Origin of the sequence: Shewanella sp. SW24, assembly GCF_025653395.1 — a bacterium.
GTDB lineage: Bacteria > Pseudomonadota > Gammaproteobacteria > Enterobacterales > Shewanellaceae > Shewanella > Shewanella oncorhynchi.
The window spans coordinates 57,672-111,640 of record NZ_JAKKSH010000016.1 but is presented as its reverse complement, the minus strand read 5'-3'; the positions used below and the strand labels follow the sequence as shown (position 1 = coordinate 111,640).

The 53,969-nt window shown below is 45.1% G+C and carries 59 protein-coding genes and 1 pseudogene (1 of these 60 only partly in view); 37 read left to right on the top strand and 23 right to left on the bottom strand.

Features of this window, described 5'->3' with window-relative positions; all coding sequences use genetic code 11:
* The 5 genes and pseudogenes from L5M17_RS14500 to hemC form a co-directional block, all read right to left on the bottom strand.
* A pseudogene (locus tag L5M17_RS14500) lies at positions 1-141 on the bottom strand (IS4 family transposase); the annotation flags it as partial.
* 288 nt (positions 142-429) lie between these two features.
* The gene (locus L5M17_RS14495) at positions 430-1,596 is read right to left on the bottom strand and encodes a heme biosynthesis HemY N-terminal domain-containing protein (RefSeq protein WP_263148234.1); all 1,167 of its coding nucleotides are present in this window, start codon (positions 1,594-1,596) and stop codon (positions 430-432) included.
* Positions 1,593-2,774, bottom strand: coding sequence for a uroporphyrinogen-III C-methyltransferase (locus tag L5M17_RS14490; protein WP_263148232.1), 1,182 nt, complete (start codon positions 2,772-2,774; stop codon positions 1,593-1,595). Before L5M17_RS14490 ends, L5M17_RS14495 begins: the two co-directional genes overlap by 4 nt.
* A 60-nt stretch (positions 2,775-2,834) precedes the next feature.
* Positions 2,835-3,575, bottom strand: coding sequence for a uroporphyrinogen-III synthase (locus tag L5M17_RS14485; protein WP_263142975.1), 741 nt, complete (start codon positions 3,573-3,575; stop codon positions 2,835-2,837).
* Between the two features lie 4 nt (positions 3,576-3,579).
* Positions 3,580-4,512: a hydroxymethylbilane synthase gene (hemC, locus tag L5M17_RS14480; protein ID WP_263148230.1), complete on the bottom strand. Its 933-nt coding sequence runs from the start codon at positions 4,510-4,512 to the stop codon at positions 3,580-3,582.
* A 202-nt stretch (positions 4,513-4,714) separates the two neighbouring features.
* Between hemC and L5M17_RS14475 the strand changes: the two genes are divergently transcribed.
* Complete coding sequence (locus tag L5M17_RS14475) at positions 4,715-7,126, top strand: class I adenylate cyclase (protein WP_173496189.1); 2,412 nt, start codon at positions 4,715-4,717, stop codon at positions 7,124-7,126.
* Positions 7,127-7,209: 83 nt separating this feature from the next.
* On the opposite strand, the gene cyaY is transcribed toward L5M17_RS14475, so the two are convergent.
* A complete protein-coding gene (gene cyaY / locus L5M17_RS14470; protein WP_105250439.1) occupies positions 7,210-7,539 on the bottom strand; it encodes an iron donor protein CyaY in 330 nt (109 codons plus the stop codon).
* Between the two features lie 79 nt (positions 7,540-7,618).
* Here cyaY and lptM point away from each other — a divergent pair, with 79 nt between their 5' ends.
* From lptM to L5M17_RS14435, 7 genes are all read left to right on the top strand, one after another.
* Positions 7,619-7,810, top strand: coding sequence for an LPS translocon maturation chaperone LptM (lptM, locus tag L5M17_RS14465; protein ID WP_168825920.1), 192 nt, complete (start codon positions 7,619-7,621; stop codon positions 7,808-7,810).
* A 57-nt stretch (positions 7,811-7,867) separates the two neighbouring features.
* A complete protein-coding gene (gene lysA, locus L5M17_RS14460; protein ID WP_263148227.1) occupies positions 7,868-9,112 on the top strand; it encodes a diaminopimelate decarboxylase in 1,245 nt (414 codons plus the stop codon).
* Between the two features lie 76 nt (positions 9,113-9,188).
* The gene (dapF, locus tag L5M17_RS14455; protein ID WP_105250436.1) at positions 9,189-10,016 is read left to right on the top strand and encodes a diaminopimelate epimerase; all 828 of its coding nucleotides are present in this window, start codon (positions 9,189-9,191) and stop codon (positions 10,014-10,016) included.
* The gene (locus L5M17_RS14450; protein ID WP_131523371.1) at positions 10,013-10,642 is read left to right on the top strand and encodes a DUF484 family protein; all 630 of its coding nucleotides are present in this window, start codon (positions 10,013-10,015) and stop codon (positions 10,640-10,642) included. The genes dapF and L5M17_RS14450 overlap by 4 nt, the downstream gene beginning before the upstream one ends.
* Positions 10,643-10,699: 57 nt before the next feature.
* Positions 10,700-11,620 (top strand): tyrosine recombinase XerC, encoded by a 921-nt coding sequence (xerC, locus tag L5M17_RS14445; RefSeq protein WP_263148225.1) that lies wholly within the window; start codon positions 10,700-10,702, stop codon positions 11,618-11,620.
* Positions 11,620-12,351 carry an HAD-IA family hydrolase gene (locus L5M17_RS14440; protein WP_168825913.1) on the top strand — a complete coding sequence of 244 codons (732 nt, stop codon included), beginning with the start codon at positions 11,620-11,622 and terminating at the stop codon, positions 12,349-12,351. Before xerC ends, L5M17_RS14440 begins: the two co-directional genes overlap by 1 nt.
* A 113-nt stretch (positions 12,352-12,464) precedes the next feature.
* A complete protein-coding gene (locus L5M17_RS14435) occupies positions 12,465-13,043 on the top strand; it encodes a HupE/UreJ family protein (RefSeq protein ID WP_168825911.1) in 579 nt (192 codons plus the stop codon).
* Between the two features lie 29 nt (positions 13,044-13,072).
* Here the strand turns inward: L5M17_RS14435 and L5M17_RS14430 are convergent, their stop codons facing one another.
* The 14 genes from L5M17_RS14430 to L5M17_RS14365 all read right to left on the bottom strand — a co-directional run bounded on the left by L5M17_RS14430 (position 13,073) and on the right by L5M17_RS14365 (position 26,141).
* On the bottom strand, positions 13,073-13,576 hold the full coding sequence (locus L5M17_RS14430; RefSeq protein WP_105250431.1) for a helix-turn-helix domain-containing protein: 504 nt from the start codon (positions 13,574-13,576) through the stop codon (positions 13,073-13,075).
* A 132-nt stretch (positions 13,577-13,708) separates the two neighbouring features.
* Complete coding sequence (gene ric / locus L5M17_RS14425) at positions 13,709-14,464, bottom strand: iron-sulfur cluster repair di-iron protein (RefSeq protein ID WP_168825909.1); 756 nt, start codon at positions 14,462-14,464, stop codon at positions 13,709-13,711.
* A gap of 405 nt (positions 14,465-14,869) precedes the next feature.
* Positions 14,870-15,640: an HNH endonuclease gene (locus L5M17_RS14420; RefSeq protein WP_263148224.1), complete on the bottom strand. Its 771-nt coding sequence runs from the start codon at positions 15,638-15,640 to the stop codon at positions 14,870-14,872.
* Positions 15,641-15,980: 340 nt separating this feature from the next.
* A complete protein-coding gene (locus L5M17_RS14415; RefSeq protein WP_247651554.1) occupies positions 15,981-16,697 on the bottom strand; it encodes a Crp/Fnr family transcriptional regulator in 717 nt (238 codons plus the stop codon).
* Positions 16,698-16,957: 260 nt separating this feature from the next.
* Positions 16,958-17,683, bottom strand: coding sequence for a nucleoside phosphorylase (locus tag L5M17_RS14410; RefSeq protein ID WP_131523378.1), 726 nt, complete (start codon positions 17,681-17,683; stop codon positions 16,958-16,960).
* Between the two features lie 70 nt (positions 17,684-17,753).
* Positions 17,754-18,959, bottom strand: coding sequence for a NupC/NupG family nucleoside CNT transporter (locus tag L5M17_RS14405; protein WP_263148222.1), 1,206 nt, complete (start codon positions 18,957-18,959; stop codon positions 17,754-17,756).
* Positions 18,956-19,507, bottom strand: coding sequence for an NAD(P)H-dependent oxidoreductase (locus tag L5M17_RS14400; protein ID WP_263148220.1), 552 nt, complete (start codon positions 19,505-19,507; stop codon positions 18,956-18,958). Before L5M17_RS14400 ends, L5M17_RS14405 begins: the two co-directional genes overlap by 4 nt.
* Before the next feature lie 390 nt (positions 19,508-19,897).
* Positions 19,898-21,979, bottom strand: coding sequence for a flagellar biosynthesis protein FlhA (flhA, locus tag L5M17_RS14395; protein ID WP_113940840.1), 2,082 nt, complete (start codon positions 21,977-21,979; stop codon positions 19,898-19,900).
* A gap of 15 nt (positions 21,980-21,994) precedes the next feature.
* Complete coding sequence (flhB, locus tag L5M17_RS14390) at positions 21,995-23,125, bottom strand: flagellar biosynthesis protein FlhB (RefSeq protein WP_263148216.1); 1,131 nt, start codon at positions 23,123-23,125, stop codon at positions 21,995-21,997.
* Positions 23,122-23,901: a flagellar biosynthetic protein FliR gene (gene fliR / locus L5M17_RS14385; protein ID WP_113940838.1), complete on the bottom strand. Its 780-nt coding sequence runs from the start codon at positions 23,899-23,901 to the stop codon at positions 23,122-23,124. The genes flhB and fliR overlap by 4 nt, the downstream gene beginning before the upstream one ends.
* Before the next feature lies 1 nt (position 23,902).
* Entirely contained in the window at positions 23,903-24,172 is a 270-nt protein-coding gene (locus L5M17_RS14380; RefSeq protein ID WP_006083412.1) for a flagellar biosynthetic protein FliQ, read from the bottom strand.
* Positions 24,173-24,176: 4 nt separating this feature from the next.
* Complete coding sequence (gene fliP, locus L5M17_RS14375; protein WP_131523383.1) at positions 24,177-24,911, bottom strand: flagellar type III secretion system pore protein FliP; 735 nt, start codon at positions 24,909-24,911, stop codon at positions 24,177-24,179.
* On the bottom strand, positions 24,908-25,267 hold the full coding sequence (locus tag L5M17_RS14370) for a FliM/FliN family flagellar motor switch protein (protein WP_131523384.1): 360 nt from the start codon (positions 25,265-25,267) through the stop codon (positions 24,908-24,910). The genes fliP and L5M17_RS14370 overlap by 4 nt, the downstream gene beginning before the upstream one ends.
* Complete coding sequence (locus L5M17_RS14365; RefSeq protein ID WP_131523385.1) at positions 25,260-26,141, bottom strand: FliM/FliN family flagellar motor switch protein; 882 nt, start codon at positions 26,139-26,141, stop codon at positions 25,260-25,262. Before L5M17_RS14365 ends, L5M17_RS14370 begins: the two co-directional genes overlap by 8 nt.
* Positions 26,142-27,179: 1,038 nt before the next feature.
* Here L5M17_RS14365 and L5M17_RS14360 point away from each other — a divergent pair.
* Genes L5M17_RS14360 through L5M17_RS14330 form a run of 7 tightly spaced genes read left to right on the top strand, consistent with a single transcriptional unit; the run spans position 27,180 to position 33,989 of the window.
* Positions 27,180-28,490: a sigma-54 dependent transcriptional regulator gene (locus tag L5M17_RS14360; protein ID WP_113940835.1), complete on the top strand. Its 1,311-nt coding sequence runs from the start codon at positions 27,180-27,182 to the stop codon at positions 28,488-28,490.
* Between the two features lie 28 nt (positions 28,491-28,518).
* Complete coding sequence (fliE, locus tag L5M17_RS14355; protein WP_131523386.1) at positions 28,519-28,857, top strand: flagellar hook-basal body complex protein FliE; 339 nt, start codon at positions 28,519-28,521, stop codon at positions 28,855-28,857.
* Between the two features lie 12 nt (positions 28,858-28,869).
* Entirely contained in the window at positions 28,870-30,546 is a 1,677-nt protein-coding gene (fliF, locus tag L5M17_RS14350; protein WP_263148211.1) for a flagellar basal-body MS-ring/collar protein FliF, read from the top strand.
* Between the two features lie 16 nt (positions 30,547-30,562).
* The gene (locus tag L5M17_RS14345; RefSeq protein WP_251073491.1) at positions 30,563-31,549 is read left to right on the top strand and encodes a flagellar motor switch protein FliG; all 987 of its coding nucleotides are present in this window, start codon (positions 30,563-30,565) and stop codon (positions 31,547-31,549) included.
* The gene (gene fliH / locus L5M17_RS14340; protein WP_131523389.1) at positions 31,549-32,259 is read left to right on the top strand and encodes a flagellar assembly protein FliH; all 711 of its coding nucleotides are present in this window, start codon (positions 31,549-31,551) and stop codon (positions 32,257-32,259) included. The genes L5M17_RS14345 and fliH overlap by 1 nt, the downstream gene beginning before the upstream one ends.
* Positions 32,237-33,586, top strand: a complete 1,350-nt coding sequence (locus L5M17_RS14335; RefSeq protein WP_113940831.1) for a FliI/YscN family ATPase — start codon at positions 32,237-32,239, stop codon at positions 33,584-33,586. The genes fliH and L5M17_RS14335 overlap by 23 nt, the downstream gene beginning before the upstream one ends.
* Positions 33,564-33,989 (top strand): hypothetical protein, encoded by a 426-nt coding sequence (locus L5M17_RS14330; protein WP_168825887.1) that lies wholly within the window; start codon positions 33,564-33,566, stop codon positions 33,987-33,989. Before L5M17_RS14335 ends, L5M17_RS14330 begins: the two co-directional genes overlap by 23 nt.
* Before the next feature lie 88 nt (positions 33,990-34,077).
* On the opposite strand, the gene L5M17_RS14325 is transcribed toward L5M17_RS14330, so the two are convergent.
* From L5M17_RS14325 to flgA, 3 genes are all read right to left on the bottom strand, one after another.
* Positions 34,078-34,533: a flagellar protein FlgN gene (locus tag L5M17_RS14325; RefSeq protein WP_028761850.1), complete on the bottom strand. Its 456-nt coding sequence runs from the start codon at positions 34,531-34,533 to the stop codon at positions 34,078-34,080.
* A complete protein-coding gene (flgM, locus tag L5M17_RS14320; protein ID WP_263148208.1) occupies positions 34,526-34,807 on the bottom strand; it encodes a flagellar biosynthesis anti-sigma factor FlgM in 282 nt (93 codons plus the stop codon). Before flgM ends, L5M17_RS14325 begins: the two co-directional genes overlap by 8 nt.
* 100 nt (positions 34,808-34,907) lie before the next feature.
* Complete coding sequence (flgA, locus tag L5M17_RS14315) at positions 34,908-35,645, bottom strand: flagellar basal body P-ring formation chaperone FlgA (protein ID WP_131523391.1); 738 nt, start codon at positions 35,643-35,645, stop codon at positions 34,908-34,910.
* A 96-nt stretch (positions 35,646-35,741) separates the two neighbouring features.
* On the opposite strand from flgA, the gene flgB reads away from it, so the two are divergent.
* The 22 genes from flgB to motA all read left to right on the top strand — a co-directional run.
* Positions 35,742-36,092, top strand: a complete 351-nt coding sequence (flgB, locus tag L5M17_RS14310) for a flagellar basal body rod protein FlgB (protein WP_113940826.1) — start codon at positions 35,742-35,744, stop codon at positions 36,090-36,092.
* 8 nt (positions 36,093-36,100) lie between these two features.
* Positions 36,101-36,517: a flagellar basal body rod protein FlgC gene (gene flgC, locus L5M17_RS14305; RefSeq protein WP_113940825.1), complete on the top strand. Its 417-nt coding sequence runs from the start codon at positions 36,101-36,103 to the stop codon at positions 36,515-36,517.
* Positions 36,518-36,519: 2 nt separating this feature from the next.
* Positions 36,520-37,182 carry a flagellar hook assembly protein FlgD gene (locus tag L5M17_RS14300; protein ID WP_263148206.1) on the top strand — a complete coding sequence of 221 codons (663 nt, stop codon included), beginning with the start codon at positions 36,520-36,522 and terminating at the stop codon, positions 37,180-37,182.
* 22 nt (positions 37,183-37,204) lie between these two features.
* Positions 37,205-38,407, top strand: coding sequence for a flagellar hook protein FlgE (gene flgE / locus L5M17_RS14295; RefSeq protein WP_198573117.1), 1,203 nt, complete (start codon positions 37,205-37,207; stop codon positions 38,405-38,407).
* Positions 38,408-38,421: 14 nt separating this feature from the next.
* Entirely contained in the window at positions 38,422-39,156 is a 735-nt protein-coding gene (locus L5M17_RS14290; RefSeq protein ID WP_131523393.1) for a flagellar basal body rod protein FlgF, read from the top strand.
* A gap of 11 nt (positions 39,157-39,167) precedes the next feature.
* Positions 39,168-39,953, top strand: a complete 786-nt coding sequence (gene flgG, locus L5M17_RS14285; RefSeq protein ID WP_006083393.1) for a flagellar basal-body rod protein FlgG — start codon at positions 39,168-39,170, stop codon at positions 39,951-39,953.
* 10 nt (positions 39,954-39,963) lie between these two features.
* Complete coding sequence (flgH, locus tag L5M17_RS14280) at positions 39,964-40,626, top strand: flagellar basal body L-ring protein FlgH (protein ID WP_113940821.1); 663 nt, start codon at positions 39,964-39,966, stop codon at positions 40,624-40,626.
* A 14-nt stretch (positions 40,627-40,640) separates the two neighbouring features.
* Positions 40,641-41,753 carry a flagellar basal body P-ring protein FlgI gene (locus L5M17_RS14275; protein WP_113940820.1) on the top strand — a complete coding sequence of 371 codons (1,113 nt, stop codon included), beginning with the start codon at positions 40,641-40,643 and terminating at the stop codon, positions 41,751-41,753.
* Positions 41,753-42,160, top strand: coding sequence for a rod-binding protein (locus L5M17_RS14270; RefSeq protein WP_113940819.1), 408 nt, complete (start codon positions 41,753-41,755; stop codon positions 42,158-42,160). Before L5M17_RS14275 ends, L5M17_RS14270 begins: the two co-directional genes overlap by 1 nt.
* A complete protein-coding gene (gene flgK, locus L5M17_RS14265; protein WP_113940818.1) occupies positions 42,157-43,530 on the top strand; it encodes a flagellar hook-associated protein FlgK in 1,374 nt (457 codons plus the stop codon). The genes L5M17_RS14270 and flgK overlap by 4 nt, the downstream gene beginning before the upstream one ends.
* Positions 43,531-43,541: 11 nt before the next feature.
* Positions 43,542-44,459, top strand: a complete 918-nt coding sequence (gene flgL, locus L5M17_RS14260; protein WP_219251932.1) for a flagellar hook-associated protein FlgL — start codon at positions 43,542-43,544, stop codon at positions 44,457-44,459.
* Positions 44,460-44,471: 12 nt separating this feature from the next.
* Positions 44,472-45,485 carry a hypothetical protein gene (locus L5M17_RS14255; protein ID WP_113940816.1) on the top strand — a complete coding sequence of 338 codons (1,014 nt, stop codon included), beginning with the start codon at positions 44,472-44,474 and terminating at the stop codon, positions 45,483-45,485.
* A gap of 144 nt (positions 45,486-45,629) precedes the next feature.
* A complete protein-coding gene (locus tag L5M17_RS14250; RefSeq protein WP_006083386.1) occupies positions 45,630-46,442 on the top strand; it encodes a flagellin in 813 nt (270 codons plus the stop codon).
* Between the two features lie 219 nt (positions 46,443-46,661).
* The gene (locus L5M17_RS14245) at positions 46,662-47,465 is read left to right on the top strand and encodes a flagellin (RefSeq protein ID WP_113940815.1); all 804 of its coding nucleotides are present in this window, start codon (positions 46,662-46,664) and stop codon (positions 47,463-47,465) included.
* A 220-nt stretch (positions 47,466-47,685) separates the two neighbouring features.
* Positions 47,686-48,504 (top strand): flagellin, encoded by an 819-nt coding sequence (locus L5M17_RS14240; protein WP_113940814.1) that lies wholly within the window; start codon positions 47,686-47,688, stop codon positions 48,502-48,504.
* Between the two features lie 302 nt (positions 48,505-48,806).
* Positions 48,807-50,153, top strand: coding sequence for a flagellar filament capping protein FliD (gene fliD / locus L5M17_RS14235; RefSeq protein WP_263148203.1), 1,347 nt, complete (start codon positions 48,807-48,809; stop codon positions 50,151-50,153).
* 13 nt (positions 50,154-50,166) lie between these two features.
* Positions 50,167-50,547 carry a flagellar export chaperone FliS gene (gene fliS, locus L5M17_RS14230; RefSeq protein WP_113940812.1) on the top strand — a complete coding sequence of 127 codons (381 nt, stop codon included), beginning with the start codon at positions 50,167-50,169 and terminating at the stop codon, positions 50,545-50,547.
* Positions 50,516-50,842, top strand: a complete 327-nt coding sequence (locus L5M17_RS14225) for a hypothetical protein (RefSeq protein ID WP_168825871.1) — start codon at positions 50,516-50,518, stop codon at positions 50,840-50,842. Before fliS ends, L5M17_RS14225 begins: the two co-directional genes overlap by 32 nt.
* Positions 50,832-52,040, top strand: coding sequence for a flagellar hook-length control protein FliK (locus L5M17_RS14220; protein ID WP_263148201.1), 1,209 nt, complete (start codon positions 50,832-50,834; stop codon positions 52,038-52,040). Before L5M17_RS14225 ends, L5M17_RS14220 begins: the two co-directional genes overlap by 11 nt.
* A gap of 16 nt (positions 52,041-52,056) precedes the next feature.
* On the top strand, positions 52,057-52,524 hold the full coding sequence (gene fliL, locus L5M17_RS14215) for a flagellar basal body-associated protein FliL (protein WP_168825867.1): 468 nt from the start codon (positions 52,057-52,059) through the stop codon (positions 52,522-52,524).
* 11 nt (positions 52,525-52,535) lie between these two features.
* Positions 52,536-53,252 (top strand): RNA polymerase sigma factor FliA, encoded by a 717-nt coding sequence (locus L5M17_RS14210; RefSeq protein ID WP_113940808.1) that lies wholly within the window; start codon positions 52,536-52,538, stop codon positions 53,250-53,252.
* 23 nt (positions 53,253-53,275) lie between these two features.
* Positions 53,276-53,969: the 5' portion of a flagellar motor stator protein MotA gene (gene motA, locus L5M17_RS14205; protein WP_168825865.1), read on the top strand. The gene runs 164 nt beyond the window's last position; only the first 694 of its 858 coding nucleotides appear in the window; it begins with the start codon at positions 53,276-53,278; its stop codon lies off the right edge, out of view.

Genomic DNA, 53,969 nt, shown 5'->3' with positions numbered 1-53,969 from the left:
ATTTCGACCTAACTCAGTCAAGGTCAGTGTCTTACATTCAATCAGTGCCTTAGAGGCCAGCATCAAGCTGTTTAATCGTTTTAGGTGAAGTTCTGGGCAGTATTGGTGTAAAGAATGTTGTAGGATATTGGCTTCGCGCATCTTGTTGTCCAAGTGTAGTTTTTAGCGAAACCATTTGATCATGCAACAAGATGCGCTTCCACCCTAATTTGATGATTTATTTGTAAATCATCAGGGGATTCTTCAGGGTTAAGCATCGTTATAAGAAATTAATTTGGATTGGGAGAGTGGTTTTTACGGAAAAGAAGCGACACGATCTAGTTTTTAACATTTTTGGCAAGTTAAGTGGGTTTTAATATGCCAGCATTGGCAAGTGCCGTGATCTTTCGTTACTCAAATCACGGCGACTAGGTTGCAGGCATTGTAGAACTACAGATTAACCGCCTGACGATAACTTTGATTTGCGTTACCTTGTTCACCTAACTGTTCTTGAATCCGTGCAAGCGCCAACCAAGAGGCTTTTGTGGGTTCGAGTCGGCAAACATTTTGCCAGCAGGTTCTGGCTTCTTTCATATCCCGTGTTTGCTGATAAAGTTTAGCTAAGCACATCTGGTAGTCGGCATTATTCTCATGGGTGATTTCATGCTTGAGTAACTGCTTACGGATTTCTGTATCTTGGGCTGTCGTTATTTCTGGAATGACTTCTAAAAGTGCAGATTCAGGAGCTGTGCGTAATTTTTTCGAGAGTAGCTTCAGCGCTTGCTCTTTGCGATTAAAGCGGCATAAACCCACAGCATAAATCGCCAAAAGCTCAGATTGATTGCGCTCACTGCGAGATAACCACTGCCAGCATTGTTCTAAGGCTGCTTCGCCTTTAATGGTTGCGGCTTTGAGTAAAGCGCAGTGAGTGATTACATTGAGTTCATTTAGCTGGGTGTCATCTAGGATCTGACGCTTTTTCAAAATAGGTATCAATAGCTTGAGCGCATCCCAATCCTCTTGCGCTCGATATAACTCGAGGGCGAGTTTAAGTACCGGTGCTTTGCTCTTACTTGTGGGGGCTAATTTATCGAGCTCGGCGCGGGCTAAAGCTAACTCTCCTTGTTTTAACAGATATCGAGTACGCGTGGTTGCGACGGCATTCGCGGCCAGCGGTTGTGTTGCAGCACGGTCAAGATATTGATCACGCTCTGCTATTTTCTGTTGGTACTGGGCAGCACGAGCTGCTGCAAGTAAATTAAGTGCAGGGAGTTCGCCATTATCGGCGCCTTTTATCATAGCGCGTTCCGCTGCTGGCCAATCTTCTTCTGCCAGAGCCAGTGCACCCATTAAGGTATGCTTTTTCGCGGAGCGACGGCGCCAGTGGCGAGGAATAAAACGGCTACGCAGCATGAGATTAATAGCGCTAATCACCAACCATTCTAGTACTTGGAACATGGCATAAAATACAATTAAGGCAATGATCCCAAAGACTAAACTGGTCTCAATCTGGTAGTCACCTGCCGCAATGTATACATAACCTGTGTTGCCCACCAACCAAGGGCTGATACAGAGCCCTATTAGCACTATCCCTAAGAAAATTAATATCTTGATCATAATGGCACATCCTCTGATGAGGTCAGCTCACCATAGCTTGTCAGCTGTAATAGCAGAGGTTTTGCGGCAAAGGATTTCAGAGTAATAGGATCAAGTTCTAATGTCGCCAATTTATCGATTTTGGCGATGGCTTCAGCAGTGCTGTGATCTTGAGTATCGAAATAGGTTTGAATCCACTTACGCACCATCATTAATGATTGGTGATAAGCGGCCCTGTCGTAGCGGTATAACGCAAGTTGAGATTGCAGCAGTTTATGACGAATGTTTTCAACCAGATACCACTGTTGCTCAGGAGCGAGTAAAGCGGGTGCATCGGCTGTTCTATGGCGTATGGTGATAAAGTCTTGGGTTAACGCTTTCCACGTCTTCCCTAAGTTGCTCTGCCAGTCATTTAAATCGCCAGTAATGTTTGTATCTTCAGGGGCATCGGTTTCTGCATCGGTGCGATTAAGGGGTAGTTTATCGAGTTGCTCAATTAAGGCATCGAGGGCTAATACACTACCATCAATATCTGTGGTTTTAATACTTGCAGTCGCGGCGATATCTTTTGCCAGAGCCTTACGAATAGGTAGCAAAGCGGGATTGTTCATGGCGGCGATGGTTTCATCCGCCGACTTTAATAGATCGGTGGCGGTGCGGGGATCTTTTTCTAACCAAAGTTTACGGCCCGCCATGTTTACTAGATATTCGGCTTCTGACGCCATCCAATGCGTTGGACTGCGCTGGGCAAGTTTATTGATCCTGTCCTGCAGTTGATTTTGGTCTTCTGCCAATTTTGTTAATTCTTGGTAGGTCTTAGCATCATTCAGTTGTTGCTGTTCAAGCTGGCCAATAGGTTGGTTGGGTTGTAGCAGGGCTTGCTGTAATTGGTCCTGCAGGGCGATATTTTTCGCATCCTGCGCTAGCAGTTGCTGTTGCATCTGTTGGTACAGCATAAAACCACCGCCAAGGGTGCAAGCGGTTAAACCCAGCGCTAATAACACTCCAAAGCGAATCGCCCATGAACTTCTATTGGGTACTGCTGTTTGACTCGGCGTGCTTGAAGGTGTGGCTTTGGCTGTTTGGGATTCAGTTGATGGCGCTGAAGTTATGGGCGTGTCATCAGTCGTTATTGATGGTTCAATAATAGAGGTAGCCTGTGATTCAGGGCTCTTTGCGTCGTGCTTGTTGTTATCCATTTAACAGTCCTTGAAAACATGCTACTGCCGAAATTCGAGTTAAATCGGGCTAAATAGCGCTTAGAGTTTAAGGGCGTTTAGCACGGCTTTGCTGTTGGCGGCATTGGCATTGGTGACTTGGGTTATACCAAAGGCGTGAGCTTGAGCTTCTACTCGGTTACTTGGGACTATGATATGACATGAGCGCAGCCATGCAAATAACTCTTTTGGCACTAGATTAATCAGGTTATCCAGTACTTCACCGCTGGTGACGACAATAGTGTCGATGCCAAACTCTTGCCATTGTTGTGCGATCTGTTGTCCATTGAGTGGTGGACAAGCCCGTTGATATACTTCCCAATAGCGCACTGTTGCCCCGCGCTCAGCCAGTCGTTCAGCTAAGGCTTCACGGCCACCAACGCCACGTATGATCGTAATCTGCTTACCTTTAATATCTTGCAAAGGCGCGAGCGTGAGTAGACCTTCGGTCTGCTGACAATCATCTGGGGCTTCGAGGGCTTCAATGCCGAGCTGATTTAATGCTTCCCAAGTCGCATGACCTACGGCGAAATATTGAGCTTGAGGCCAGCCTTTTATTCGAGAATGAGCGGTTGTTAAGGCATAGTCGGCAAAGCTGACTGCATTAGCGCTGATACAGATAATCATATCGGCGTGTGCCAGTGGGTGCGAGTTATTCGTTGTGATGGGCGGCGTTGCTTCGACACACAGTAGAGGTGTAACCCAATGGCTAATGCCTTGCTGATTCAAGGCATCGATCATGGACTGATTGCGCCCTTCAGGGCGCGTCAGTAAGACTTTCATCGACTTATGCTTTAGCGTAAACAGCGTCGAGTATGCTTTTTGCGCCTTTGCTCAATAGCTCTTCGGCAAGGGCAACCCCTAATTGCGTGGCGTCGGTTTTTGGACCTGTGATCACGCCTTCGATGATTTCACTACCATCAGGGTTACCGACTAGGCCGCGTAATGTCATCTCATCACCATTGATTTCGGCAAATGCGCCAATCGGCACTTGGCATCCACCTTCTAGGCGCGTGTTCATCGCGCGCTCGGCAATCACACGGTAGCGCGTTTCTAAATGTTCTAATGGTGCCAGTAGGGCCTTAACGCGTGCGTCGTTGGTGCGACATTCGATACCCACAGCGCCTTGGCCGTTGGCGGGCAAGGATTCTTCGGCAGAGATAAAGCTAGCAATCCGCTCAGACAATTTAAGGCGAATTAAGCCTGCAGCGGCAAGAATAATGGCATCGTATTCGCCGTTATCAAGTTTAGCTAAACGAGTGCCTACGTTACCGCGTAAATCTTTGATAATAAGGTCAGGGCGTGATGCGCGCAGTTGGCATTGACGACGTAGGCTCGAGGTGCCCACAGTTGCGCCTAATGGTAATTCGCTGATCGATTTATATAAATTCGATACAAAGGCATCGCGTGGATCTTCGCGCTCGCAAATAACTTCAAGGCCTAAGCCTTCGGGGAAGTCGACGGGCACGTCTTTCATTGAGTGCACCGCGATATCGGCAAGATCGTCTAACATGGCGACTTCAAGCTCTTTGACGAACAACCCTTTACCGCCCACTTTGGCTAGCGGCGTATCTAAGATAACGTCGCCCTTAGTGCTCATTGGCAGCAATTTCACCACAATACCGGGGTGAATGCGTTCTAATTCGGCTTTAACAAATTCAGCTTGCCACATGGCCAGCGGACTCTTGCGGGTTGCGATACGTATGCGGTTCTCAGACATGCCTAGTTTCCATCAAAGATCTTAGTTGCGCCAATGCTAACATTGGCAAATCGTTTATGTAAGGAAGCCGTATCGATTCTTTGAAGTTGGCGATGTTCTAGATACCGTGAAAGTGTGACTGGCTTCACGTTTAGTTGATCGAGTTTGTAAAAGTGTTAACATGAGCACATTTCCCATAAGTGCTTAAGTGTTGTGTTTTTGAATGGATCGGCAAATACAGTTTCCTGATATAGCAGAAAGACTTAATAAGGTACGTATTGCACGTGCCCTAGCTTTGCTATCGCCGCTACAAAAACACTTATTCCATTTGATCCCTTTTTTAATTCACCAGAACGGTGTTCAGTATCCTGGCTATCATGCCGCCAATACGCCCTGTGGAATCAACGAGTATCAGGTTGGTGAGACTGAGTCCCAGGCCTGCGATGTGTTCTCGCTGCCTTTTACTACTCAAGAAGCGGATATCAATGCCTTTGAAGGCGTTTATGCGATGGGGAGTACTGGCAGTTTTGGCCAAAATGCCAAGAGCGATGTCGATGTTTGGTTAGTACATAGGGCTGATCTGTGTTCTGAGGATTTGGCGCTAATCAAGATTAAAGCGACTCGATTGACTGCTTGGTTTGCCGAGTATCAGTTTGAGGTGAATTTTTACTTAGTTCATCCGCAGCAGTTTTGTGGCGGTAAAGCCGTTCGTGGATGTCAATCAGCAATGGCTCATGAGCATAGCGGTAGTATGCAACATTGGTTATTACTTGAAGAGTTTTATCGCAGCCAAATTCGTTTGGCGGGTAAAACGATTGCATGGTGGCCAGACGCTAAACTCAATCCTGCGCTCTTGTCCTTAGGCGATGTACATGAATTACCTGCGAGTGAGTACTTTGGTGCTTCGTTATGGCAGCTCTATAAAGGCTTAGAAAAACCCCATAAGGCGCTGATTAAAGTATTGCTACTCGAGGCTTATGCCAGTGATTATCCCCATTCAACTCTGCTTTGTGATCACTTATGGCAGAAAACGCTCGCCGGTGATTTTTCGACGTCGAATGATGCCTATTACTCTATCTATGAGATTATCGAAACCTATTTACTTAAGCAGAATGATACTCGCCGACTAGAGATAGTGCGGCGCTGCTTCTATTTAAAATGTGGCGTGCACTTGAGTCGAACTCAAGAGGGCAAAGATTGGCGTTATCCTAAATTGCAAAAGCTGGTGCAGGATTGGCAATGGCCAGATAGTCTGATTAGCACTTTAGACAATTGTGAACATTGGCATAGTGGCCAGCTCAATTGGTTTAACGAGCAACTTAATGAACTGTTATTAGCGAGCTACCAAACCTTATTACGCTTCGCATCGACACATGAGTTAAATGAAGGTTTGCGGATTGAAGATTTGGGAATGCTGACTCGCAAGTTGCATACCTATTTTAGTCAAGATGAAGACCAAATCGCTAAGCTGAATCTGCTGTGGAGTGCTTCAGTCGCTGAGTCCGAAGTGACTATGGTCTCAAGCTCCCGCGAGCGTCAATATTATCTGTATCGACAAGGGCCTCAGCCACAAAATTTGTTAGGCGAGTCGGCAATATGTAAGGGAAAAACCCCTTCAGCTTTAATGATTTGGGCATGTTTAAATGGGATCTCGACGCCGAGTACTCAATGGCATGAATATGGTCAGAGTAAGGCAAAGTCGAAACGGCTTACCGAAGCTTCTAAGCGGTTACTGAATTTTATCGACCACGATTGGCGTGTATCTAAACGTGACTTATGCCAGCCATGGCATTTTCGGAAGCTGATTTTTGTGCTCAATCTGGATTGCGATCCCACCATTGAATGGCAAGGACAGGAAATGATGGTCGATGTGATGAATGCGAACGTGTTCTCACTCGGGCGTAAAAAAGCCAATATGCTTGGTGCGTTAGATGCGATTTGCTTGAATAGTTGGGGTGAATGGCAGTGTCATCGCTTCGAAGGCGATACCGCGGTATTGCAAGCCTTAGCCTTTGTAACGCCGGGGCTAAGACGGGCCAGTTTACCTGTGGATATGGATGTGATCAGCTGTTCACAGAAGTTACGCCCACAGCTTAAATTAGCTGTGAAAAATCTACTAAAACAAACCATGCGTTTGTGCCAACAAGTGCAGCAATCCAGCACCTTAGTGCAGCCACTGCAGATAAGTCGTACTCGCTATGGGATCTTTTTTAATCCTTTAGGTATGGCTTATCAGGACTTGAGCGATGCCAAGTCATTTTATCAACAGTTATCCCGCAGTCATCTTGTACTATTGCCGCGGCCTGAATTAGGTGACGATCCCTTTTCGAGTATGCCGAAAGTGGTGCAAAACTATGCGGCTAAAGGCGCTATTCAGTATTTTCTACGCCAACGGGTCGATAACTTGGATGTATTTATCCTCGATGAGGAAAATCAACTAAGCCATTACGTGCAGGCGGGATCAAACATGGCCGAGTTGGTAAATAAAGTGAGCCATCACTATGTGTTCGATGAGCATTATGCTTCACGGGCGCGGTTTAATATTCCGCAATTTTTCCATTTAGTGCGGGTAGCCGGAGAGTTAACGGTGGCGCCTTTCGGTATCGATGTTAGCGATCAAGACACTGAGTTTTAGCTGGTTTTTAACATAAATAATGGGAGCCAAGGCTCCCATTATTGTTTTGTACTATTACGGTTTTGCACTACGACAGGCTTAGATTAGAAGCTAAGCTTAATGCCGCCTTGGCGCTCGATAGACTCTTGCACGAATGGCATAAACTCGCCGCCATTTCGTCCGTCCATCCATTTACCTTCAACAAAACCAAAGTGATATCCACCAAAGCGTGTGGCGACCCAAATCTCATGCAAAGGTTCTTGCTTGTTGATCACTATCTTAGAGCCATCAACAAATTCTAATTGCAATACGTTGCCACTGGCATCGATATCAAGATCGGCATCTTGCTCATCAATCGCAGTTTCAATCGCATTTTCTATGGCTTGGAACATGTCATCGGCGAGCTGGTGAAATTCTGTATCTGTCATGGCCATGCATTTCTGTCCTTTGCTTTCGTCAAGATGGGTGCGATTATAAGGCCATTAGTCACCAGATGCACAGATGTTGAGAAAAATGAGACTGTTTTTATTGTTATTGCTTGGTAGCCTATTCATTACTGCATGCGGCCAGAAGGGCCCCCTCTATCGATCTCCGGCCACAGAGGTGAATCAGCCTAAAAAGGTTGAGGCATCTAAACCTGAGCCTGAAGTAGAAGAGATTAAAACCGAAATTCGAGCCATCGAAGTACAAAAAACACAACAATAATAGCAGCTATAACTATCATCACTATCGCAGCGATAAAGCGCAGTAAGGAATCAGACATTGGATCACTTTCTCTACCAACAAAATGCCCTGCACGCCGAAGGCTGCCAGGTCGCCGACTTAGCTCAAACCTATGGCACGCCGCTGTATATCTATTCCCGCGCCACGCTAGAGCGCCATTGGCATGCCTTTAATAATGCCGTGGCAGATCATCCACATTTGATTTGTTATGCAGTAAAAGCTAATGCGAACTTGGCCGTACTGAATGTGCTGGCACGTTTAGGTAGTGGTTTTGATATCGTTTCGGGTGGTGAGTTAGCAAGAGTGATTGAAGCGGGCGGCGATCCCGCTAAAGTGGTGTTCTCTGGCGTGGGTAAAACTGTGGCTGAAATGGAACAGGCACTTAATCTGGGCATTTATTGCTTTAACGTCGAGTCGAGCGCCGAGCTTGAGCAGTTAAATTTGGTCGCAGGTCGTTTAGGTAAAGTGGCGCCAGTTTCCTTGCGAGTCAATCCCGATGTGGATGCGGGTACTCACCCCTATATTTCGACTGGCCTTAAAGAAAATAAATTTGGTATCGCTATGGATGAGGCCGAAACCGTCTTCGCCCGTGCCCATGCTTTGCCACATTTAAAAGTGAAAGGTGTCGATTGCCATATCGGTTCGCAATTGACCGAAATTCAACCTTTCCTCGATGCAATGGATCGTATGCTAGCGTTGATCGATCGTCTGGCTGAACAAGGTATTGTCATTGAGCATTTTGATGTGGGTGGCGGTTTAGGTGTGACCTATGATGCTGAAACTCCGCCGCATCCTGATGTGTATGCCGCCGCCATATTAGCGCGTATGGGCGACCGTCAACTTAAGCTGATCTTCGAGCCGGGTCGTGCGATTGCCGCTAATGCGGGGATTTTTGTTACTCAGGTGCTGTATCTGAAAGAAAACAGCGACAAGCGTTTTGCGATTGTCGATGGCGCGATGAATGACTTAATTCGCCCAGCACTTTACAGCGCATGGCAAAATATTATCCCAGTCGTGCCAAGGGACTCTGAGGCCTATGAGTTTGATATTGTTGGTCCAGTGTGCGAAACAGGTGACTTTTTAGGTAAAGATCGCAAGCTGGCTTTAGTAGCTGGGGATTTACTGGCTGTGCGTTCGAGTGGTGCCTATGGTTTTGCGATGGCCTCTAACTACAACACGCGTCCTCGTGCGGCCGAAGTCATGGTCGATGGTGAGCACGCTTTCTTAGTGCGTGAGCGAGAAAAATTGTCTCAGCTCTGGCAAGGTGAGCAACTCCTGCCGTAAACTAGAAAAATTATATTGATTCAGGCGCTTGGTTTCATACTTAATGAGCGGCGCCTCGGCTTAAAGGATAAGTATCTTGATCCAATTCACTAAGATGCACGGACTGGGTAACGATTTTATGGTGGTCGATGGGGTCACGCAGAACGTGTTCTTTTCGCCTGAGCAGATCCGCCGTTTAGCCGACCGTAACTTTGGCATAGGTTTCGATCAATTACTGTTGGTTGAGCCGCCCTATGATCCCGATTTAGATTTTCATTATCGCATCTTCAATGCCGATGGCACTGAAGTCGAACAATGCGGTAATGGCGCCCGCTGTTTTGCCCGTTTTGTGCGCAATAAAGGATTGACCAATAAGAGTAAAATCCGTGTTAGCACTTCATCAGGTAAGATGACTCTGCGTTTAGAGCGAGACGGTACAGTTACCGTGAATATGGGCGTGCCTATTCTTGAACCAAGTCTGATCCCCTTTAAAGCCAAGAAAGCCGAAAAAACCTATTTACTGCAAACACCACTGCAAACCTTTTTATGTGGCGCGGCTTCTATGGGCAATCCCCATTGTGTGCTCGACGTTGAAGATGTGGCGAGCGCCGCTGTTGCTGAAATTGGTGCCATGCTCACTAAGCATGAGCGCTTTCCCCGTGGTGTGAATGTGGGATTTATGCAAGTAGTAGATTCGGGCCACATTAAGCTGCGGGTGTATGAACGTGGTGCGGCCGAAACTTTGGCCTGTGGCACTGGCGCGTGTGCAGCTGTGGTTGTAGGTCAAGTGCAAGGGAAGCTCGGCCAGCAAGTGCGGGTGGATTTACCCGGCGGTACTTTAACCATCAACTGGGAAGGCGAGGGGAAACCTTTGTGGATGACGGGTCCTGCGCAGCACGTTTATGATGGACAAATTCAGTTATGACAGAGCCTTTGATGCCGCAGACGAATGTGCCATTTGATGAGTTGATTATTCGCGAGTATCTGCTGGATAATCCTGATTTTTTCAATCGCTATCCCGAGCTATTGCTGGCAATGCGTCTGCCCCACCTGGAGCGCGGCGCCATCTCTTTGGTGGAACGTCGTCAAGAAATGCTGCGCCAGCGAGTCAGCCAGTTGGAAGAAGAGATCACCAGTCTGTTAACGATGGCGGCGCGCAACGAGAAAATTTACCAATTCAATACTGAGTTATCCTTCCAGCTACTGAATTGTGCCGATCTTGTGTCACTCAAAGAAGTGCTGGCCGACAGTTTAAAATTACAGTTTAATTTCAGCCATGTGCGTTTGATCAGCGTTCTCGATGCCGATATGAAGGCAATATGGGATCAAAGGCTGCATAAAGGTCACTATTTTGGTCGGCTAACGCAACAAGAAGCCAAACGGTTATTTGGTAGCGAAGTGGGTTCGGTGGCACTGACTAAATTGTCGGAAGACAACCCAGTGATTTTTGCCATTGCTAGCCAAGATGTCACCCATTTTCATCCAGATATGGATAACATGCTGCTGGAACAGTTGCGGCGTTTACTGGCGCATATGCTTGCCAAGCTGTAACGGCCGTTGAGCTATAGTGCTCACCCAAGGCTTAGCAAAACCCACGAGGAAACCGATATGAGTACGCAAACAGGCGAAGTGTCGGCATTAAATACTCAATGGTTACACACCTTTGAACGTTATCTGAGTACCGAGCGACAGTTGTCTGCCCATACAGTACGGAATTACCTTTACGAGCTTAATCGCAGTAGCGATCTTTTGCCCGAAGGCGTGCATTTGCTCAATGTAAGCCGCGAGCATTGGCAGCAAGTGTTAGCCAAATTGCACCGCAAAGGTTTAAGCCCACGATCGCTTTCTCTGTGTTTATCGGCGGTAAAACAATGGGGTGAATTTTTGCTGCGCGAAGGCGTGATTGAACTTAATCCCGCCAAAGGCTTAAGTGCCCCCAAACAGACCAAACCTCTGCCGAAGAATATCGATGTCGATGCCATCAGTCACTTGCTGGACATTGAAGGTACAGATCCGCTGAGTCTGCGGGATAAAGCCATGATGGAATTGTTTTATTCCAGTGGCTTACGTTTAGCGGAACTTGCCGCGCTTAATTTATCCAGTGTGCAATATGATTTGAAAGAAGTGCGAGTCTTAGGTAAAGGTAATAAGGAGCGTATCGTCCCTGTCGGTCGTTTAGCGATTACTGCGCTGCAGAATTGGCTCAATTGCCGAAAGCAGATCCCCTGTGAAGATAACGCCTTATTTGTGACTGAAAAAGGCAAGCGACTCTCCCATCGCAGTATTCAGGCGCGCATGGCTAAATGGGGTCAAGAGCAGGCATTATCGGTGCGAGTACATCCCCATAAGCTGCGTCATTCCTTTGCCACTCACATGTTAGAAGCGAGCGCCGACTTGCGGGCGGTACAAGAATTATTGGGTCATGCGAACCTGGCGACCACACAAATTTATACCAGTTTGGATTTCCAACACTTAGCTAAGGTGTATGATAACGCCCATCCTAGAGCGAAAAAAACACAGGATAAATAATGCGTTGCTATCTTAGGCCTCAACATATTCAAGCGATCAGTTTCGATCTCGACGATACCTTGTACGACAATCTGCCGCATATTTTAAATGCCGAGGCTGAGCTGGCGACGTTTCTGTTGCAGACTTATCCATTATCGCAGGCGTGGCAACCCCATGATTGGCGCAGGCTAAAACTGCAACTTTTGCAACAAAATCGTGAGCTCGCCCACGACACCAGCGCAGCACGTTTAGCTACGCTTCGCCAAGGTCTAATACAATTAGGGTATTCGTCGACTGAAGCCGAACGCGGCGCCGAGCAAGGATTAGCATGCTTTTATTTTTATCGCAGCCATTTTCAAGTGTCTGACGAAGTGCTCTTATTACTCAAGCGCTTATCGCAGCATTTTAGATTAGTCGGGATCACCAATGGCAATGTGGATGCCGAGCGGATTGGTTTAGGTGATGCCTTCGAGTTTGTGTTGCATCCAGGTAATGGCGTGCATATGAAACCCGCTAAAGACATGTTCGAATTGGCCTGCTCGCGATTAAACATTGCACCGCAACATTTACTGCATGTTGGCGACAGTATGAATGCCGACGTTCGTGGTGCTCGATTGGCGGGGTGTCAGTCTGTGTGGCTAAATCCCAGTTTTGGTCGAGTCGATTCCTTACCGATAGCCGCCTTGTTGCCCCATTTAGAAATAGCCTCCCTCGACGCTTTGACAAAAGTATTGGCTATCGACGTAAACTAACTTAGCGTGCATTTTTAATCTGTATCTTTGGGTGATTGAGATCAAGGTTTGCCAGCCAAATTTGCACTAAAGTTAAGTTTTATATCACTAAAGTCACTGACTAAGGCTATTTTATGGCGCGTATCGGGTTGTTATTACTGCTCACTTTATGTTGGATCGCGCCGGTATCGGCCCATGAGATCCATTCAGGTGGCGGTTTCATGTCGGGTTTTAACCATCCCGTATTGGGCTTCGATCACTTGCTGGCTATGTTGAGTGTGGGCATGTTGAGCACCCAGCTCGGTGGCCGCGCGATTTGGACTGTCCCCTTAGCATTTGTCACCTTTATGTTAGTGGGTGGGATTTTAGGTTTATATGTGATTGCTGTTCCCTTTGTTGAAATAGGTATTGCCCTCTCTGTGTTGTTGCTCGGTCTTGCTATCGCCTTCGACCGTCAAATCCCGTTGTTATTCGCTATGGCCTTTGTGGGCGTATTCGCGATTTTTCATGGTCACGCCCACGGCGCTGAAATGCCGGAATTGGCTAGCCCAGTCCTGTATGCCCTAGGATTTTTATTTGGTACAGCAGTCATCCATTTAGGCGGCGTAATGATAGGCCTTGGAATGCAGCGGATGACAGGGCAACGCAATTTAATGCGCGTTACTGGCGTAGCGATTGCGGCCATGGGCGGCTATCTATTAGCAGGTTTTTAACGTAATAACAGGATGTTAGATTTACTGGATTAACGTGCCTTGAGTTGCTTCATGCAAAGATGGGCGCGGCGTAGCAGTAGATTGACTTGCCGACGGCTCGCGTGCATGTCGGCATCTCCCACCCTAAAATAACTCCCAGTGTAAGGATCGCTGCCTACGTAGATAGGTTTTAGCTGCTCAGGCGCCAGCGGTACGCGGATACGAATGAGTTTTTTGTTCATAATTTCAATAATCTGTACATCCGAGATCGCTAAAAGATTGTGACTCGTGCGACTCGGGTCATCGAGGATTTCCCAAAATTCTTGCAAGACGGGAAGGGGGTTGGGAATGCCTTCAATACTGAAATGGCCACGCTCTTCCCGCACACCTAGGATGATCTCGCCACCCAAAGTGTTGGCAAAAGAGCTATAAGTCGCCCAAATGTCTTCGGGTAATTGACCTTGGCCATCGCGGCCACCTGCGAGTTTAAATTCTACTTGGGCCGATTCGTGCAAATTGGCAATATCATCGAGTGCAAATGATTGAAATGTCATGGCAGCTTATCCGTCAGCGACACATGACTTGTTGTAGCACGTCAACAATTGAAAGGCCAGACTTAGGTCTGGCCTCAAGGTTAAGCGGAAAATCTGTAATTTGGAGCCGCTACGGGATAAACATTTAATCAATTATTGAGTCAGAACCAATGCCTTAGGAAAAAGAATATTGTTTTCTAAGTGAATATGCTGATGTAAGTCCGCCTCAAATTCCGCCAGAGTGGCATAACAAACACGCCATGTAGTGCACGCATATTCAGGTGGTGTGAAGTCGTTAGTGAGCTCGTGTAATTTTTGCAAAATCAAACCGACTTCTTCATGCTCATGTTGCATCGCATTGATGGGGTTGCCAATATGGCCAAAGCAAGCCTCAACCTGCTCTCCATGACTCATGGCGCGGATCGCCGGAAACAGTATTTTTTCTTCCTTCATTAAATGTGGCATTAAGTCTTCAACTAAGGCTCGTACCCAACCCGCAAAGGGAACGATTTCGGCATAGTGCTCACCGTGAGCGCGAATCATCTTTTCGGAATATTCGACTAATAAAGGGGCTTTTTCGCGCACGTATTGATGGTGCGTTGATTCTATATATTCGATAAGTTGATCTAAGGGTAATTGATTTAATTCATCTTCTTTGCTACCGGTAAGTGTTGCGGCATTCAGCGCAGCAACCACTTTTGCGGGATCTACATCTGCACGCTCACAGGCGACTTCCAGTGATTTACCCCCGCCACAACAAAAATCGATACCAAATTGACTAAACACATGTGCGCGGCGAAAGTCTTCTGCCACTAGTTCACCTATTTTTCGTTCTAGCCAATGATTGTGTTGAGAATTAAACCCATGGGGTGGGAGTTGTGCATCTTTTGAGACAGAAGTAGCAGACATGAGTAGCTCCAGAGCAGCAATAAAGTTACATTCATATTATTTGCAGCTTTATTTTGTGGCAACTAATCCTGACTGAAATAGTCAGGTTTTGCAGTACCAGTCACATAAATGGAGTCAAATAGAAGGAAGGCTATCTGATTGTTCTGAGCTACAAGCAACAGGAAGCCCAGATATCTAGCCCGTTATTTTGGCCTTGTAACCTTATCAAGTTGGCGTTGAATCAATTCTCTGGAGATTTGATTCATCTTAAGGGGGAAAAACCGCCCTCAAAGAGCCAAAAACGAGGCGCGAGGGCGGGTTTTAGCGGTTGACGTGAATCAGTCTGGGGTAGAGTGATTCACGGGCACAATTTAAAGTAAAACGACCATGAGTAAATTTATGGTTAATGTTCTGTTGACCCAATTTTTAGCTAATTGCCAAACCTGCGCCACAATTTGAAACAAAGCAATTTTTCATTATATTTCCCATGCCGAATTTCGTTTCTTTGGCATTAAACTCAAGGCCGGAATTGGCAACAATGTACGTAACTTCTACTGCTGTAATAGGAAACTCAATGGGCCATCCGTTCGGCCTAGCGTCGTGATAACGCTTGTTGGCGTCGTCGATAGTATTTATCTCAAAATACTCGATTGATACCATGTCACCATTCGGGTAACTAATTTTTACTTTTTTAGCTGAAGGCGGACATTCAATGTCCTCTTCACCGCCAACGTTGAACCATTCATTATTTTGAATGTAAGCCCTTGGCAAATTACTTGTTGATAGTATGTGTAGGTTTAGTAAGAGATAATTATTTTCGTCTCGCTCGAACCAAATAACTGGCTGCTCCCTAAATTTGAAAATAACTGGTGTCTCGTAATAGAAATTACCGCCGACAACAGCTAAGAGGCGATTTCTCATCCAATTGAATTTTCCGCTAACTTGTTTCCAGTTGTCCTTTCCAGTTTGTTTTAGGCTATGAAGTTGTTCTTTGGTAAATGCTCCATGATCAGCTTGTATATGATGTTCTCTGCAAAGAGCGATCATGCCCTCAGGATTATGATGATTATTTTCGCGCCATGGAGGCTCGAAATGATGCCATTCAAGATATGGTCGACCACAATCCAGAACAGGACAACCAAATCCGACCTCTTCCCGCAGTGTTCTTTTGACGTCTTCTGGAGGTTTCCTGTTCATATTCGCATCCTTTCAGCCTGACTAAATCAAAGATTATGATTAATAATAACTCTACAAGAGTCATTATATGTAAACGTGACACAAAGTCAGCATACCGCACAATGAATGGGTTTGATGCGTGAACCAGACTAGGCAAGTCTGATTCACTCATTACAAAATCTAACACTTTTTAGATCCATCAGATTGGATTATGGCTCTCCATATTTAGGATTGGATTTATCGCTCTTAACGATAAATGTGCTGATTGATGCAGTTTGTCGATGGCAAAGCTGATGCAAATTGGGTGGTTTGCCTATGAATCCCTTGCATAACCTGATGCTTGATGCAGCATTCTTTTGATCTACTCCGCAATAAAAGTTACTAGCGCCTTTGGGTCGATAATATGCAGCTGCTGATCGCGTTTTTCGACAAGGCCGAGTTCAATGAGGGAGTTGAGTGCGCGGCGGTAGACGCGACTGCTGGTGCCAAAGCGTTCGGCTTCTTGCTCGACTTTGTTAAAGGCTCCGAGGGCGATATTGTTTTGACTGCGTTGTAGCAGATCGAGGGCGATATTGACGGCGATGGGGTGCAATAGGCGGTTGGTGTAGATTGCCATTGAGTCTTGATAATCCCATGCCAGCGCTGAGGCAAAAAAGAGCGCTAGTTGCGGTTGAGTGACTATGCATTGCTGCAGTTTGGCGGCACAAATTACCTCGGCTTCCATCTGATCTTCGGCCATCACTGTCCACTGGCAGGGCAGTTTGGTAAAAAACTCAATTTCGCCAAAAATATGCTGATCACAATTTAGCTCACCTAACTGAAAGCGCCGACCATTATGGGCGCTAGTATACATGGCGACTTTTCCTACGGACACGACATAAAGCTCACGCACATTTTGCCCCTGTTGCAACATGATATCACCGGGGGCAAATTGGCGGCTGGCCGTTTGGCACTGAAATAAGGCCTGCTTAAAGAGTTCGCGCTGCTCGCTTAATGTGTCGCCAAAGCGGCTAGAGAGTTCAGGATGTAACTGCATGTTGATGATAGTTGTGGATATTGATGCGATTAAGGTACGCATTTCGCTGCAAGATTGATACTCATTCGATCATAAAATATGTAAATCCCTGCGTGAGGGCTGGCACTTTGGCGGCGGTAGATGGTCGTTCGCATTGTGTGTCGCCGTTGTTGTGACGCTGCAAACGTGTGTTATGACAGGTCGGTGTGAATGTGAGCTTTAGTGAGAATGATGGCGCATTGGCTGCGCCATTAAGAGGATGACTTGGTCGTTATCTGGATGCATTTATCGGCAAGGCTTACTGCTATTAACCTCAACAAGCTCTAATCACACAGTGCGTTGAGTGCGGCTAAAATGGCATGTTGCTCACCTTGGGCGCTTGCTTTGGACGATGCAACATAGTCATTAACTCCTGCTTTAACATCCTGCTCAAATAGCACTACGTTGGTTAGTATCGCCGCCACTTCAAGTTGGCGCAGTCGGCCGACGGTGAATAACGCAGCGGTTTCCATATCGGCCCCGAGCACGCCTTGGCGATGCCAATAGTGGCAGAGCTCCTGTTCTTGATCGGTATAAAAACTGTCGTGGGAGCGCACTACGCCGCTATGGGCAATAATATGATACTGCGCGCAGTATGCTTGCAGTTTGCCGACCAAACGATGATTGGCACAGGCCGGAAAACCGTGCTTTACATAGCTGGCAGAGCCGCCATCATCACGCACTGCAGCCTCGGCAATAATCACATCACCTATCGCTATCTGCGGTTGTAGCGCACCGGCGGAGCCGATGCGGATAAGTTGTTTAACACCGCATTGATACAGTTCCTCAAGGGCAATGATCGCTGAGGGAGCACCAATACCTGTGCTGCAGACGGTGATTATAGTGTCGCCATAACGGCCACGCATTAACCGAAACTCGCGGTTATCCGCCAAGGATTCGACATCCGTTAGATGCGCCGCGATGCGGTTGACTCGATTGGGTTCGCCGCAGACGACGGCTTTTTCACTGACTTGATGGGGCGCGACGAGAATATGGGGTTGAATACTCATTGTTGACCTTTATCAATTACTTAGCTTGGCGGTAGCCCCGAATTGTATCGGGCTACCGCGAAGGGAAAACTTAGATAAACAAACTGACAATTGCAGCATTCATCAAGTTTGCTAACGTCGCCGCTAGCAGTACTTTCATCCCGAGCTGACCAATCAGCCCCGCGCGTTGCGGTATCATTTGACTCAGGGCGCCACACACCATGGCCACTGAGCCGATATTGGCAAAGCCGCAAAGGGCAATAGTCATAATGGCATTGCTACGTGCAGAGAGTTCCACATTGCCCATATTGGCGAAGGCAACAAACTCATTCATGGCGATTTTTTGGCCTAGGAAGGCGCCTGCTGTGTTTGCTTCAGCCCATGGAATACCAATCAACCATGCTACTGGCGCAAACAAGGTGCCGAGGATCATATCCACGGTTAAGGTTGGCATGCCAAACAGTTCACCAATCGCACCCAATCCGCCGTTCAACAAGGCCATGAGACCAATACAGGCAATAATGACTGCGCCGACGATGGCAGCGATTCCCATACCAGCAATAGCGCCTTTGGCTATGGCATCAATAAAGCTACTGGGCTTTTCATCATCGGGTAATTCTGGCACTTCGTTAACGGTTGGCTCGGTTTCTGGGATAAGCAACTTAGCGAACATCAACCCCGCTGGAGCTGACATAAAGCAAGCCATAATCAGATAGTTAAGCGCAACGCCCATCCCCGCAAGGCCCGCTAAAATGGAGCCAGCAATTGAAGACAATCCACCGACCATCACCGCAAAAATTTGTGCGCGGGTGAGGACGCGGTGGTAGGGCTTGATCAGTAACGGTGCTTCGGTTTGGCCGAGAATAATATTGCCCGCCGCATTCATTGACTCCGCCCGTGATGTGCCGAGTACCTTTTGCAAGCTGCCGCCAATAATTAACACAAACCACTGCATAATGCCTAAGTAGTACAGCAAAGAGGTGAGTGCGGCAGTAAAGATGATTTGCGGTAATACCTGTAACGCCCAGACAAAACCTATGCCTTCAACGCTGAAATTGACTAAGCTGCCAAAGGCAAATTTGATCCCTTCAGTACCATAACCAAAGACTTTGCCTACAGTATTTGATACGGCCAGCAGTACATCGGCACCGATCTCGGTTGCCAGCACAAAAAAACCGAGCGCGATGATAATGCCAAATGCACCGATAACGGCGCGCCAGCTGATCAAACGGCGGTTCTCAGAAAACAGCAAACCTACGCCTAAGAGTACAAAAATACCAAGGATGGACTGGATCATACTGAGTGGTCCTTATATGAATTAACGGCTGCAATCACACGCTCGGCGTGGGCCTTTGCAAGGGAAAGGGTGTTGGACTTATTGCCACCTTCGGCGGCAGTGGAGTTCATCTCAAAGCTAATAATGGTATCGATAATCTCGACAGCGGCTGCACGAAATGGGTGTTCGTAAGCTTGTTGGTATACGTTAAAGGGTAAAAAGTTAAAGCCTGTTTCGCTGTAGGAGTCCTCAGTCGCCCCCGCAGTGATAGAAAACAGGACAGGTTTACCTTGGAGCTGGCTACCATTAGGGCCAAAGGCAAAACCATAGGTAAATACCTCATCAATCCAATATTTGAGCACGGCGGGGTAGGTGCTCCAATAGAGCGGGAATTGCACCACAATCACATCGGCATCGAGCAACTGTTGCTGCTCCGTGGCGGTATCCCCATCAAACTGAGCCACTGAATTGATACGCCAGCTCGGTTGCTCAGCCTCAAGGGCAAGTATGCAGGCATTGGCCACAGACTGGGTTAAGTTGGGGTGCCCGTTTAGCACGAGTATGTTCATTAGCTAGCTCCTGAGAGGAAACGGTGCCGCCATGCAGCCAAAACCAGAGGCTCAAGCACCGAGTTACGAAGTCATGGCGTGGATTATAGGGAGGGAAGGGTGAATACAAGAGGACATTTGTCTCCTAGCACCTGATGCAGCTCATACTATTGTGAAAATTTGATTAACATATCGATGTAAAAATGAATGAAGTGATAAGCGCAATGTCGGGTCATACCGAAATGCTAACGTTTATTAAGCGCTCAGCTCTGCTCCTAATCTGTTCATCCTGACTGCATGAAATAGTGCACATTGCATGTGGCACCAATGTCGAACGCTGGTTAGCATTCTGTCATTGATGCTTTTTGCACGATGAAAACTTAATAAAGCGATAGGGCTTAATGCGTTTGATTACCCGAGTTGTCCCGCAATCATAAGTTCTTTTGTTTCAGGGACTTCATTATAGGATAAAACATGAAGTCCGCGGGCGAAGGCTAATGCGTATCGCGCGAGGAAAGGCCTGAGTTGTGGAGAAACAAGTAGGATAGGGTTATAGCCTTTCTCTTTTGTCTCCGCGAGTAATTGGGGCATTCTTTGTTGTAGCTGCGCCAGTAGATTAGGTTCGATAGGGAAACTATCCAATGCAACTCGGCCCTGTTGCTGCGATTGATTTAACGCTGTCATTAAGGTTTGTTCTAATTCTGCGGTCAGCGTAAGTACATTCAACTGCGGACTGCTGCCTGCGATTTGATGCAAAATACTGTTGCGCAAAGCGCAGCGCACATCGGCGGCGAGTAGGACGGGATCTTTGGTTTGCTCGCTGCATTCCAGCAAAGTTGTTGCTATGGTGCGTATGTCTTTAAGGGGCACTTGTTCTTTGAGTAACAAGCGGAAAACTTTGAGTAACTGTATGGGGGTTAAACAGGTACTGAGTGATTCCGCCAGTTTTGGGGCTTGCTTACTGAGCCTGTCAGTTAATTGCATAATATCATCATGTTGCAATAATTCAGGCAGTGATTCGCGCAATAACTTACTGACATGAGTGGCAATGATCGTGGCATTATCGACGACCGAATAACCTAAATTGAGTGCTTTGGCTTTTAGTTCAGGCGTAATCCAAATCGCATCCATTTGGTAAGCGGGTTCCTTAGTTAAAATCCCATCAATTTTGCCGTACACAGGACCACTTTTTATTGCTAACAGTAGATCAGGCTCTAATTCGGCGATAGCCACTTGAGTGCCCATAAAGTTAATTTGGTATGCATGTGGTGCCAAGGCTAAATTGTCGCGCACTCTCACTTCCGATAGCAGAAATCCGATTTGTTCTGAAAGGGTACGTCTGATCCCTGTTAGGCGTTTTTGTAATTCTGCTCCTTTCGTTTTTTCGACTAGATGAACCAATCTATAGCCTAATCGTACTTCGATGATGTCGGTAAAAGGCAGGGATTCCCAGCTTGGCGCTGAAGGTTCTGTCAGGCTGGTTTCTATGAGTTCTTCTGTTTTCTCTTCAGTAAAGGAGGCTTTATTCTGGTTTTGTTTCCACGCTGCAAAGCCTAGTAGTATTGCAAAAGATAAAAATACCAGTGCTGGCATGCCCGGGGTGATACCGAGAATCGCCATCACAATGGCTGCAGTGGCTAAGGTTCTAGGGTTAGCCAGTAACTGTCGACTCAATTGGGTCGGCATTTCTTCTGCATCGGATACCCTAGTCACAATAATTGCGGCAGCAGTGGCGAGTAGTAATGATGGAATTTGTGCAACTAGGCCATCACCAATGGTTAATAGTGCATAGGTTTTAAAGGCTTCTGTTGTACTCAGATCATGCATAAAGATGCCTATGCTGATCCCGCCAATAATGTTGATTGCTAAGATCAAGAGTCCTGCGATGGCATCCCCTCTCACAAATTTTGAGGCTCCATCCATGGAACCATAAAAGTCTGCTTCTCTGGCGACATCTTGGCGACGTAGGCTGGCTTGTTCGTGTGTGAGTGTGCCAGCATTGAGATCGGCATCGATCGCCATCTGTTTACCCGGTAGGGCATCCAATGTAAATCGCGCCGATACTTCAGAAATCCGCTCGCCACCCTTAGTGATTACAACAAAGTTAATAATCATTAGAATTAAGAAGATAACAGCACCGACGACATAGTTTCCGCCAATGACGACTTCACCGAAGGCTTGGATCACTTTACCCGCAGCATCGCCTCCTTCATGACCTTCAATGAGTACTACGCGCGTCGATGCAACGTTTAAGGTTAAACGCATTAAGGTCGCAAGGAGCAATAAGGTTGGGAATACAGAAAACTCTAACGGTCGTCTGATCGATACGCTCACCAGCAGCACCATGACGGCAAGGACGATGTTAAATGTAAACAAAATGTCCAGTAGCCATGCAGGCAGCGGTAAAATCACCATTGCCAGAATAGCGAGCAGCATGACGGGAATGCCGATATAGCTGTAATTTCCTGAAAAGGTGCGAGAAAGCCAATTCATAGGTTAAGCAATCCTTTAATCGTGACGTAAATTAGGGGGAATAAAAAAATGTGGTAAAGGGTCAGGTTTCTGCTGTAAGCCCTTACGAGATGCTTTTATTTGCATGACATAACTTAATACGTGCGCTATGGCGATAAAAAGGGCACTGGGTATCTGTTGATCTACTTGCGTTGAATGATAAATAGCCCGCGTGAGCGGTGGGATATCAATAATTTCAATATCATGTTTTTTAGCGAGTTCTCGCATATAGAGGGCGAGTTCTTCGGTGCCTTTAGTGATGACGTAAGGCGCATCCGCTAAGTCAGGATTGTATTTTAATGCCACGGCATAGTGAGTAGGATTAACCAAGAGAACATCCGCTTTTGGAATGGTGGTATCTGCCCGAGAGCGAGCCATTCGTTGCTGTATTTGGCGGATTTTAGCTTTAATCTCTGGCTTACCTTCTTGCTGGGTATGCTCGTCTTTTACTTCTTGACGTGACATACGTAATTCTTTGCTGTTATGCCAATATTGGTAAGGCACATCAATAAAGGCGATCACGAGCAGTCCAGTACCAAGATAAAACATGCCTTGCGACAGTAGATTGATGCCATCACGAACCGCTTCATCAATAGGACGTTGATTGTAGCTAAGTAGTTCTTGTAAGTGACCATTCAAGAAAACCAACATAATTCCGATCAGTAACACAATCTTTAGGCATGACTTGAGTAACTCAACAAGAGATTGAGCGGAAAATATTCTTCCGACACCGGCAAGAGGATCGATTCGACTGTACTTAAAATTAGCATTTCCAAAATTAAATATTGGCCCCCCAGGCAAGGCTCCTGCAACTGCGGCCAACAGAGCAACCATGATGAATAGTGGACCTAAGATGCTTAGCATTTCGACTAGGCTGGCGCCAAGATGGCGCATCATGATGTCTGGTTGATCTAACTCTGCTCGGGTGAGCAGCATATTGTATTTAGCTAATCCACTGACTCTCGTCGCAAACCAATCCGCATTACTGGTCAGCATGACAGAGCAACCAACAACCAGTGCTGCGGAGGCAAGATCTTTAGAGCGTGGAACTTGGCCTTCTTCTCTCGCTTTACGCTTTTTCTGCGGTGTAGCTTCTTCTGTTTTATCTTGTTGGGGCGTTTTACTCATGAGATCCCTCCGATAAATTGGTACATGGCAGTTAATGCGTCTAAGCACAGATCACTGTAACGAGTTGGAATGCCGCTTAACGAAAGGAAGACGCAAATCAAGCCCATCAACAAGGTCATGGGAAACCCGAGCGAGAAGATGTTTAATGACGGCGCAGCGCGGCTTAATACACCAAAAGTGATGTTAACCATTAACATGGCGAGTACTGCGGGTATGGCGAGCATCAGCGATGCAGCAAATAGCCAGCCCATTCGACTAACCAATCCCATTAGCGGTAAGTCAAAAATCCCATTTCCAATTGGCCATAAACGAAAGCTATCAACAATGATGTTGAGCCCGACTAAATGACCGTCAAGAGCCAGAAAAATCAATGTACCAAAGATTTGTAACCATTCACTGAGAATGGGGTTGGTGTCGCCATTAGCAGGATCGTTCATCACCGCCATCGCTAGACCCATCTGCATCGACATAATAGTGCCAAGCATGGTCATCACATGGATTAAAATGGTTAAAAATAGCGCGAGCATAAATCCAGTCAGTAGTTGCTCTATGGCTAAAAACAATGATCCAAGCGAGAGCGCATCGACAGCGGGAACGGGTGGCAGCATAGGTGCAATAAGTGCTGCAATACTTAAGGCAAGAAAAATTCTTACTGTTGCAGGCACATAGGAATTACCTAACAAGGGCATTATCATAAATGCCCCCATGATCCGGCAGAATGGCCACCAAAGGCTGCCGATTAACATGCTGAGTTCGGTTGAGGTGAGTGAAAGCATATCAACCGATAATATGAGGAATATTCATAAACAGCCTGTCAAATAAATCACTTAGCTGTTGTATGAGCCAATGGCCTGAAAACAGAACCATAAGTAGAGTAATGATAAGCCTTGGCAGAAAACTCAAGGTTTGTTCATTGACCTGTGTCGCAGCCTGAAATACCGCAACGATTAAGCCTAAAATGAGTCCCGGTGTCACCAACACAGAAACCATGATGATGACGAGAAACATTGAGTCAGCAAAGAGCGAGGTCAGTTCATTGATGTCCATCTAGCTACCCAAAACTTGCGGTTAAGGTGCTTACCGTCATAGCCCAACCATCGACTAATACAAAAACCATCAGTTTAAATGGGAGAGAAATAATTAACGGTGACAACATCATCATCCCCATAGACATGAGGACACTTGCGACAACCAAGTCGATAACTAAGAAAGGTAAGAAAAGTAAGAAGCCAATTTGGAAAGCTGTTTTGAGTTCACTCAGTACAAATGCGGGCATAAGGACAAAAAAGGGGACTTCCTCTGCTGCTTTCATGTGTGTGGGTTCGTTAGCTATTTTCAGCATTTGCTCAAGATCAGTTTCTCTTGTCTGCGCCAGCATAAATCGAGTTAAAGGGATTTTGGCTATTGAGACAGCCTCCATCAATTCGATCTTACCTTGGTCATAGGGCAAATAAGCTTCCTTATAAATTTTGTCTCCCACTGGGCGCATAATAAAGATAGTGAGTACTAATGCTATCCCAACAAGCACTCGGTTAGGGGGACTTTGTTGTAGTCCGAGAGCTTGTCGGAGGATTGCTAATACAATGATAATACGAGTAAAACTGGTTAGCATCATCAGCATGATGGGCAAGAAACTAATGGCCGTCATGAGCGCTAAAATTTCGAGTTTAATGTTAACTGCTTGACTGTCTTGAGCGCTATCCAGTGTGAATAAGGTCAGTCCTTCCGATGCGAGGGCTTGGGGAGCAAACAATAGAATCGCCAGTAACAATACCCGAACTATCATTCGTTACTTGTCCCATCGAGAGTAATGCTCTCTATTTCCAGCAAACGTACGCCATATCTGCCTGCCACTTCTACGACTTCGCCTCTTCCTAATAGTGCACCATTTACTCTGATATCCAGCGGCTCACCTACCATACGGTCGAGTGCGATAACATCACCTTCTCCCATACGATTTAGTTCGCCTAAAGACATTTCAGCACTGGCCAGTTCGAGAGTAACTTGAACAGGAAGTTGTTGAAAAAAATTATTATTTTTCAATTTACGGTTATGGGTGTCCGGCTTTGAAAATGCTCTCTCAGAGAAAATATCGTCCTCTAATAGAAAATCATCATCCGATAAAATAGATTGTTCAGCCAATGTCATGCTCCTCATGCTGATAAATATCTTGGGTCAATTTCGCTACCATCTGTCCTTCATGACTATGCACAGAGGCATGAAATAGCGGTGTGTTTCCGATTGATAACAAGGTTTTTGGATAGAGATTAATAGGTAAAATATCCCCAGTTTTTAATTGGCTGAGTGATTGCACCGGGATGCTATGTTGCCCTAATGTCAGCTGCATTTTTATGGGGAGACTTTTTAGCCAGACGGCTAGTTTTGCGGGTAAATCCGCAGATACTTCAGATTTCTTAGGCTGTTCGGCCAGATGCCCCAGTAAATGCTCAGTTAAGCAAAAGAGCATTGGAGGGGTTAGTGGGCCATTGGTAAAATTGAACGACCATACTGCCGATACTGCGAGTGGCATATGGCCTTTTATGAGCTCAACTTCAAGATTATTGGTTTCGATCGTGCTATTAGGTAGCTCCTCCACTACGGAAAGTAGCAACTTTTTGGCTAACCTAAATTCAGATTGGCTGGGGTTTCTCAAAGGAGAACTTAATGGTGTTGAGGTATTACCGTAATAATTACTCGCCAATTGATCGAGCGTACAGCGATCAATTCTCCAATAACCGAGGGTATTTTGATGATGTTTTAATACAAACCATGAATAGCAATGTTCTGGAATGACAGGTGTTCTTGGTTCTGTTAACGTTGACCCCGAAACAGCGGGATGACCCTGTCTTAGTAGCGGAGATAGGATATTATTTATGGCATCGATAAGTGGACGATGTAGCTTTTCTAGCTGTTGCAATAATCGCGTTCTCGCTAGCTTTTCTTGAACTAGCATAATAGGTCTAATTATTTCATTGGAATTTGATTTTATAAGCCTAGCTTTCGCCGTCGTCTTCATTGTTCTTCCTATTAAACGTGTTTTTACTACTAGAATGCTGCTTGGCTACCTCCGTGATTCAGTTGGCGCATAAAAAACATACACAAACAGAGTGCCTAAATATTTATTTCTTTATCGTTAAGGATTAATGAATTTCTTAAAACAGTTAATCGTTGAACTTTAGGTTCGACTCTGTTTTAAACGACGAGGATGATAAGTTAATAAGGCTTAAGTATTCAATAATAATTATAAGAAATGCTGAAATATATGTGAATAGAATTGTAGGGTAAAGTTGGTTGTGAACAAAATGTTTGTTTTGAGATTGTGTAAGAAGATATTAATGCTTTAGATTTTGCATTTTCGCGTCAATAAAAAGGCGGTTGGATGTTATTTTGACATTTGTCGATATTTTGGCGGGCAATATTTATGTCAGCATTTACATATTGATTATTAATGATGATTTTGTGTTGCAAATCTGTTTGTCTTTGATTTTCATTGTTTTTTGTGCGCTATATCTTGTGGTTTATTTAATATTAAACATTGGTGGTTAAATTTTGTCACTATTTTAAAAGTATCGATGGTGCATTTTTATCATTGTCATATATTATTTTACAAATATATTTGGTATAAGTCAGTCCTAAGTTATATGTATCACTTTTTTGCGGTTTTTCTTTTAGACCTTTCATGGTTGATAGCAATTGATTCATATAATTCGGTGATGCTTTAAACTTTGTTGCTGGTCACATTTCTTATCGATGATTGCACTAGAACACGTTTTAACCTTATTTAGTTGAGGGCATATCCTTAGCCATTGTCAATGTGGATACTCATTGTGTGTAGTTCTTTATCGCTGGCTTTGATATTACATGCGGAAATATATCTTCCGCATTTCGCTTCCGCATTTGTTTTTACTGTTCTTAATGGCTTGAGTTATTTATTGCTCATTCATCTAGATGGATAAGTAAGTAGTAATAGATTTTATATACATTCAAACACAAAGACTTATAGGTCTAAATTAAGGTGTTATTTAATGTACTGTAAACGAAAGGGAGTTAGTGAGTGGGTGGCCTAAGTATACGGATTGAAGGGTTAAACATATCTGCGGAACTTGCATGCAAAATAACACATGAGGATTTTTATCTGTGGAGTGATGCAATGGAATTACCTTGGCTCACTATCGTTAACTTGTCGGATTGTAGTCCTTGTGATGTGAAGTCTTATCTTGCCCGTTTTCCTGGCCGTAATATCGTCGCGTTATTAGCACCAGAGCAAGGTGAGTTGGCAGCCGCTGCCATGCGAGCTGGCGTACAGGATTATCTATTAATTCCCGTAGAAACTGAGCAGTTACTTGCCTCAATTCAACGATTACACCGCTTAGAGTTACCTGATTCTAGTTTGGTTGTCGCGGCTTCTGTTAGTCGACAATTGTTGATGTTGGCCCATCGCGCCGCAACCACTGAGGCCAGTGTTTTATTATTGGGTGAAAGTGGTACTGGTAAAGAACCGCTTGCTCGTTATATTCATCGCCACTCCTCCCGTTCACATAAGCCTTTCGTTGCGATTAACTGCGCTGCCATCCCTGAAAGTATTCTAGAGTCCGTTCTCTTTGGGCATGTCAAAGGTGCCTTCACTGGTGCCATTTGTGATAAGGCAGGAAAATTTGAGCAGGCCAATGGCGGTACTTTATTACTCGATGAAATTGGTGAAATGCCCTTGCCGTTACAGGCGAAGTTACTTCGGGTGCTACAGGAGCGTGAAGTCGAAAGACTTGGTGGCCAGCATGTTATACCACTGGATATCAGAGTTATTGCCTCTACCAATCGAGACTTAAGACAAGCCGTGGAGTTTGGACATTTTAGGGAGGACTTGTTCTATCGATTAGATGTTTTACCTCTGAAAATTAAGCCTTTAAGAGAACGAAAGGCTGACATCCTGCCTCTAGCTGAACATTTCTTAAATTTATATGGCCAATCTGATTGCTCAAGTCGCTGTTACTTCAGTGAGCACGCAAGACAAGTGCTCGTTAACTATGATTGGCCCGGAAATGTAAGAGAGCTAGAAAATTGTATTCAACGTGCATTAGTGATGCGTAGAGGTCAGGCGATTCAAGTTGCGGAACTCGGGTTAAACATTCAAGAAGAGATGCTTGAGTTGGAGCCTTTAGGCGCCTCAGATGGGCTTAAAGCGTCAAAACAACAGGCAGAGTTTCAATATATTATTGATGTACTTAAACGTTTTAATGGACAACGCACGTTAAGTGCAGAGGCGCTAGGGATGACGACTAGAGCCTTAAGATATCGCCTCGTACAAATGCGGGAAGCGGGTATAGATATCGAAATGTTATTAGAGCAAGCGGGTCGAGCAGCTTAGAGCAATCAAAAAGTAATAGGAATGGAATATGTCTAGTGGAGCGATTGTTAGCTCAAATATGTTAATGGAAACCTTAAACATTCATCGTGAAGTGGCTAAAGGGGCGATCAACATCACTTCAAATCCTGCCGATAATGGTATGGCTTATGGGTCATTCACTGACTTGATTAAGAGTAAAGTTTCTGCCGTTAACCAAGATCAGAACCAATCCTCTATGGCGATGGCGGCTGTCGATAGTGGAAAAAGCGATGATCTCGTCGGTGCTATGGTGGCTTCGCAAAAGGCCAGTTTGTCCTTTGCGACTATGCTCCAAATTCGTAATCGTCTTGTGCAAGCATTTGACGATGTAATGAAGATGCCTATTTAAGGAATTGTGTGAATGTCTACCACTTTTGTTCAATCAGGTCAGGATATTACCGGGACTGAATCTTCGTCAGGATTCATTGCTGGCATGACCCAAAAATGGCATCGTTTTAACCGTGGTGATCGTCAAGTTATCGCCTTAGCTTTACTTGCGGTGGTTGTCGCCAGTGTCATAGTGTTGATGTTATGGACTGCTACTGCAGGGTATCGACCTTTATATGGCAGCCAAGAAAATGTCGATACCTCTCAAGTGTTAAATGTCTTGGATGCAGAAGGCATTGATTATCGCCTCGAGGCTAATACTGGGGCAGTCCTCGTTGCAGAAGAGCAAGTCGGTAATGCGCGTATGCTTTTGGCCGCAAAAGGGGTAAAAGCGAAAGTACCTTCGGGTATGGAGGCACTCGACAATACCGCGCTCGGCACGAGTCAATTTATGGAACAAGCTAAGTATCGCCATAGTTTAGAAGGTGAATTAGCTCGCACTATCATGTCGTTAAAGTCGGTCCGTGCCGCAAGAGTTCATTTGGCGATACCTAAACAAACTCTGTTTATCCGTCAGGAGCCTGAACTGCCGACGGCTTCCGTCATGCTACAGCTAGACCCGAATACTCGACTCTCTGAAACACAAGTTGAGGCTATTGTTAATTTGGTTGCTGGCAGTGTGACTGGACTAACGGCCAGTAATATCAAAGTTGTCGATCAAGATGGTCGATATTTAAGTGAGAACATTTCAGGCAATCAAGACCTTAGCCAGTCTAGAAACAAGCAGTTACAGTACACGCGTGAACTTGAGAATAGCTTAGTGGCTAATGCCGCCTCTATGCTCGAGCCTGTGCTTGGTCAAGATAATTTCCAAGTGCGGGTGACTGCAAAAGTAAACTTCAATCAGGTGGAAGAAACTAAGGAGTCACTCGATCCGCAAAATGTCGTGACTCAAGAGCGCACGAGTGTCGATGATTCAAGTAATACTATTGCCGCGGGAATTCCCGGAGCTTTAAGTAATAAGCCACCCCAAGCAGGCAAAGAGGCGACGAATGATAAGACCCGTAATTTGAAGCAGGAAGAAAGTCGTCAATATGACGTTGGTCGTTCTGTGCGTCATGTTCGTTATCAACAAATGCAGCTCGAAAACCTCTCAGTTTCAGTGCTTATTAATAGTGCTACGGGTCAAGGAGCATTTAATGGAGAGGCCCAACTGGTTAAGTTTGGCAATATGGTTAAGGATGCCATCGGCTTTTCGGCGGCGAGAGGTGACAGTTTTACCATTAATGCCTTTGAGTTTACCCCAACCGTCGCTGCCGAATTTACGCCGTCACCTTGGTGGCAATCAGAAAATTACCAAGCTTATTTACGCTACATCATAGGCGGCATCCTTGGCTTTGGACTTATTTTGTTCGTATTAAGGCCGCTGGTTAAGCACTTGACCCGAACCGCTCAAATTACCGCGCCTAGAATTGAGCCCGTTGCATTAAGTGCCGCTTCCGCTGCTGCACTCGATGGGTATTCCGCCGATACTTTACCAAATCAAGCACATCAGTTACCGAGTGCCGACTGGCTAGGCAGTCAAGGTTTACCCGAGCCCGGCTCACCTTTGACCGTTAAAATGGAGCATTTAGCCTTGCTCGCAAACAAAGAACCCGCGCGTGTTGCAGAAGTGATAGCTCATTGGATAGGCGATAAAGACGGTGAATAATTCAATCGAAATTAAGATGGACAATTACGCCCAAGCGGCCATGTTATTACTGAGTATGGGAGAAGAAGGTGCTGCCATGGTCATGGCGCATTTGGATCGTAACGATGTGCAACACTTAAGCCATAAAATGGCGCGGTTATCGAGTATTACCCAGCAAGAAGCCGAGGCAGTACTCAGCCGTTTTTTCCAACGCTATAAAGAACAATCGGGTATCGCCAGAGCCTCACGGTCCTATTTGCAAAAGACGCTCGATATCGCTTTGGGAGACAGAGTCTCTAAAAGTCTTATCGATAGTATTTATGGTGATGAGATTAAAGTGCTCGTTAAGCGTCTCGAATGGGTTGACCCACAATTACTTGCCCGTGAAATCACCCATGAGCACTGCCAGTTGCAAGCGGTATTGTTGGGATTATTACCACCAGAAAGTGCCGCTAAAATTCTGAAAATGTTGCCCACTGATAGCCAAGATGAGGTGCTCGTTCGTATCGCGCAACTTGGCGAATTGGATCGTAACGTTGTTGAGGAACTGCGAGAACTGGTTGAGCGTTGTATGTTGATGGCAATGGAGAAAAGTCACACGCAAGTGGCGGGCGTCAAACAGGTTGCCGATATCCTCAATCGCTTCGAAGGTGACAGAGAACAACTGATGGAAATGATCAAACTCCATGATAAGCAGATGGCGATCGATGTCACCGATAATATGTTTGACTTCATTATTCTTGGGCGACAAAAGCAAGAAACGTTGCAGACCTTATTAGGACAGGTACCTTCTGAAACCCTATCGTTAGCATTAAAAGGCATTGATTTTGAATTAAAAGATGCCTTGCTCAATGCCTTGCCTAAACGTATGTCGTCAGCGATTGAAACACAAATAGAAGCGTTAGGTGGTGTACCTGTTAGCCGAGCGAGTGGGGCGCGTAAAGAGATAATGGAACTGGCGAAGCAATTAATGCAAGAAGGTGAAATTGAATTGCAGCTATTTGAAGAACAGGTCGTTGTTTAATGGAAAACAAGCATTCTCGTTGGCGTCTAAATACCAATCTCGCTCGTCGTTATCGTTTTCCTGCATTACACGATGCGGTTGAATCAAATTCCGATGCGGGCAGTGATTTTCAAAGTTATCAACAAGCATTTGATGAGGGTTATGACGAAGGTGTTATTCAAGGTAAGAGTGCGGGTTATGAGGCTGGCATAGAAGAAGGACGCATTGCTGGACATGCAGCTGGTTTTCATCAAGGTCGGTTAGATGGGCAGTCAGCGGGTAGGGCATCCATCGATGAGCAGCTCAACAGTTTACTTGTGCCGCTAGGTGCCTTGAGAGAACTACTCGAAGACGGTCATGCAAAGCAGGTTCGTGAACAGCAAAATTTGATCCTTGAATTAGTACGCCGAGTGTCACAACAAGTGATCCGCTGCGAGCTAACCCTGCAGCCACAACAAATTCTTAAGCTCGTTGAAGAAACCTTGAGTGCGTTGCCCGATGATCAAGCGGATATCAAAATCCATTTAGAGCCGAGTGCCGTGATTAAATTAAAAGAGCTCTCGGAAGATAAAATCCGTGGCTGGAATCTCATCGCTGATAGCAGTATTTCAGCGGGCAGTTGTCGAATTGTGAGTGATAAATCCGATGCAGATGCTTCAGTCGAGACACGACTCGATGCTTGCATGAAGCAGGTTGAAACCAAGTTGAATGAGGCTGAGATTGGAGTCTGATGTATTTCATGACGATTGGCCTCAGGTTCCAGTTGCAAGGGTTTATGGACGTCTCATTCGAGTCAATGGTCTATTGCTTGAGGCTGTTGGCTGTCAGCTTGGCATGGGTGATCGTTGCCAGATTGAAGGGCGAAATGGTCGTTTAATTGAGGCTGAAGTCGTTGGCTTTCATCGGGACGTATTGTGCCTTATGCCGATTGAGCCCACACAGGGCTTGATGCCAGGTGCCAGAGTGCTGCCTATTACGGATGAGCAAACAATTGCTATTGGTGATGGTTTGCTTGGCAGGGTGCTTGATGGACTTGGACAACCACTCGACTTACTGGGTGATTTAACCGGTGTTTCACAAGTCCCGCAATCTCACACGAGTTACAACCCTTTGCTGCGCCAACCTATTCGGCAGCCGCTAGATGTCGGAATTCGCGCTATCAATAGTTTGTTACCCATTGGTAGAGGCCAGCGACTCGGGCTCTTTGCGGGCTCTGGTGTGGGTAAGAGTGTGTTATTAGGCATGATGACTCGTTTTACTGAAGCAGATGTCGTGGTGGTTGGCTTAATTGGTGAGCGTGGCCGTGAGGTCAGGGAGTTTATTGAAGAAACACTCGGTGAAGAAGGGCGTAAACGGGCTGTGATTATAGCAGCACCTGCAGATACCACACCGCTCATGCGATTACGTGCAATGCGGTTATCCCACTCCATTGCCTGTGCTTTTAGAGATCAAGGTAAGCAAGTGTTGCTATTAGTCGACTCATTGACTCGTTATGCTCAGGCACAGCGTGAAATCGCCTTGAGTTTAGGTGAGCCTCCAGCAACCAAAGGCTATCCGCCATCGGCATTTGCACAGTTACCTAGACTGGTGGAAATGGCGGGCAATGGTGAACATCCGACGGGAACGCTAACCGCGTTTTATACCGTATTGGCCGAGGGCGATGATCAGCAGGATCCCGTTGCAGATGCAGCGAGAGCCATTTTAGATGGCCATATAGTGCTAAGTCGTAAATTAGCCGAGCAAGGACATTTCCCTGCGATTGATCTTAATGCGTCTGTGAGCCGCTTAGCCATGCACATAGCGACCTCTAGCAGTATTGAACAGAGTCAGATCTTTAGACATCTTTTGAGTCGTTATAATGAGGTCAGAGACTTATTACCTTTAGGTGGCTACCAAGCGGGCCAAGATCCTGAAATGGATCTTGCTGTGCGAGTGTATCCAGAAATGGCACGATTTTTACGCCAGACCACACACAGTAAAGTCAATCTGGCTGAAAGTTTAGTGCAATTGGAACAGTTGATGGGAGTTATGGGATATGAGCCAGCGTCATCTCTCTAAGTTACGTGTTCAAGCTGAAAAGAAATTAGCGCAGCTAGGGCAAAAACGCGATGATTCCAGCCTAAGCGTCCAACTAAATCAACAACAAAATCAAGCCTTAGCCCAAATGATATTGACTTATCGTGGTGCGAAAGAGGGCTCAAATGTTTTGCTCTGGCAAAATTCCGCAAGTATGGCGCAAGTGTTAGAGCCTATGCGGGTGAAGTTAGCTCAAAAGGAGGTCTTTCTACAACAGGAACAGCTGCGTATTGATCGCCTATGGCGTAAGCAATTAGGGCGTCAGCAAGGTTTGAAGTGGCTTGAAAAACAAACACATATACAAGAACAAGCACAAGTGGCACGTCGTGAACAGGCTGTTGTTGATGATATGGCGGGTTTCTATTACAAGAATAAAGGCCAATAAGCGCTGTGTCATTACAGCTGAGAGCCACCTTTGTAAACTATGCCACTATCTGCAGAACACCCTGGTAACTCTCAATAATTCAGTTTGATTAGCGTTTGGCACCGTAATCAATTTCATGGTGTTGGCCATCTTGATTCAGGATACGGTTAATCGTTTCTTGCTGTATTACGAGCAATCTGCCGTTGGTTTCATTGGCTGTTTGGCTATCTTTAACTAAGAGCTGCAAGTTGTCCCATGACATTTTTATTTGCGGTCTTAGGTGATCAGGTAGCGCCGTGATTAAGCGTCTCATGCCACTATTGTCACTATTAAAACCTAGTGTCGCGAGATTTTCGCTTCGCTGTTTGGCTCTCAAAGCTAACTTGTTACACAGTGCAGTTTGACGCTCGTTATGGGCTAAGAGCGCATCATTATCCCTGCGTTGCATTAATTCACGTTGGTGCTTAAGCATTGATTTTAGTTGACTATATCCCTCAAGATCTTGACGAATATCGCGAATTAAACTTTGAACAAGTTCGCGCTTATTTACTTGACTATTATCCATGCTGTATCAATATCTTATCTGCAATTTTATCTAAGCTCAGCTCAAAGTTTCCATTACTTAAAGCCTGACGTATAGCAGCAACTTTATCTGTGTCAACGTCGGAGATGGTATGTAACTCTTTCTGGGTTTGTTCTAACAATTGCCAGTCGTGACTAATATCTTGTCGTGTTGGCGTTGATAGATTTTCTGATTCAACGGGCTTTCTGGGCGTATTAGCGCTCTTACTCGTGCTGAACTCAGTGCTCAAGGCACTGCTAATTTTATTAATTTCCATAGATGTTCATCGTCATAAATGGCTAGATATTAGATATAGGCGACCTAAATAGGATAAATCTAAAATAAATTTTTAAATTTATCCTAAGGTGGCTTAAATGTTAAAAACGGGTTTCAACTCTCCCCTTAGCTATGGGGTAAGCGGTAATGATTTTCCCTGAACTACTATTCCTCACTCTAATGGCATCACCTTGTTTACCCGCATCCATAGCAATCCCAATCATATTGGCATAAAAGGTGGCACTGACTGCTTCAATAATCACTTCATCCCCTATGCTCACGAGTTCTGGTGCACTTAAATTGCTTGCTCTTATGGGTTTGTTTTTGATTATTTTTCTGGCAACCGCTTGCCCTAAAATGTGTTTTTCATCAGTAATAATGTCTTGATCTGACGCAGTTAAGGGCAACATTTGCCATTGTAGATTTTCTGATGTGACAACTTCATCTCTCTTAAGCGTTTTGTTGGCAACAGGAATGTAGGCGCTGAGAGCAACCTTGGCCCGAACATAGAGTGACCAGCCTTCAGAGGCACAGCTTATTTTTCGTTGGATCCGACCGAATGGGAGCCCTTTAGCAGCCTCGACTTGGAGCGCCGTGCTACACGTTTTTAGCTTGGCAGTGCTGGAAGGAATGTGCAGTGTGATTTTTTTGCTGACTTTTTTTATCTCTTGCGATTGTTGCCACTTAGCTATCTCTGCGGCTACGGAGTTTGTCATTTGCTGAGATATTTGTTCTGTCGCCGTGATCTTCCCTTTCGCGTGCACATTGAGCGGAAGTAACCCTATGCTCAGTAAGAAAGTGAGGGAAAAGAACTTTCCGTATATCAATAGCGATTTCATTTAACCAACTGTTTTATATGAATAAGTATATTGGCATGCTAATTGTAAGCTGCTCGGCCATCTAAATTAATTACGCATACAGTACTAGGAGTTGAGATGGCTATCAACCTTGATAAAGCATTAGGAATACATCCTCAGACACTCGATTTTAGAGTGGAGAGAAGCAAGGTATTAGCGAGTAATTTAATCAATGCCGAAACTCCGGGGTACAAAGCGAGAGATTTGGATTTCAAAGCGGCCATGAAGCAAGTTGAAGCAGGCATGCAGATGAATCAAGAGTACAGCCTCGCTTATCGCATGCCTTATCAAAATTCTGCCGATGATAATACCGTGGAACTCGGTAAGGAACAGGCAAGATATTCACAGAATGCGATGGATTATCAAACGAGTTTGACATTTTTAAACATGAAAATAGCCGGTCTAAAGTCTGCTATTGAAGGTCGTTAGGAGCCTGTATGTCATTTGGCGATATTTATCAAATAGCGGGTGCTGGCATGAATGCTCAGACCATACGTTTAAATACGGTCGCGAGTAACTTAGCTAACGCTGGAACTGCCGCCGAAAACCCTGAGTCGGCCTATCGAGCATTAAAACCCGTATTTGCGACTATTTACGATGCGACTCAACAAGGTGCGATTGGTGCTTCGATTGAAGTGAGCGACATAGTCCAAGCGGATGCCCCATTGGATATGCGTTATGAGCCGAATCATCCCTTTGCCAATGAACAAGGCTATGTTGCTTACTCTAATGTGAACACGATTGAAGAAATGGCTGACATGATGGCGGCAAGTCGTTCATTTGAAACCAGTGTTGAAATCATGAATCGTGCGCGTTCTATGCAGCAAGGTTTATTGCAACTAGGGAATAAATAGCAATGGAATTGGCTCGCTCTGGTAACAACTCGATTCAGAATCCTGCAGGTGCATTAGCGGCACCAGGGAATGATGCTGCGTCATTAAAGAATGAATTTATGACCTTAATGATTGCACAAATCAAGAATCAAGATCCCACTAAACCGCTTAACAGTGCTGAGTATATCTCTCAATTAGCGCAGTTTTCGCAGGTCGAAAGCTTAGAGGGAATGCGGAAGAATCAATCAAGCCAAATGGTCATGATGGAAAATTTGGGCATAGTACAGTCGGCATCTTTGATTGGTAAGAATGCCATGGTGCCTGTGTCTGAGTTTCAGCTCGATGGTGAAGCGGTTGAAGGCAAAGTGTATTTAGAGAATGCAGCTGAAGGCTTAGATCTTGAAATTATCGATGCACAAGGTCAGGTCGTTAGCACTATTCAACTCGGTGCTCAGGATGTTGGTGATGTTCGGTTCTCTATCGATCCTGCTGAGCTGGGGTTGTCTGCAGGCAAATATGAAATCAAAGCTAAGGCGACACTAGGTGAAAATAGTTTAGTTGCGCCAACGTATATTAAGGCACCGATCGAGAGAATCCATTTCTCCAGTGCATCCGGCATGATGATGGCTGAAATGGGTCATGGTGTTGGGGTTGTTTCTGTGCTCAATATTTCTGAAGTTTCGTAAATTATTTTTATAGGATATTAAGATGTCATTTAACATAGCTTTAAGTGGTTTACAGGCGACGACTCAAGACCTCAACACTATCAGTAATAACATTGCTAACGCATCAACGAGTGGGTTTCGCGGTGGCCGTAGTGAATTTGCATCAATTTATAATGGTGGTCAGGCGGGTGGCGTTGGCGTGATGTCAACGAGCCAAAACTTCTCTAAAGGTGGCAGCTTAACTTATACCGGTCGTCAGCTTGATATGGGGATCCAAGGCGAAGGCTTTTTTGTTCTCAAGGGGAATGATGGCGGCGCCATGTATGCTAGAGCAGGGATGTTCCATAAGGACAATCAAGGCTTTATAACCGATCCAGTCGGTAATCGTTTACAGGGATATTCTGTGAATGCGACGGGAAGATTGCAAACTGGTAATGCGGGTGATTTACAGGTACAAACGGCTTCTTTAGCGGCCAAAGCCACAACGAATGTCAGCATGGTTTCAAATCTCGATGCGAGAGTCGATGTTATTCCCCCAGCTGTCCCAGCCGTGCCATTTGATCCTAAAAATATTGATAGTTATCACTCTATTGGTACCACCAGTGTCTACGACTCTTTGGGTACTGAGCATGTGGTGACTCAGTATTATGTAAAAACAGCGCCGAATGAGTGGACGATTAATTACACTCTGGATGGGACTCTTCTGCCAGACCAAACAACATTAAAATTTGATTCAAAAGGCATTTTAGATCCAACTACAACAAAGGATACCTTCGACCTTACATTGGGTAATGGGGCATCACCGCTTAAATTTGATATCAATTTTGATAAAAGCACTCAGTATGCCGCCAAATACAACAACTCGAGTTTATCTCAAGACGGTTACACCTCGGGTGAATTGAAAGGTGTGCGTCTGGATGACAATGGCATGTTGTATGGCACTTATACTAACGGCCAAGATCAATTACAGGGTCAGGTCGTCCTCGCAAACTTTAGTAATCCCAACGGTTTATCGGCCGTGAGTAACAATGCTTGGGTGGCTACAAATACCGCTGGGCAAGCGATTATGGGGGCGCCATCTACAGGAACTATGGGCACTGTAACGGGGGGGTATTTAGAGGGCTCGAATGTGGATACGACCGCTGAAATGGTTAACCTCATGTCGGCACAACGTAATTATCAATCTAACGCCAAAGTTCTTGATGTGAACTCGACTATGCAACAAGCATTACTTAATGCCATTTAAGAAGAGACACTGACATGGAGAAGATGCTTTATACCGCCGCCAGTGGTGCAGTTCGTATTCTTGAGGCGCAAAGTATTCGCGCGAATAACTTGGCTAACGCTGAAACTGCAGGATTTAAAGCCGACCTTGAGCGTGTTAATGCAGTGCCTTTAGCTGTTCAAGGTAATAGTTTGAACACAAGGGTCATGGCACAGACTGAGAGTAGTGGTTTTAGCCAGCAAAGTGGGGTGATCAATCCTACGGGCCGTTCATTGGATTTAGCGATCCGCGATCGTGGCTTGTTCAGTGTGGCTGTTGACGGTGTTGAAGCATACACCCGTTCGGGCGCAATCGAGACAAATGCCGAGGGGCAACTGACTATCGATGGCCGACCTGTATTAGGCGTTGATGGGCCGATAGCGCTGCCTGAGCATAAAGATGTCTTTGTGGGTGAAGACGGCACCGTCAGTGTTTTACCCTCTGAAGGCGGGATCATTGAGGAAGTGGGCCGATTAAAGCTAGTGAATCCTGACTTTGCCTTAATGCAAAAGGGGCAAGATGGGTTGCTCTATCGTCGTGATGGCCAAGCAGTGCCACAAGATGAAGGTGTGTTAGTGGATAGTGGCTTCCTTGAGTCGAGTAACGTGCAGGCCGTGTCAGAGCTTATTGCATCTATGGATTTGAGTCGTCAATTTGAGATTCAAGTTAAGTTAATGAAAAGTGCAGAAAAGCTGGCCGAGGCTGGTAATCGTCTGCTGGGCAATGTTTAAGGATTATTGGTATGCAATCAGCGTTATGGGTAAGTAAAACCGGCCTAACAGCACAAGATACGAAAATGACTGCGATTGCCAACAACTTGGCAAACGTGAATACCACAGGTTTTAAGCGTGACCGTGTTGCGTTTAATGATCTGTTTTATCAGGTTCAACGTCAGCCAGGTGGACAGGTTGATGCACTGAATAATCTGCCATCGGGTCTGCAATTAGGTGCAGGAACGAGAGTCGTTGGTACTCAAAAAATATTCACTACTGGGGATATGCAAAATACCAGTCAGCAGTTGGATTTAGCGATCGAAGGTCATGGTTTTTTCCAAGTAGAAGAGCCAAATGGCGATCTTGCTTATACCCGTGACGGTCAGTTTTATCGCAGTAGTGAAGGCATGATGGTCACGTCACAAGGTTTACCTTTAGTGCCTAATATCGTGATCCCTGAAGATGCGCTAACCGTTACCATTGCTAACGATGGTGTTGTCACAGCGAAAATGGCGGGTGAAGCTGAACCTCAAGATTTAGGTCAAATCACGCTTGTTAACTTTACTAATCCAGCAGGGTTAGAAGCTCGAGGTGACAACCTTTACCGTGAAACGGCGGCATCGGGTGTGGCGGTTGAAGGTGTGGCGGGTGATCAAGCTTTAGGTGCTTTAAGACAGGGTGCGCTAGAGGGCGCAAACGTCAACGTGGTGGAAGAAATGGTCGAAATGATTTCCACGCAGAGAGCATATGAGATGAATGCCAAAGTTGTGTCAGCCTCAGACGATATGCTCAAGTTCCTCAATCAATCGGTTTAGAGAGGCAATCATGCGTTGGTTATGGTTTTTATGGTTTGCACTGTTATCGGGTTGTATGTCGCATATTCCAGATAAGGAGACTAAACCTGGCACTAAAGAGTGGGCACCGCCTGAGATTGACTACAGCCTGCCAGATGCAAAGGATGGCAGTCTTTATCGTCCCGGTTTCATGTTGACACTTTTTAAGGATAAACGTGCTTTCCGTGAGGGCGATATTTTAACCGTCGCGTTAGATGAAAAAACCTATTCGAGTAAGAAAGCGGATACCAAGACCAACAAAGAACAAGATATGGGTATGGGACTTGCGGGCAATATTGGTGATAAAACGGCCAATGCTGACGGTAAAACCTCTTTTTCGAGAGGGTTTAATGGTGCAGGCTCAAGTACACAGCAAAACCAGTTATCAGGTTCAATCACTGTAACTGTTTCTAAGGTTTTACCTAATGGTACCTTGTTGATACGTGGTGAAAAATGGCTGCGATTGAATCAGGGCGATGAGTATTTACGCTTACTTGGCATTATACGTGCTGATGATATAGGTAATGACAATACGATATCGTCGCAACGTATTGCCGATGCCCGAATTATCTATGGTGGTCAAGGTGCCATTGCCGACAGTAATGCTATGGGATGGGCTTCTCGCTATTTCAATAGTCCATGGTTCCCGCTCTAGCAAAGGATATTTTGATGCTACGTTGTTTATTATTGTTACTTTTGGCTACTGGTACACTGCAAGCGGAAGAGCAAAGCCGCTACTTGATGGATATTGTCGATGTGCAAGGTCTGCGTGATAACCAACTCGTGGGTTATGGCTTAGTCGTCGGGTTAAATGGGACGGGTGACCGCTCTCAAGTTAAATTTACCAGTCAATCTGTCGTCAATATGCTTAAGCAGTTTGGTGTACAGATTGATGATAAAACCGATCCTAAGTTAAAGAACGTCGCCGCCGTTGCTGTGCATGCGACTATTACTTCTCTGGCGAGCCCAGGACAATCCTTAGATGTGACGGTTTCATCCCTTGGTGATGCAAAAAGTCTTCAGGGCGGAACCTTATTAATGACGCCTCTTAGGGCTGTCGATGGTGAGGTTTACGCGGTAGCGCAGGGCAACTTAGTGGTTGGCGGTATTTCTGCCGCCGGTCGTAATGGATCATCTGTGACTGTGAATGTGCCAACTGTTGGCACTATCCCCAATGGTGCCTTACTTGAGGCACCAATCAAAAGTAACTTTAGTGATAATGAAGACATCATATTAAACCTTAAGGATCCCAACTTTAAAACCGCCCGAAATATCGAACGGGCTGTTAACGAACTATTTGGACCCGATGTTGCGCGTGCGCAAGATCATGCCAAGGTTCTGATACACGCGCCTAAGTCGAATCGAGAGCGTGTGACTTTTATGTCAATGCTTGAAGAACTCAAGATTGACCAAGGCCGACGTTCACCTAGAATCGTGTTTAATAGCCGTACGGGGACAGTGGTATTAGGGGGAGATGTTGTGGTTCGTAAAGCCGCTGTGAGCCATGGCAATCTGACAGTGACTATTGTTGAACGTGAAAACGTGAGCCAGCCTAATGGCGCTTATCTTGGTAATGCCGCAGGGGAAACCGTGGTGACTAATGATAGCCAAGTATTGGTCGAGCAAGGTAACAAACGTATGTTTGTTTGGCCCGAGGGCACAGCAATTGAAGAAATCGTGCGTGCCGTAAATAGCTTAGGTGCGACACCAATGGACTTGATGGCAATTTTAGAAGCTTTGGCGGAAGCGGGCTCTTTAGAAGCTGATTTGGTGGTGATTTAATGAAAGTTGAAAATACGGGCGGTTACTTAAATAAGCTGAATGCCGATGATTTGATTAAGGCGAATGGCGAGCAAGGTGCACTTAAATTAGTCAGTCAACAATTTGAGGCGCAGTTCCTGCAAACGGTACTTAAGCAAATGCGCTCAGCCACCGACGCTATGGCCGATGAAGATAATCCTTTAACCTCCAAAAGCAATAATGGCCTTTATCAAGATTTACATGATGCGGAATTGGCAAGTCGTTTAAGCCAAGTCAATGGTATGGGCTTGGCTGACGTGATGACCAAGCAGCTATCACGTTCATTTCAGTCTGAGAAAGATCCGGTCGCCTTTGATCCTCAACAGATGACAACAACAGCGATGCAGCCTGCACTTATTATGCGGCCCGTTGTGAAGGATTTTAAATGAGCATGTTGAACATTGGTAAGTCTGGCTTATTGGCAAGCATGGCCGCATTGAATGCAACCTCAAATAACGTTGCTAATGCTATGGTTGCAGGCTATTCACGTCAGCAGGTGATGTTAAGTTCGGTTGGTGGCGGTGCTTATGGCTCCGGCGCGGGCGTGTTTGTTGATGGTGTTAGACGGATCTCTGATCAATACGAAGTCGCGCAGTTATGGCAAACCACGAGTGCTGTTGGTTTTTCTAAAGTGCAAAGTAGTTATTTACGTCAGGCTGAACAAGTATTTGGTGCCGAAGGGAATAATATCTCAAAAGGCCTAGATCAATTATTCGCCGCCCTCAATTCATCTATGGAACAACCTAATCTCATTGCCTACCGACAAGGTGTACTTAATGAGGCTAAAGCCGTTGCCCAAAGAGTGAATGCAATCAACGACAATATTGATTCGCAACGTAATCAGATCAATGGACAGCTTGGTTCGTCCGTAAAAGAGATCAACTCACAACTAAATATTATTGCCAGTTTCAACCGCGACATTCAGGCGGCGAGTGTGACAGGAACTATTCCCCCTGCACTGCAAGATAGTCGAGATGCTGCGATTGATGACTTAGCTGCGATTTTAGATATTCGGGTTGTTGAAGATAGCCAAGGCATGGTCAATATCTCGCTGGCACGAGGTGAGCCGCTATTGACGGGAAATACTGCCGCTAAGTTAACGAGTAATCCCGATCCCACCAATCCTAAGAACGATTTGGTGACAATCCAATTTGGTGCTAGCCAGTTTAATGTTGATGAAACCGCTGGTGGCAGTTTAGGTGCCTTGCTTACGTACCGTGATGTGCAGCTCGCGGATTCGCAACAGTACATAGATGAATTAGCGGTAATGTTAGCGACCGAATTTAATTCTATTCTTGCTTCTGGCACTGACTTAAATGGTGCGACACCGTCACAGGATTTATTTACTTATCAAGCTAATAACCCAGGAGGAAGCTTATCTCTAACGGCCGGTTTTACGCCTGATAAACTTGCCTTTGGTAAAGATGGCACCCAAGGCGATAACGCAAATTTAAAAGCTTTAGTACAGCTAGCGAATAAAGAACTGAGTTTTACTAGCCTTGGCAGTAATACAAGCTTAGCGGAATCCTTCTCCAGCAAGGTTGGCCAGTTAGGTTCTGCTTCTCGCCAAGCGATTTCATTTGCTAAAACCAGTGTAGATTTGCAAAAAGATGCGCAGTCCCAATGGGCGAGTACCAGTGGTGTGAATCCCGATGAAGAAGGGATTAATTTGATCATCTATCAGCAGTCATATATGGCGAATGCGAAGGTGATTTCCACCGCAGATCAACTGTTTCAAACTATGCTTAGTAGCTTTTAAGGACTTTATTCATGCGTGTAACAATGCAAAATTTATACACTAACAATTTAAACAGTTTGCAGAACACGACCTATGATGTGGCACGTTTGAATCAAATGCTCTCTAAAGGTGTTTCAATACTATCGCCTTCGGATGATCCTATTGGTGTTGTTCGGGTAATGGATAACCAACGTGATTTAGCACTAGTACAGCAATATGTTAAAAATATCGATTCCTTAAGTACCAATATGAGCCGTGCTGAAACCTATTTATCCAGCATGGTTGAGACGCAGCAGCGGATGAAAGAAATCAGTATTGCGACTAATAGCTCGAATCTCTCGAAAGAGGATAGAGCATCCTATGCTTCTGAAATGGAAGAACTCTTAAAGGGGTTAGTGGATAATATTAACGCCACTGATGAGTCGGGTAATTATCTCTTTTCCGGTAATGCGATTGAGAAAGCTGCGGTAGTTAAGGATGCGGTTGGGCGATACGTCTATCAAGGTGATGCTAGCGAGAGAACGGTACAAACGTCTAGCTCTTCATGGACTACGGCTAATGTCACCGCCGAAAAAGTCTTGTTCTCCAATGCTGGTCAAGATATTTTGAATCAAGCAATGGACTATATTAACGTATTAAATGATCCAAGCTTATCACCAAGCGATCCTGCTTTTAGTGCGGCCGCGAGTGGAATACAAACAGCGTTAAGTGAAACCTTAGATAGCATAGGTGCGGCTATTACCGATTTCGGTGGCAAGCAAAATAATCTCGCTTTAGTTAAAAGCTCCCATGAAGAAATGGTGTTGTTTAGTAAACAAGTGATAGGTGAAACGCAGGAGCTCGATTATGCCGCTGCCACTGCCGAGTTCAATGTCAAATTAACCGCATTAAAAATTACCCAGCAAACTTTTGTACAGATAAGCCAGCTGTCCCTTTTCAATCATATGTAGGTAATGAGTTAAATGATCAAAGGGATAGGTGAGTCACTTAGTCAGTTACGTCAAAGTCAGACGGTAACGTCTCATTATGTTGCTCCGATATCAGGTGCGCCCCGCAGTGCACCGAAAGCGAGGCCCATACCTAAGCATAGATTGGAAGCCTATGGACGTTGGGCCAAGGTGACTCAAGAGCAACATAATATTAGTGCATCGCAAGTGGTGTTACAGAGCTTGATTTCAGCCAAAAGTATCCTAGGTCAACTAAACAAACAGCTACAAACCTGCTTGTTCAGTAAAAACACAGTTGTTGAAGATGCATTACATAAAGCGGAGGAGTGTCGAAGACAATTAATCGAGATTAGGCCTTATTACCAAGGAAAGCGTTTACTCGATCATCACTTGAATTTGATTTCAGCATCCCAGCCTGCGGCATTACATTTTTTTAGGTTCCGACGAGTCGATCTCACATCACCTAAGAACCGCGATGAGCGGATTACGCTTTTTACAGAGAAGCAAACATTGCATTTGCTTTTGCCTGCCAATAAAAATCGCTTAGAGCTACAAGATATCATAGAGCCTGTTTTAGCTTCGATTGGGATAAGTATCGACCGCTTATCGACCAATGACACAGTGTTTACTGTACAGCATGAGACTTGGATGAAGCTCAATGGGGCGATTTTAATGGTTGGCGAAGGGCAAAGATTGCCAGCGGGTGAGCCGAGGAATATACCATTAGAAGAGAAATTTAGTTGGCAGGATCCCCGTGAATGGAATTTTACGGATACTGAAAAGTTAAAAATGACATTGGCTAAAGTGTCAAAGGTAGATAAAAAAGTCACAGTGCAAATTGATGATATTAAAGCATCCCACCGTTTACTACTGGTGAAGGTTAAGCAATTGACCGCATCTAGTCAGCCCAAATTTGAACTCCAACATTTGCATAAATTTATGCAACCCTATCCTTTTGCCTATCAAGTAACATCTTTGATGGCGCAGGGAAATACGAACCGCGAACAGGTTAGCGCTCTGCTGCTCTAATTTTTGAAGCGAACCCTAAGTGTGATTATTTAATTTTTGAAAATAAGCTATTTGGCTTCAGTGAAGAGCTTTTCATGTCGCCTTAATGAGTTATGCCTGGATTCAGGCCTAACCAAAACAATCGTTATTTTCTGGAGAACTACTATGTTAGGTGTTCATACTAATTACGCTTCAATCGTTGCGCAGGGTGCTGTAAATAAAAGCAATAACCTTTTAACTAATGCTATGGAGCGTTTATCGACTGGTTTACGTATTAATAGTGCATCTGATGATGCTGCTGGTCTGCAAATTGCTAACCGCATGAGCGCTAACGTAAAAGGTATGGAAACGGCTTCACGCAATATTTCTGATGCGACCTCTATGCTACAAACCGCTGATGGTGCGTTAGAAGAATTAACGACCATTGCTAATCGCCAGAAAGAATTGGCTACTCAAGCCTCTAACGGCGTTAACTCTGCGGCTGATTTAACGGCATTAAATGATGAGTTCACGCAATTGAACGCCGAAATAACGCGTATTGTAGAAAATACTACTTATGCCGGTAATAAATTATTCGATACTGGTGTATTGACCTCTGGTACGGGCGTGAAATTTCAAATTGGCGCCGGAACAACGGAAACAATGGATGTTAAATTAGGCGCAATTCCTAAAACTGTCGCAGGTACTTTAACAGGTGGTACCGCCAATGCTGCGATTGCCCTTGTGGATACCTTCTTAGCCGCTGTGGGTACTGAGCGTTCTACCTTAGGTGCCAACATTAACCGTCTTGGCCATACTGCGGCTAACTTAGCTAGCGTAACTGAAAACACCAAAGCCGCTGCTGGCCGTATTATGGATGCCGATTTTGCGGTTGAATCTGCCAATATGACGCGCAATCAATTATTAGTTCAAGCAGGTACAACGGTACTGTCTTCAGCTAACCAAAATACGGGTTTAGTGATGGGGTTACTGCGCTAATGTTATTCAATTAGTCAGTGTTAGTTTTAATGCCAGTAAGCTTAGCTTACTGGCATTTTTTATGGTGTTTGCGCATGCCATTTCAGTCTAGTTTTTACAGTGCTATGCACTCTATTTTTTAAATATCGATTTTAGTTGTGTGCTGTTGTTGTCGCTTTAGTTAGTTATGCCTGAACTCAGGTCTAACCCAAATGCTCGTTATTTAATGGAGAACTACATATGTTAGGTGTTCACACTAATTACGCTTCAATTGTTGCTCAAGGTGCTGTTAACAAAAGCAATAACCTATTGACTAATGCAATGGAGCGTTTATCGACAGGTTTACGTATCAATAGCGCATCTGATGATGCTGCTGGTTTGCAAATTGCTAACCGCATGAGCGCTAACGTTAAAGGTATGGAAACCGCTTCACGTAATATTTCTGATGCGACCTCTATGCTACAAACCGCTGATGGTGCGTTAGAAGAATTAACGACCATTGCTAATCGCCAGAAAGAACTCGCCACTCAAGCGGCAAACGGTGTGAACTCTGCTGATGATTTAACGGCTCTGAATGATGAGTTTACTCAATTAAACACCGAAATTACCCGTATTCTCGATAATACAACTTATGCCGGTAATAACTTATTCACCAAGTTGGAGGCTGGTGTTACCTTCCAAATTGGTGCCGGAACGGGTGAAAAATTGGTTGTTACAACAACAGCCATAGATGATGCTGCGCTGGCTGCTGGTGATTTAACTACTGGCGCGAATGCGGCAATTGCCCTTGTTGATACGTTCATCGCAGCAGTCGGTACAGAACGTTCTACACTAGGCGCCAACATTAACCGTCTTGGACATACTGCAGCTAACCTTGCCAGTGTGACTGAAAATACCAAAGCTGCCGCTGGACGTATTATGGATGCCGATTTCGCGGTTGAATCTGCCAATATGACCCGCAATCAATTATTAGTTCAAGCGGGTACAACGGTACTGTCTTCTGCTAACCAAAATACAGGTTTAGTGATGGGGCTACTGCGTTAATTACGCCGAGTTGAGTTAGTTTTAAGTGCCAGTAAGCTTAGCTTGCTGGCATTTTTTATGGCGTTTTGTGGATGCCATTTAAGTCTGTTTTTATAGAGGTGATCCCATCTATTTTTAAATAAGTTTTAGTTTTGCGCTGTTGCTGTCGCCTTACTTAGTTATGGAGCTATACCGGGATTCAGGTATAGCCAAGATAACTGTTTTTTCTAGGAGAGCTGATATGTTAGGTGTTCACACTAATTACGCGTCAATTGTTGCACAAGGTGCTGTTAATAAAAGTAATAATCTATTAACTAATGCTATGGAGCGTTTGTCGACGGGTTTACGTATCAATAGCGCATCTGATGATGCAGCGGGTTTGCAAATTGCTAACCGCATGAGCGCTAACGTAAAGGGCATGGAAACGGCTTCACGCAATATTTCTGATGCGACCTCTATGCTGCAAACCGCTGATGGTGCGTTAGAAGAATTAACGACCATTGCTAACCGCCAGAAAGAATTGGCGACTCAAGCATCAAACGGCGTTAACTCTACAGCAGATTTAAAAGCGTTGGATGATGAGTTTAAGCAATTAAATGCAGAAATTACCCGGATTGTAGAAAATACAACCTATGCGGGTAATAACTTATTTAAAGATGCTACTGATGGTGTACTCGTCAAAGGTGTGACCTTTCAGATTGGCTCGGATGGAGCAGAGCAAATGTCAGTTACCTTAGGTGCTATTGATAAGACTGTTACTGGTGATTTGTTGACTTCTGCAGCCGCCAATACGGCTATCGGGGCTGTTGATACCTTCTTGGCTAAAGTGGGGACAGAACGTTCAACCTTAGGTGCCAACATTAACCGTCTTGGCCATACTGCGGCTAACCTTGCCAGTGTAACTGAAAATACTAAAGCCGCTGCCGGCCGTATTATGGATGCCGATTTCGCGGTTGAATCTGCCAATATGACACGTAATCAATTATTAGTTCAGGCGGGTACAACGGTACTGTCTTCAGCTAACCAGAACACGGGCTTAGTCATGGGTTTATTGCGTTAATGTTATTGAGCAAGTGATGTCATTGGTCACGGCTAAAATGCCAGTTAGTTGCGCTGACTGGCATTTTTATTTTAGCCACGGTTTATGTATTGGTCGGTAGTCGCTAAACCCGAGATTGAAACCTATAAGGTTCATGTTTTAGTGGGTAATTTTCGATAACACAAAGTGGAAGATGGTTTTCCTGTTTAAGTGTCCATGCGGAAGTATTTAGCTGTGTTTGGGCCAGTTAATTATTTAAATTTCTTTAAAAACAGTAACTTGTTTTTGGCATGCGTTTTGCTCTAGAACGAGTGGAGGTAGTCATGATTTCAGGTATGAATGCAGCACAATTTGCTCAGCAACTGATTGGCGCAGACCGCGCAGGTAAAGATACGCTTTACAAAGGTAAGCTAACTGCCAGCAAAACACAGTTAGATGCTTATACATTGCTCGAAAATAATATGAAGAAGATGGCCACTAAGCTGAGTGAAATGGGTGGCGATGCAGCTAAAGGCAAAATTGCTACGGTTACGGGCGAGAATGCGACCGCGACAGTTAAATCTGATGCTCCAAAGGGCAACTATGATTTGAGCGTGCATAAACTTGCGCAAGCGCATCAACTGACTAAAGCCTATTCCTCTGAAAGTGAATTGTTGCCAACGTCGGGCATTATCAGTATTCAAGTCGGTAGTGATCCGACTAAGCGCATGGACATTGATTTGGCAACGGTTAATGGCGGTGCGGCTATTTCTGTGTCTCAGTTACGCGATGTGATCAATAAACAAGTGGGTAATCCTGGTGTACAAGCGTCATTAGTGCGCACAGGTAACCAAATCGAATTTATGCTGTCTTCAAAGGAATCGGGTGTCGCGAATCAAGTGAAGGTAGAGTTTAACGGTGCCGATTGGGGCATGACAGAACGTCGTGCAGCACAAGATGCGGAACTCACATTAAACGGTATCAGTATTACCAGCAGTAGTAACTATCTAGAAAATGTTGTTGATGGTGTCAGCCTCGAATTAGTCAAGGTGCATGCGGCTGGTGAAAGCAGCATGATTAAAGTCACTGACGATTTTGAAGCGAATAAGAAAGCGGTTAAGGATTTTGTCGATTCATTTAATTCTTTAATGACGCAAATTAATCAATTAACTCGTTCTATGGGCGTTAAAACCTCTGACTCTGGCTCTTCCGATAAAGATAAGGAAGACAAAAGCACTGCAGTGAGTGAAGCGCAAATTGGTGTGTTGAAGGGGGATACCTCTATTCGCCTTCTCCAGTCTAAATTACGTGATTCTGTATTTGCAATGGCTGCTAATGGCATGCGTTTGTCTGATATCGGGATTGAGATTGGACGAGACGGAAAACTAAAAATTGATGATGCTAAGCTGACCGATAGCTTTAAAAGTGATCCAGAAAAAGTACAAGCCATGTTTACTGGTCCTGACAGTTATATCAAAAGCATAGAAAAGACCCTAAAACCTTTTACACAGTTCAATGGCTATATCGATCAAAAGCAGGAAGCGCTAAATAAGCAGATTAAAAGTGTGAATGACAGTATGGCGCGCCATGATTATCAAATGAATCAAAAGTATCAGATTTATTTAACCCAGTTTACGGCAATGGAATCCACCATTAATCAGTTTAATTCCGCAAGTCAGTTGTTTTCATAGGAAGCAGTAAAAAATGTTAAATGAGTACGATCCATTTAATGCCTACAAGCAAACCGCTTTAGATGCACAAGTAGCGGCAGCAACAACCCATGACATGGTGCGTATGTTACTTGATGGTTTATTGGAAGAACTAGAGCGGACCGCTGGCCATATGGAATACCAAAGGTTTGAGGCGAAAGGAATGAGTATCCATAAGTGCCTTAATATCGTGCATGGCTTGGACTCTATGCTTGACCTTGAAAATGGTGGTGAGGTTGCCGTGAGCTTACATCGTCTCTATGACTTTTGTAGCCGTCAGCTTGTCAGCGCCAGTGTCGAAAACAGTGCTGAAGCGCTAGTTCCAGTGACTCAGGTGATTACCAATGTCAGAGAAGGATGGACAAATCTCAATTAAGCAGTGGGCGCGTTTTGCGAATGCTTTACGCCAATATGCAGATGCTCAGGATTGGGAAAGCGTCCGAAAAGTGAACATCGCTTTGATCAAAGCCCTGCAACAGGCAGGTGAGACTCATGATATTGAGCAGAAATTGGCACGTGCAGAATTAAAGCGGGTTCATTCCCAAGTGCTGCAAGAGTTGATCTTGGCTCGTGATGAATTAGCCGCTGAAATGGGCCGCTTTAAGGCGCAACAACCAGGTTTAGCAGCCTATCAATTAACACAAGTAAGTGGAGCTTTGGATGATCTCTGATCTTCTTTCAACTCGTCCTGTTGGCACAAATACCAGCTTGACGACTAAAGTGACAAGTGCAGTTGATAAAGATAAATCTGAGTCATTTACCTTGTTGGCATTCCCTATAGGATTGCCTGCGGAATCTCTTCCGCTAGAGAGTGCTATGTGGACTCCGAGTGCAGAAAAAGCTCTAGGTAGTGATGCTGATACCTTTTTAAATCAATATATTAATAGTGATTTTTCCGACTCAGTGCCTTTTGCACCCGTTGCTTCTTCTGTTGTATCAGTTGCTGCTCCTGTTGTACCAGGAGTATCTCCGTCACTGTTAAATACTGAGATTAACTCAGCACCTATTAGTCAAGATGGCTTAGCCGCTACGCCTCAGAACAGTCTCGTTTCACCGACTGCTGTCGCGCCGTTTGTTCCTGTGATTTTTCCTGCGGAAACTGTTAAAGCGGATCCGATAGGTCGAACTCCAGCGTCTTTAATTGGGCTCTCAGCCACAGATCAAAGAGGAACGCTATTTAGTTCAGGGATGACCTCATCTATGGCTCTTGCAGGAAGTCGTACTCAGCCTGTGGGCATGAGTGGCGAATCCTTGAAAATGAGCGGCGTATTTACGCAGGATTCAACGCTGGCAACTTTCTCTGGGGATTTTGAGCATTTGAAATCTGACTCGTCAGTGTTTCAGCGTGTGTTGGCAGAACTTAGGGGGCATGAAGTTAAAGATATTAATGCGATAGGATCTCAGCAGGTTGCGGGTACGCAGGCTGCAAGTGCTACTCAATGGGGCCCCGTATCTCTCACTCCCATGGCTTATTTAGCGCAGCACTCTCAGGAGATCCTTACTCCCTTAAGAGAGCATCTTCGTTTCCAAGTCGATCAACATATTAAGAAAGCCGAATTAAGGTTAGATCCGCCAGAGCTGGGCAAGATTGAGCTCAATATCCGTTTAGAGGGTGATCGTTTACAGGTGCAAATGCATGCAGTAAATCCGGCAATTCGAGATGCATTACTCAATGGTTTGGATCGTTTGAGAGTGGATTTAGCAATGGATCATGGCGGTCAAATTGATGTCGATATTGGTCAAGGTGAATCGCAACAGCATCAACAGGAAACTGCATTATTCTCCTCTTCGATAGCGGCTGAGACTACAACGGATAATGTAGTCGATGTGATGGCGAGAGAGAAATCCCAATTAGATTTATTGGCTTAAGTGCCGGAGTCGTTTAATGGCAATTTTAAAATCTCGTTTAGTAAAGATTATCGTAGCGTTACTTGTGCTCATTAGTTCGACCGCAGGTGCATTCTGGATTGGAACAAGTAGTGGAGATTGGAAGCTAGCAGAGCTTTTTGCATCGGAACCGGAAGTCGAACCTATACCAGTTGCAAAGTTTTACCCGTTAGAAAAGTTTGTGATATCGATTCCCGGGGATAAGTATCCCCATTACATGCTGCTTGAAATGTCATTAAAAAGCCGTAATCCCAATATGAAAGCGGTGTTGCTGGAGTCAGATCCACTTATACGAAACGCTATGATGAAGATGTTCTCACGTAAAACATTTGAGCAGTTGAACCACTTAGATCAGCTTGACAGTTTACAATCAGAAGCGTTGATATTGATGGTTAAAGTGCTGTCAGATAACCAATTACCATCAGATATTGATGAAGTACTCTTTACTCGCATGGTGATCCAGTAAGAGGCCTTATCATGACAGCAGCGGGCCAACTCGCATATCAACAAACCTGTGATTATCCAGTCGAAGAGCGTCAATCTGAACAACAGATTATTCGACAATACTTGCCATTAATCAAACGTATAGTCTCGCAGATGCGCAGTCACTGCGGCGTGATGTTATCACTCGAGGATATGGAGCAAATTGGCATGATGGCCTTGCTTGAGTCATCACGTCGGTATCCTGGCGAGCTGGATAATGGATTTATTTCCTTCGCTGGGCAACGGATTCGCGGTGCCATACTCGACGAGTTGAGGCGGCAGGATTGGCGTCCTAGACCTGTTAGACAGCAGGCCCATGAGCTTAATGATGTTGTTAGACGTTTGAGTCGAGAGATGGGACGTGAACCAAGCGATCTTGAAGTGGCCAGTGCGCTTGGGCTTAGCGCGGAGGATTATCGGGAACGTTTATACTCGACGCAAGCAGAGTCGATGAAAAGCTTAGATGAGTTGCTATTGGGCGGTGATCATCCAGTAGATAGAAGCAATGATGTTGAGCGGTTAATGCTGAAGCAAACCTTGATTAAAGTTATTTCAAAATTAAATGAAAGAGAACAGCTAATTTTGTCGCTTTACTATCATCATGAGCTGAATTTAAAAGAAATTGCTATGGCATTGGGATTGACTGAAACGCGTATTTGCCAGCTGCATAAATCAGCAATTTCACAGTTAAAAACAATATTGCAGCGCTAAAGTTTAAAAGTGAGAAGATCGTAATGAGTAAACTAGTTGGGCTGTTAATCATTTTAGCTTCTGTGTTTGGTGGATATGTTTGGGCTGGTGGAGCTTTGTCTGCATTGTGGCAGCCTGCTGAAATTTTAATCATTATGGGGGCCGGAGTTGGAGCGCTCATTATTGCTAACCCACAATCAGTATTAAAAGAGATGTTTGAGCAGTTAAAAGAATTATTTAATAAGGGCAAGGAAGATCCTGAATTATATCCTCAGCTATTTCCTTTGATGGGCACTTTAATGGCTCAGATCCAATCTCAAGGCTTAAAAGTGCTCGATGAACATTTAGAAAATCCTCATCAGAGCTCTATTTTTCTAATGTACCCAGCCGTGCTCAATCACCCAAATGTTTTACAGTTTTTAATTGATAACTTACGAGTGCAGTCTATTGGGAAAATATCTCCCCATGACTTAGAGCATATCCTAGAAGAAGAAATTCATCGTATAGAAGAGGACAGATTACGGCCATCGGAAGCTTTTAGTAAGGTGGGAGAGGCTATGCCTGGCTTTGGTATTTTAGCTGCTGTACTCGGTATTATCATTACTATGTCTAATATTGATGGCCCAATTACTATGATTGGTGTCAAAGTTGCCGCGGCATTAGTCGGTACATTTATTGGTATTTTCGCGTGTTATTGTTTCTTTGACCCAATGTCAAAGGCATTAGAACATCTAGTTG

Coding starts and splice junctions, on each gene's coding strand:
- xerC (WP_263148225.1), top strand. CDS start 10,700: ATGAGTACGCAAACAGGCGAAGTGTCGGCATTAAATACTCAATGGTTA.
- flgK (WP_113940818.1), top strand. CDS start 42,157: ATGAGCATGTTGAACATTGGTAAGTCTGGCTTATTGGCAAGCATGGCC.
- hemC (WP_263148230.1), bottom strand. CDS start 4,512: ATGTCTGAGAACCGCATACGTATCGCAACCCGCAAGAGTCCGCTGGCC.
- L5M17_RS14210 (WP_113940808.1), top strand. CDS start 52,536: ATGACAGCAGCGGGCCAACTCGCATATCAACAAACCTGTGATTATCCA.
- L5M17_RS14270 (WP_113940819.1), top strand. CDS start 41,753: ATGAAAGTTGAAAATACGGGCGGTTACTTAAATAAGCTGAATGCCGAT.
- L5M17_RS14415 (WP_247651554.1), bottom strand. CDS start 16,697: ATGCGTACCTTAATCGCATCAATATCCACAACTATCATCAACATGCAG.
- L5M17_RS14420 (WP_263148224.1), bottom strand. CDS start 15,640: ATGAACAGGAAACCTCCAGAAGACGTCAAAAGAACACTGCGGGAAGAG.
- flgE (WP_198573117.1), top strand. CDS start 37,205: ATGTCATTTAACATAGCTTTAAGTGGTTTACAGGCGACGACTCAAGAC.
- fliF (WP_263148211.1), top strand. CDS start 28,870: ATGTCTACCACTTTTGTTCAATCAGGTCAGGATATTACCGGGACTGAA.
- flhB (WP_263148216.1), bottom strand. CDS start 23,125: ATGAGTAAAACGCCCCAACAAGATAAAACAGAAGAAGCTACACCGCAG.
- flhA (WP_113940840.1), bottom strand. CDS start 21,979: ATGAATTGGCTTTCTCGCACCTTTTCAGGAAATTACAGCTATATCGGC.
- L5M17_RS14485 (WP_263142975.1), bottom strand. CDS start 3,575: ATGAAAGTCTTACTGACGCGCCCTGAAGGGCGCAATCAGTCCATGATC.
- fliP (WP_131523383.1), bottom strand. CDS start 24,911: ATGATAGTTCGGGTATTGTTACTGGCGATTCTATTGTTTGCTCCCCAA.
- flgB (WP_113940826.1), top strand. CDS start 35,742: ATGGCTATCAACCTTGATAAAGCATTAGGAATACATCCTCAGACACTC.
- L5M17_RS14430 (WP_105250431.1), bottom strand. CDS start 13,576: ATGACATTTCAATCATTTGCACTCGATGATATTGCCAATTTGCACGAA.
- L5M17_RS14435 (WP_168825911.1), top strand. CDS start 12,465: ATGGCGCGTATCGGGTTGTTATTACTGCTCACTTTATGTTGGATCGCG.
- flgA (WP_131523391.1), bottom strand. CDS start 35,645: ATGAAATCGCTATTGATATACGGAAAGTTCTTTTCCCTCACTTTCTTA.
- L5M17_RS14380 (WP_006083412.1), bottom strand. CDS start 24,172: ATGGACATCAATGAACTGACCTCGCTCTTTGCTGACTCAATGTTTCTC.
- L5M17_RS14450 (WP_131523371.1), top strand. CDS start 10,013: ATGACAGAGCCTTTGATGCCGCAGACGAATGTGCCATTTGATGAGTTG.
- L5M17_RS14220 (WP_263148201.1), top strand. CDS start 50,832: ATGATCTCTGATCTTCTTTCAACTCGTCCTGTTGGCACAAATACCAGC.
- L5M17_RS14405 (WP_263148222.1), bottom strand. CDS start 18,959: ATGATCCAGTCCATCCTTGGTATTTTTGTACTCTTAGGCGTAGGTTTG.
- L5M17_RS14345 (WP_251073491.1), top strand. CDS start 30,563: ATGGACAATTACGCCCAAGCGGCCATGTTATTACTGAGTATGGGAGAA.
- L5M17_RS14400 (WP_263148220.1), bottom strand. CDS start 19,507: ATGAACATACTCGTGCTAAACGGGCACCCCAACTTAACCCAGTCTGTG.
- flgH (WP_113940821.1), top strand. CDS start 39,964: ATGCGTTGGTTATGGTTTTTATGGTTTGCACTGTTATCGGGTTGTATG.
- L5M17_RS14475 (WP_173496189.1), top strand. CDS start 4,715: ATGGATCGGCAAATACAGTTTCCTGATATAGCAGAAAGACTTAATAAG.
- L5M17_RS14365 (WP_131523385.1), bottom strand. CDS start 26,141: ATGAAGACGACGGCGAAAGCTAGGCTTATAAAATCAAATTCCAATGAA.
- fliH (WP_131523389.1), top strand. CDS start 31,549: ATGGAAAACAAGCATTCTCGTTGGCGTCTAAATACCAATCTCGCTCGT.
- fliL (WP_168825867.1), top strand. CDS start 52,057: ATGGCAATTTTAAAATCTCGTTTAGTAAAGATTATCGTAGCGTTACTT.
- L5M17_RS14290 (WP_131523393.1), top strand. CDS start 38,422: ATGGAGAAGATGCTTTATACCGCCGCCAGTGGTGCAGTTCGTATTCTT.
- fliE (WP_131523386.1), top strand. CDS start 28,519: ATGTCTAGTGGAGCGATTGTTAGCTCAAATATGTTAATGGAAACCTTA.
- flgL (WP_219251932.1), top strand. CDS start 43,542: ATGCGTGTAACAATGCAAAATTTATACACTAACAATTTAAACAGTTTG.
- lptM (WP_168825920.1), top strand. CDS start 7,619: ATGAGACTGTTTTTATTGTTATTGCTTGGTAGCCTATTCATTACTGCA.
- fliD (WP_263148203.1), top strand. CDS start 48,807: ATGATTTCAGGTATGAATGCAGCACAATTTGCTCAGCAACTGATTGGC.
- L5M17_RS14490 (WP_263148232.1), bottom strand. CDS start 2,774: ATGGATAACAACAAGCACGACGCAAAGAGCCCTGAATCACAGGCTACC.
- L5M17_RS14335 (WP_113940831.1), top strand. CDS start 32,237: ATGAGGCTGAGATTGGAGTCTGATGTATTTCATGACGATTGGCCTCAG.
- L5M17_RS14495 (WP_263148234.1), bottom strand. CDS start 1,596: ATGATCAAGATATTAATTTTCTTAGGGATAGTGCTAATAGGGCTCTGT.
- L5M17_RS14240 (WP_113940814.1), top strand. CDS start 47,686: ATGTTAGGTGTTCACACTAATTACGCGTCAATTGTTGCACAAGGTGCT.
- fliR (WP_113940838.1), bottom strand. CDS start 23,901: ATGCTTTCACTCACCTCAACCGAACTCAGCATGTTAATCGGCAGCCTT.
- L5M17_RS14225 (WP_168825871.1), top strand. CDS start 50,516: ATGTCAGAGAAGGATGGACAAATCTCAATTAAGCAGTGGGCGCGTTTT.
- L5M17_RS14245 (WP_113940815.1), top strand. CDS start 46,662: ATGTTAGGTGTTCACACTAATTACGCTTCAATTGTTGCTCAAGGTGCT.
- L5M17_RS14255 (WP_113940816.1), top strand. CDS start 44,472: ATGATCAAAGGGATAGGTGAGTCACTTAGTCAGTTACGTCAAAGTCAG.
- flgM (WP_263148208.1), bottom strand. CDS start 34,807: ATGGAAATTAATAAAATTAGCAGTGCCTTGAGCACTGAGTTCAGCACG.
- ric (WP_168825909.1), bottom strand. CDS start 14,464: ATGTCTGCTACTTCTGTCTCAAAAGATGCACAACTCCCACCCCATGGG.
- flgG (WP_006083393.1), top strand. CDS start 39,168: ATGCAATCAGCGTTATGGGTAAGTAAAACCGGCCTAACAGCACAAGAT.
- L5M17_RS14410 (WP_131523378.1), bottom strand. CDS start 17,683: ATGAGTATTCAACCCCATATTCTCGTCGCGCCCCATCAAGTCAGTGAA.
- flgC (WP_113940825.1), top strand. CDS start 36,101: ATGTCATTTGGCGATATTTATCAAATAGCGGGTGCTGGCATGAATGCT.
- L5M17_RS14275 (WP_113940820.1), top strand. CDS start 40,641: ATGCTACGTTGTTTATTATTGTTACTTTTGGCTACTGGTACACTGCAA.
- cyaY (WP_105250439.1), bottom strand. CDS start 7,539: ATGGCCATGACAGATACAGAATTTCACCAGCTCGCCGATGACATGTTC.
- L5M17_RS14325 (WP_028761850.1), bottom strand. CDS start 34,533: ATGGATAATAGTCAAGTAAATAAGCGCGAACTTGTTCAAAGTTTAATT.
- fliS (WP_113940812.1), top strand. CDS start 50,167: ATGTTAAATGAGTACGATCCATTTAATGCCTACAAGCAAACCGCTTTA.
- L5M17_RS14300 (WP_263148206.1), top strand. CDS start 36,520: ATGGAATTGGCTCGCTCTGGTAACAACTCGATTCAGAATCCTGCAGGT.
- L5M17_RS14250 (WP_006083386.1), top strand. CDS start 45,630: ATGTTAGGTGTTCATACTAATTACGCTTCAATCGTTGCGCAGGGTGCT.
- L5M17_RS14330 (WP_168825887.1), top strand. CDS start 33,564: ATGAGCCAGCGTCATCTCTCTAAGTTACGTGTTCAAGCTGAAAAGAAA.
- L5M17_RS14440 (WP_168825913.1), top strand. CDS start 11,620: ATGCGTTGCTATCTTAGGCCTCAACATATTCAAGCGATCAGTTTCGAT.